Below are 57,671 nucleotides of genomic sequence, written 5' to 3' on the forward strand. Positions count from 1 at the left end.
CGGAACCGGCAGGCCCTCGATCCAGGTGACCATCGAGGCCGCGACTTTGGTCTGCGCGAACGCGTAACCGAACACGTGCGCCGCGATCACGATGGCGAAGATCATCGCGCTGGACTTGACCGAATCGACCACCGCGTCGACGAGACCGGTGACGGTCATGCGGCCGTGTATCGCGACAAGCAGTGCGGCGACCAGGCAACCGATGGCCGCGGACTCGGTGGGCGTCACGATGCCGAAGTAGATCAGACCGACCACCGCCAGGAACACGACCGCGATCGGCAGGGCCTCGAGCACCGCCTTGATCTTGGTCAGCCACGAGGACCGTTCGCCGCGCGGCATCCTGGACGGGTCGCGCAGGGCGGGCAGCAGCATGGCAGCCAACAGCGCCGCGGCGATGATCAGCCCCGGAACCAGGCCGGCGACGATCATGTCCCCCACACTGGTTTCGGCGGTGACGGCGTAGAACACGAGGATGACGCTGGGCGGGATCATGCCGCCGAGCGTGCCGACCGAGGCCACGATGCCGGTGGCGGTGGTCGGGCGGTATCCCTCATCGATCATGCGTTTGCTGGTCGTCTCGGCGAGTGTCGCCGCGGCGGCGGTCGACGAACCGGAGATGGCCGCGAAGCCGACTCCCGCTGCGGTGGAAGCGATTCCGGTGCCGCCGGGGATCCGGCCGAACATGGTGCGCCCGGCGTTGAACAGCGAGTCCATCATTCCCGACATCAGCATCAGATGTGCCATCAGGATGAACAACGGAATCGCCGACAGGGACAGCGACTGCACCGATCCCACCGGTATCGCCTCCAGGACTCCGAGTCCGGCCCCGACCGACAGCTGCAGAGCCAAGCCCGCCAAACCGGCACCGAGAATCGCGAACGACACCGGCACCCGGACTGCGATCAGGGCGATCAGCAGCACTGCCATGACAAGCGCGATCATCGCGCACCTCCCGCGATGTCGGTACCGGAATGGCTCGTCGCCACCGGGGTTTCAGGTGTGTCGCCTGGGTCGTAGTCGGTGGCGAGGACTGTCCAGGGCGCGATCAGCTCGCGGATGAGATCGATGAGGACCACGATCATGCCGAGCACCATCGAGACGGGCAGAATCGCGCGCATGAACCACCCGGGTATGAGCAGTTCCGACGACCCGCGGATCGGTCCTTCGTCGATGGCGATCGCGAACACCAGGCCTTCGATACCGGCGGTGAGCAGTGCGCCCATGCCGATGAGCAGCACGAGGTAGGCCAGGATCAGCAGGACTTTCCGCATCCGCACACCCAGGCGGTAGAAGAGGCTGGTCACGGCGACGTGGGCGCCGCTGCGGTAGGCGGTCACCAGTCCGAAGAAGGCGACGATGGTGAGCAGGTACATCTCGATGAACGCGACAGCCCAACCCACTGTGACGGAGAAGAAGGTACGCAGGACCACGTCGACGAGCGTCAACGCGACGATCGCGACGATCGCGATTCCGGCGATGACGCCGCAGACCGCCGAGATGCCGTTCTGGACGCGATCCAGTCCGGGGTGTTCCTCGGTGCGATAACCGAACATGGTGCGCTGGGCGGTACCGTGCCGGAAGGGGTGAACGATACTCATTTCGCCGCTCCCCCGACCCGGGCCTCGATCGCATCGAGAACCTCGCGGGCGTCCAGGCCCGCTGATTCCAGGTCGCGAACCCATTCGGCGCGCACGCTCGCGAGCGCGGCGTCCCACTGTGGGCGCGTCTGTGGGCTGACCTCGTCGAATTGGATTCCGGCCGCCCGCATCGCGTCGACGGCCTTCGCGTCGGCCGCGGCGATCGACGTGCAGGCTCCGGCGCGCGCCACTTCGGCGGCCGCCTGCACCACCCGTCGTTGCGCGTCGTCGAGCTCGGCCCAGGCATCGGCGTTCATCGTGAACCAGATGCTGCTCGAGCCCAGATTCGCCCGCAGCGTTCCGTACCGCAGCACCTCCTGGAAGCTGTAGGAGAGCACGGCGTAGCGCGGCAACAGCGCGCCATCGATCGTTCCACGTGAGAGCGCCTCGTACATGTCGCCGACCGGCAACGAGACCGGGGCCACGCCAAGACCTTTCGCGACCCGGTCACCCACGCCACCGGGCGAGCGCACCAGCAGGCCGGCGAGGTCCTCGGGTCGGGTGGCGCGGCGGTCGGCGGTGAAGACCTCGATCCCGGAGACGGCAGCACCCCACAGTGGCACGACACCGCGCTGCTCGATCTCCTTGTCGTAGATGATCCCGCCGGGTTTCACCAGGGGATCGAGCACCTGAACCGTGGTGCACGGATCGTCGGTCAGCCCCGGAAGATCACCTACGCCGGTCAGTGGCAACTCGTCGGCCAGGTAGGCCGGCAGGACGAATCCCATGTCCACCGCGCGGGTTCGGACGAGGGTGAGCATTTCCTGGGTCTTGCCCAGTTGCCCGGCACCGTAGTAGTCCAGGTGCAAGCCGACCTCGGGACCGTGCTCACGCAGATAAGCGAAGAACGGGGCGGAGCCACCTTTGCTGACCGGATGCCCACCGGAGAATCCGTCGGCCACCACCAGCGTGATGCCGTCGTCGGAGCCGTGTTCCGCCGAGCCGCAGCCCACGGTCGCGACCAGGATCGCGGCCAGCGCTGCCAGTGCCGCTTTCGGACGACGCGTCATGGTTTGCCACCACCCGAGCAAGCTCCGGGCAGCCGTCGAAGCGAGGTAGTCGGCACTGCCGGATCGCTCTCGGGTGGGGTGGCTCGATACTTGAAACCCACGCTCGTCTCCGCTTCATCAGGTGTGGCTGACGCCACAGTTCAGCATAATATATAAAGCACCGTATCAAGAAGTGTGACGCGTCACTGGCGATTCGACCGTACCCGCGCCGAACTCCACGTTCGGATGAAGTTCGCGAAAACCCGATCTGAAATCTTGCTCAGCGAATATATTATGTTTTCTGCTCCGATCCGCTTGCGATCCGACGCAGATCTCGCGCTGTCCGGCGGCAGATCCTGCCCACCAGCAAGCCTCCCGTTACCCCAACTTCGGTGGCCGGCGCGTCAGAACCCCACCCCCCTTCTCGAGGAGCACTATGAAACCCACCCGTCTGGCAGGCGCCTGTGCCGCCACGCTCAGCGCCCTGGTCCTGACCTCGACCGTCGCCGCCGCCGACCCCCTCAGCGTCGACATCGTCCCCGGCGTGAACTACACCGCGTACAAGGACGGAACCGCGGCCGTCATCGAGATCGAGCACGGCGCCCTCATCGTGGACAACGGCCAGTTCCAGATCCGGTCCGACCGCGGCGAGATCTTGGCCGGCGTGCCGCTCGAGTTCAACGTCGACGACATCGCCTTTCCGATCGACGTGGCCATCACCGGCGACACCGCGCGCCTGACCCCGGTGCTCGATCCCGCCCGCGCCCACTACCGACCCGTCGCGCTCCCCCACCAGGAACAGGCACCGTGGAAATCCCCGTACGACCGTGAGCAGGCCGCCTGGTCGCGGATGACCTCGACCATCTCGATGGGTGCGGCCGTGGGCGCCCTGGTCGGGGCGGTCGGCGCGGGCACCATCGGGTGTCTGCTCGGCGGCGTGACAGCCGGTGTCGCCACCGGGCCCCTGGCATTGCTGTTCGGTGCGGGCCCGCTGGCCGGTTGCCTCATCGGCGCCGCCGCCCTGGCCCCGATCGGTGTGCTGACCGGCGCGATCCTGGTCGGCGCTCCGGTAGCGATCGCGGCCGTCATCCAGTACCAGGACACGGTCAACGCCCCGTTCCCCAGCCAGAAATAGACGGCCGGTGGGCGGCTCGTCGGGGCCGCCCACCTCGTGCCGAGCGAAGCGACCCCGAGCCCCCGAAGGACACGCACGTGACACAACTCGCGAAAGAGCAAACCTCGCCCGCCACACCACCACCGACCCCGGGCCCGGGGATAACCGGATGGGGTCTGACCGGGATGCTGGTGGTGCTCTACCTCCTCAACGCGTCGGACAAGGCGGTGTTCGGGCTCATCGCCCAGCCGCTGCGCGAGGATCTGGATCTGAGCGCATCGCAGATCGGGTTCACGGGCAGCCTGTTCTTCCTCGCTTTCACCGTCGGCGGGTTCCTCGCGGGACCGATCAACAAGCTCCTGGCGCTGCGCTGGTCGATCGCGCTCATCGCGGTGCTGTGGGGTCTGGTCATGCTGCCGCTGGTGGTGTGGGCGACCTTCGCCGTGCTGCTGCTGAGCCGGATGCTGCTCGGTTTCACGGAAGGGCCCACCTCGGCTCTGCTGCACACCGCGGCGTACTCGTGGCATCCGCCGAACAAGCGCGGACTACCCAGTGGGCTCATTCTCACGGGCAGCATGCTGGCCAAGATGGCCGTCGTACCCCTGCTGGCGCTGGTCGTCGCGGAGTACGGCTGGCGCGCGGCGATCATCGTGCTCGCGGCCGCGACCGCCCTGTGGTGCGTCCCGTGGCTGCTGACGTGGCGGCCGGGCCCGTATCAGGTGGGTGGCAAGCATGCCGCGCCCGAGGACGCCACGACCGAACCCGCGGTGCCGTGGCGGCGGCTGCTGACGTCGAAGACCTTCGTCTCGGCGGTCGTCGTCGCGATCACCGCGTACGCGCTGATGTCGGTCGTGTTGACTTGGCTACCTTCGTATTTCGAACAGGGCCTCGGGTACTCGCGACTGGAGTCGGGCACACTGTTCGCCGCGCCGAGTTTCGTCGGGATCGCCACGCTCGTCGGTGGCTCGTGGCTCAGCGACCGCGGCGTGAGTCGTGGCCTGTCGACCCGGCTGGTGCGAGTGGTCGTGCCGTGCGTCGGTGTCATGATCGCCGGCGTACTGCTGCTGAGCCTGCCCCTGCTCGGGTCGCCGCTGCTGGCGGTGATCGCGGTGTCGGTGGCCTACGGCCTGGTGGTGGCGATCTTCCCGCTGCTCAATGCCGCGGTCATCGCGACGTGCCCGCCGCGCCAGACCGCCGGGGTGATCGGCGCGTTCTTCGCGCTGCAGGCGATCGGCGGCATCATCGGTCCGTGGTCGATGGGGATCGTGGTCGACGCGTCGGCGAGCAAGGTCGACGGCTATACGGCCGCCTTCCAATGCCTCGGTGTGGTGGGCGCGATCGCCGCGGTGGCGGCGTTGTTCCTCGCCGATCCGCTCCGCGATCGGGAACGGTTGCGCGTGACTCGCTGAGCCTCGACGAACAGAAGAACGGCCGGGAGACTTCATCGTCTCCCGGCCGTTTTCGCTGGGCGGCTCAGCCCAGGTTCATGTAGACGGCCTTCGGGTAGAGGTAGCTCTCCACGTGTTCGCGGCCGCCCTTCCAGCCGTAGCCGCTCATCTTCGTTCCGCCGAAGCCGACCGACGGGTCGAGGATCCCGTAGCAGTTCACCCAGACGGTGCCCGCGTTGATGCCGCGCGACACCTTGTGCGCGGTGCTGAGATCCCTGGTCCAGACCCCACCGGCCAGCCCGTACGGGGTGGCGTTGGCCAGGCGCAGCGCCTCCTCGGTGTCGTCGAACGGGATCACCGTCGCCACCGGGCCGAAGATCTCCTCCTGCGCGATGGTCATCTCGTTGGTGGCCGAGGCGAACACCGTGGGCTCGACGAAGAAGCCCGATGCGCGGTCGCCGTCGAGCCGCTTGCCGCCGCTGACCAATTCGGCCTCACCGGAACCGATGTCGATGTAGTTCAGCACCCGGTCGAGTTGGCGCTGTGAGATCAGCGGGCCCAGTTGGCTGTTCGGGTCGAGGCCGTCACCCACCCGGATCGTCTTGGTGAATTCGGCCATGCGCGAGACGAATTCGTCGTGAATCGAGCGCTGGACGAAGATACGGGTGCCGGCCACGCAGACCTGACCGCTGTTGGTGTACACGCCCATCGCCGCGCCCGGCACCGCCAGATCCAGATCGGCATCGGCGAAGACGATGTCGGGCGACTTGCCACCGAGCTCGAGCTGCAGCCGCTTCATGTTCCCGGCCGAGGCGCGCACGATGGTCTGGGCGGTACCGACCGAACCGGTGAACGCGATGCGGTCCACACCGGGGTGCTCGGCCAACGCCGCGCCCGCGTCCTTGCCGTAACCGGTGACCACGTTGACGACACCGTCGGGAACGCCCGCCTCGGTGAGCAATTCGGCCACCCGCAGCACCGACAGCGACGCGTCCTCGGCAGGCTTGAGGACGGCGGTGCAGCCGGTCGCCAGGGCCGGGCCGAAGATCCACCAGAGACCGATGAGCGGGCCGTTCCACGGGATGATCCCGCCGACCACACCGACGGGTTCGCGGTAGCGCAGGGTCAGGAAGTCACCGGGCAGCGAGTTCGGCGGCGTGCTCGCGGTGCCCGCGTCGACCTGGGAGGCGAAGAACTGCAGTACCTGCGAGGTCCACTCGCGCAGGCCGCGCGTGCGGGTCAGCGGGGCGCCCATGTCCAGGGTCTCGATGGTGGCGAGTTCTTCGAAGTTCTCGAGCACCAAATCGTGGACACGCAGGATCAGCGAGCGACGCTGGTGCGGGGTCCAGCGGCTCCATTCGCCCTCGAAGGCGGTGCGGGCAGCCGCGACGGCGGCGTCCACATCAGCGGCGCCGCTCGCGGCGATGGTGCCCATGGTGGCACCAGTGGCGGGGTTGACGACGTCGATGGTCTCGCCCGAGGCGGCGGGCACCCAGCGTCCGCCGATCAGGTTGTGCTTGGCCGTGCCGACGAACGCGGGCACCGGATGGGTGGTGGTCATAGATCTCTCCGAATCAACGAAAGGACGTGGGGGTCAGTCGAAAAGGAAGACGCCCTTGCCCGCGTCCTGCTTGTCGAACCATCGGTAGGCCTCTTCCGCCTGCTCGAGGGTCCAGGTGTGCGAATACAGGTCGTCGACCGGAAGATTGTGCGCCACAACGTAATCGGCGCAGCGTGCCTGTTCGATCGTCGACATGGTCCAGGACGTCATCAGCGTCCACTGATTCTTGTAGACGGACTGGGTCGTGAACTCGACGTGCCCGGGCAAGCCGATGAACACGGCCCGGCCGAAGGTGCCGAGCACGGCCAGGGCGTCCTCACCGGCCCGGCCGGAGGTCTCCAGCACGACGTCGGCCTTACGGCCGCCGGTGTGTTCGGCGACGACCTCGGCCACGGACTGCTCGCGGGAGTTGACGACGATGTCGGCACCGAACCGTTCGCTCTCGGCGAGTCTGCGGTTGTCGACGTCGACAGCGATCACGCGGGCGCCCATCGACGCCGCGAACATCGTCGCCGAAAGGCCGACCGGCCCTTGCCCGAAGACCACCGTGGTCGTGTCCGCGACGCCACCGGCACGCTTGATCGCACCCCACGCCGTCCCGGTGCCGCACCCGATGGCCGCGCCTGCCTTGAACGACAGTCCTTCCGGCATCGGCAGCAGCGCCGCCGTCGGCACCAGGGCGAAGGAGGTGTGGCCGCCGTTGACGTGCACCGCCATGGTCTTGCCGGGTGCGGTCTCACACATCTGCGGCCAGCCCGCACGGCAACGGCGACAGGTGTTGCAGCCGAAGTAGTGGTGGATCATCACCCGGTCGCCGACGGCGAAGCGGGCCGGGTCGACACCGTCGCCGACCACGTACACCTCACCGCACGGTTCGTGACCCTGGATCACCCCGTGGTCGAAATCGAAAGCGCCGTGGTAGAAGTGCAGGTCGGAGCCGCACATTCCCGAGGCGCGGATCTTCACCACGACTTCGCCGTAGCCCGGTTCGGGTTCGGGGAAGTCCTTCAGCACCGTGGTGCCGTCTCCCGGGAACAAGATCCCCTTCATCAGTTTTCTCCTGTCTCGTGCGAGCAAAATCAGGCGGAGGGGCGGGCGCGCAGCCGCGCTGTCGCCTCGTGATCGATGCGCAGGCCCTCGGGGTCGAGGTGCGGGTCGCCCTCGACGACGACCCCGTAGTCGCGCGCGGCGCCCTCGACACTCACGTACTCGTTACGGACGTCGGCCAGCACCCGCTCCGGATCACGCCGCATCGGATCGCCCCATCCGCCACCACCATTGGTGAGGCAGCGCAGGATCGTGTTCGGTCCGGTCGACCACACCTGCTCGGCGGCGAAGTAGTGGTAGCGGCCGTCGACCGAGTCCAGCGCCTTGGTTTCCGGATCGAGCACCCCGGCGACGGGCACGCTGTCGGCATAAACCTGCGAGTCGGTGCCGAGCAGGCCGGGGGTCGCGCCGTCCGCGCCCGGCGGGAACAGCCACATCGCCCCGGTCGGCCCGGCCTGTCCGCCGTTGGCGCCGACACCCGAGGGCTGCTTGGTGCGGAACGGTGACAGGTAGTGCGTGCCGGCAGTGAGCCACAGCGCGTCCTTGAGATTGGCCGCCCCGCCGCGGAAGGTGCCCGCGCCGCCGGTGTCGATGGCGTGTTCCTTGCGCAACAGCACCACCGGGGACTCACGTTCGATCGTCTCGGTCGCGGGGTCGAGGTTGTTGAGCGTGAACAGGACGGTGTAGCTGTCGCCGTCGCCGACATGCGTCGCGCCCCACGGTCCGTGTTCGCCGCCGCACTGGGTGGCCGAGGTCCACGGGGTGCCGTCGGCCCGCAGGCCGGAGGCGTTGTGGGTGTTGGTGGAGCCGTAGTCACCACCGACGCCGTGCTTGCCGAGGACGGGGTTGAGCGCGTCGAAGATCGCCGACGCCACAGCGCCGGAGGCTTCCCAGAACATCATGATGCCGCCGTCTGGTGGCAGCGAGGAGACGATGGTGCCCGGGGGCACCGCAAGGTCGACGTTGCGCCAGGTGCCGGAGGTGAACGGCACCTTCGGGTCGAGCAGCATCGTGAGGGCGACGCCCACAGCGGTTTTGGCGTCGAGCACACCGCAGTTGATGCAGGTCCTGGCCTGCGGCGAGGTGCCGGACAGGTCGATCTCCATGTCCTCGCCGCGCTTGCGCACGAGCACCCGCACCGTGTAGTCGACGGTGTCGTCGAGACCGTCGGCGTCGATCAGCGCCGAGCCCGCGTAGTCTCCGTCGGGTACCAGTGCGATCGCGTCGCGCATGCGCTCGGCCGAGGTGTCGCAGGAATAGTCCAACGTGCCGAGATAGGCCGCGAGACCGTACCTTTCGATGTTCTCCAGGATCAGCCGCTCCCCCAGCTTCAGCTGCTGGAAGATGCTCTTGAAGTCGGGCAGCAGCATGCCGCCCCAGCGGGTGTTGTCGAAGATCAGGCTGAAGGTGGAGCGCACCGGTTCGTCTTGTGCCCAAAGCAGCATGGGCGGGATGACGAGGCCGTTCTCGTAGACATTGCTCTTGGTCGCGGAGAAACCGCCGGGCACCGTGCCACCCATGTCGAGTTGATGCGCACACATGGTGACGAAGGAGACGATCTCTCCGTCGACGAACACCGGGCGGGTGAACGCCACATCGTTCACGTGCCTGCCACCTCGGTACGGGTCGTTGCAGATCAACACGTCACCGGGTCGCAGGTTCTCGGGCCCGTACTCCTCCACGGCGTTGCGGACCGCGTCACCCATCGTGCCGAGGAACACGACCAGGCTGTTGCTGACCACGGCCATCGGATAGCCCTTGTTCGCGGGACCGCTGATGGTGCAGGCGAAGTCGTACCAGTCGCGGATGATCGGCGAGAACGCCTCGCGCATGAAACCGGTGGACATGTGCTCGACCGCGTAGCGCAGCCGGTTGGTGATCACGGTGGCACTGAACCGGTCGGCACCGTAGCGCTCGCGGAACAGGGCGTCGGACAGGTCGCGCAGCCGGGGGGCGGCGGGGATGGTCGGACTGGACATGTCACTTCCTCCGGATCACGATTTCGCCGTACATACCGACGGTGGCCTGCTGGCCCGCGCCGATATGAGTGGTTGACAGTTCTTCCTCGACCACGGCGGGTCCGTCGAGCACATCGCCTGCGCGCAGGCTCGTGCGGTCGTAGACGTGGGCCTGCTGGGCGCCGATACCGTCCGAATCGAGGTCACCCAGGTACCGCAGCGTGACGGTGCGGCGAGGGGTGAGTGGACCGTCGCCCACGGAACGGGCCGGGAGCTCGGCGTATTCGACCTTGGGGGTGTCGAGGATCGCGCGCACCCGGAACGTCACGCCTTCGACGGGCATGATCTCGAAGCGGTTGCCCGAACGGGCCTCGTAAGTGTCGTGGAAGGCCGACACCATGGTGGCGACGGCGGCGTCATCGATGGTGCCGCTCGGCACCGGCACGAACGGGGTCTCCCAGCTCTGCCCGGCCAGGTGCGCGTCCATGCTGCGCAGCATCCGCACCGAGCCGCCACCGGTGCGCGCCCGCAGCTGTTCCTCCATCTCGGTGAACAGCTTGTCGATCGCGGGGGCGGTGTCGCCGGTGAGCATGAGGTAGGCGCTGCGGTCGACGGTGAAAACCTGGTCGGTGGAGAGCAATCCGACCGCGGAGAACAGGCCGGGGTTCGGCGGCACGATCACCTGCTTGCACTGCACGGTGTCGAGTACCGCGGGCAGCAGCATCGGGCCCGCGGCGCCGAAGGCGACCAGGCTGTAGTCGCGGGGGTCGACACCGTTCTTGATGGCGACGTTGAACACGCCCTCGGCCATGTTGTTGACCGCCATCTCGTAGGCGTAGCGAACCCGGTGCGCCAGATCCAGCTCGGTGTCGAGGGACTCGAAGGCCCGCCGCGACGCGTCGGCGTCGAGCTGCACTTCGCCGCCCGCGAAGTCGTCCGCATCGAGGATCCCGATCAGCAGGCAGGTGTCGGTCGTTGTCGGCTGGGTGCCGCCACGGCCGTAACAGGCCGGTCCGGGTTGTGCCCGCGCGCTGTCGGGGCCGACCTGGATCTCGCCCGCGGTACCGATCGACACGATGCTGCCTCCGCCCGCGCCGATGCTGGAGATGTCGTTGGCCAGCGCATTGACCACGAGGTCGTGCTCGAGTTCGAAGGTGGTGTTCACGAACGGTTCGCCACCGCTGACCACGCTGATGTCACAGGAGGTGCCGCCCACGTCGGCACACAGCAGGTCGCTCTCCGCGATCAGCGCACCGAAGTGCGCGCACGCGACGGTTCCGGCCGCAGGGCCGGAGAAGACGATGCGGAACGGCTGCTCCATCGCCTGGGCCGAGGGCACCAGTGTCGCCGCGCAGTCCGCGAAGTTGAGCTGACCGGCGAAACCGAGTTCGCTCAGGCCCTTCTCCAGACCCGCGGTGTAGTCGGAGTAGATGATCTTCATCAGCGTGTCGATCACCGTGGTGGAGGCGCGGGCGTATTCCTTGGCCAGTGGCGACACCTCGCTCGAAATCGAGCACGGCACGTCGCCGAGCACCTCACGCACCAGCTCACGCAGCCGCAGTTCGTGCACGGGATCGACGTAGGCGTTGATCAGGCAGATCGCGACGCCCGCGACCTCGCATCGGCGCAGCACCTCGAGTTCGGTCCTGGCCTGGTCCTCGTCGAGGTCGAACAGCACACCGCCGTCAGCGGTGATGCGCTCGTGGATGCCGCGCCGTAGGTAGCGCTGCACCAGTGGCCGCGAGGCATCGCCGAAACTGCGCCGCCAGTGCGGGTCGAGGATGGCTTCGGCCGGGCGCCAGACCCGGCCCATGTCGAGGATGTCGCGGTGGCCCTCAGTGGTCAGGAAGCCGATCTTGGGCAGCTGGCGGGTGATCACGGCGTTGAGCCCGTGCGTGCTGGCGTGGTTGAACACCGCGGCGTCGGCGACGCCGAGGACCTCCGCGCCGCGCAGGACGGGACCCGCGACCTCGGCGTAGTCGGTGGAAATCTTGGCGGTGTGGATCCGCCCGTCGCGCCAGGCGACGACGTCGGTGAACGTGCCGCCCACATCGACTGCGATCATGGGTGTCTCCTGAAATGGTTCGGTGCTCAGACGAGGTCGGCGAGCAGCTGGATGGGGCCGAGGCGGTGCCAGGGTTCCCGCGACACGGAGTGCAGGCAGCGCTGGCACTTGACCACCTGCACCCAGCCCTGCTCGGCGACGACGGGGTACGCGCGCAGTTCGGCGGCGCCACATCGTGGGCAGGTGCCGTCGCGGGGTTCGCGATCCACCTCGAGTGGTGTGGGTGCGTCAGCCATGGCTGGGTCCTCCTACGGCGAAGAATGTGCGGCCGGGATGCCGTGAGGACGACGGTAGGATCGGGAGACCTGGGTCACAATCCGCTCGGCGAAGGTGCACTGTCCATCGAGCGAAGCACCTCTGGAATCGCAGAACGTATATTATATTGATTATGTGATACCCATCACGCCTGAAAGGAGGGTCTGCCGTTGTCGTCAGCACCCGCGGCGTGCGTGAGCGCCTTTCGTACGGAAGACCCGGCCGCCGCACACGATCACGTGGCCGCCGCCTTCGCCCACCACGAACTCGTCCTCGACGAGCGGCACGGGATCGACTTCGCCCTGGAGACGGTCCGCTCGCAGAGCCTGACCGTCGGCCGGATGGCCTACGGCACCGATGCCCGCATCGACGGACCCCCGATGCAGACGTGCTATCACCTGAATCTGTCCGTGGCCGGCCAGAGCACCGTGGCGCAACACGGCACCCGCCGATCGTTCGGCGCGGGTGAGGCCGGCGTGGCGTTCGTGCACGACGCCCCGGTGTCCATTCGCTGGAGCGCCGACGCCGAGCACTATCACATCAATCTGCGCCGCGTGCCGTTCGAACGCCACGCGGCTCGGCTGCTCGGTCGCCGGGACACCGAGCCGGTCCTGTTCGACCTCACCTTCCCCATCGACACCCCCGCCGGCCGCGCCCTGCTGGCCTCGACCCGGTTCGTCTACGACGAATTGGCCCGCGAAGGCGGGGTGTCGACGATGCCGTTGGCCTGCCGGGAACTCGAGTCGACGCTGATGACCCAGATTCTGCTCACCGCACCGAGTCAGCTCACCCCGGTCCTCACCGGTTCCGCGCCGAGCATCGGACACACGCGGGTACGCGAGGCCGTGGCCTACATCCACGCGCACCCCGACGCCGACATCTCGACTGCCGAGCTCGCCGCCCGCGCCGGGGTCACCGCCCGGGCACTGCAATTGGCATTCCGCGACGCGGTCGGCATGTCGCCGAGCGCCTACGTCCGTTCGGTGCGGCTGGACCGGGTGCGCGACGAATTGTCCTCCGGCCGAGCCGCTTCGGTGAGCGACGCGGCGATGCGGTGGGGCTTCTTCCATCTGGGCCGCTTCGCCCAGCAGTACCGCGAACGGTTCGGTGAACTGCCGTCGGAAACCGCGGGCCGGGCCGGCCTCGATTGAATGCGGGCGGAGGACAGGAGCCGAACATGGCATCGAATCAGTGCAGTGTCGCCGAACTGAACGCCACCATCGCCGAGATCGCCGAGCACGCCGATGCCGTGCTCGATCGGGATCCGATAGAGCACCAGCTCGACCCCGGTGGAGAGAGCCTCGGCGCACTCTGGGACCTGGTCACCACCCGCGTATTGCGCGACACCGAGGCCGCGGGCTCCTCGCCCACCCGGCTGGCCGAACTGATCGGTCTGCTCGACCGGATCAGGGCGGCGGAATCGATGCAGGCGCGGCTTCGGCTCGCGAACCGGACCCAGCGGCTGAGCAAGGTGCACGCCGCGCTGTCGGAACTGAGCGCGGTGACCAGCGTGGATTCGCTGCTCACCCTGATCCCGGAGGCGACCTGCGGGCTGGGGTTCGACCGTGCGTTGGTCTCCACGGTGGACGGCGCGTGGCGGTTGCACACGATGCATGTCGTCCGCGATCCGCAGTGGGCGGCCGACATCGTCGCGGTCGGACGGGAGAACCCGCCGATTCTCGACCACGGGCTGGTCGAGAACGACACGGTCGTCGATGCACGCGCTGTACTCGTGCACCAGGTGCAAGACAATCCGCGAGTCAACCGGCCGCTGGCGGCGATCACCAAGTCCTCCTCGTACGGGATCGCGCCGTTGCTGGTCGACGGTGAGGTGGTCGGCCTCGTGCACGGGGACTGCTATCACCAGCGGCGCGTGCTCGACGACGTCGACCAACTGTTGCTGTCCACCTTCGCTCAGGGGGTGAGCCAACAGCTGGCGCGCGTGTCGATGCTGGAGGGCATGGCGGCGATCCGCGCCCAGCTCGAAGGGCTGGGGAGGTGGTCCACGCCGGGCCGCACTGTCACCCGATCGATCGCGAGGAGCCGTGACGACGACGAGGTTCTCACCCGTCGGGAGGTCCAGATCGTCCGGTTGCTCGCCGAGGGTGACTCCAATGCGCGCATCGCCCGCAAACTCACTATTTCCGAGGGCACGGTCAAGACCCACATCACCCGTGTGCTGCGCAAGCTCGGCGCCGCCAATCGGGCGGAAGCGGTGTCGATCTGGTTGCGGAACTCGGACCCGTCCGGGCCGCTGCGCGCCTGATGCGTCTCGAACCGGCCGAAGGTCGTACGAAACTCCTACCCGCGCCAGATGTCGGCGTGCCCGCCGGGCGGAAAAGTGACGTGTGACATAGAGCGGCAGCACAGCCGCCGCACACGGCACGGAGGCGCGGTATGACACAGAGCGAACGGAAAGCCGACTGGATCGTCGGCATCGACGTCGGTGGCACGTTCACCGACATCATCGGGCTCGACCAATCCACCGGTGAGGTCCGCGACGGCAAGGTGCTGTCCACCACCGAACAGGAAGTCGGCGTCCTCGCGGCGCTGGCGGCGATCGAGGTCGCCGTGCCCGAGGTCGCCGAGATCGTGCACGGGCACACCGTCGGCATCAACGCGCTGCTGAGCCGCACGGGCGCACCCACCGGCCTGATCGCCACCGGTGGCCACCGCGATCTGCTCGACATCGGGCGCATGCACCGCGAATTCGGTGACCGTTTCTACGATCCGACCTGGTTGCGCCCGCACCAGGAACGCCCGATCGTGCGTCGCGAATCCCGTTTCGGTGTCCCCGGTCGTCTGCGCTACGACGGCACCGAACTGCTCGCGCTCGACGAGGACGCCGTACGCCGCGCCGCGCGCGAACTCGGTGAGCAGGGCGCCCGCTCGGTGGCGGTGTGCCTGATGAACTCCTACATCAACACCGCCCACGAGCAGCGCACCGCCCAGATCGTCGCCGAGGAACTGCCCGACGCCTACATCCAGACCTCGGCGCTGTATCCGGTGACGCGCGAACACGAACGCACCACCACCGTGGCGCTCGACGCCTACGTGGGCCCCGCCGTCGTCGGCTACCTCGAGCGTTTGATGGCCCGGCTGTCCGAGCAGAACTACCGGGGCACCTTGTGGATCATGATGATGAACGGCGGCGTCGCGACCTTCGCAGACGCGGGCCGCGCACCGGTGTTCCAGCTCGTCTCCGGCCCGGTCGGCGGGGTGAGCGGCAGCGTCAAACTCGCCAACGAGAGCGGCGCGCCGAACCTGCTCACCATCGATGTGGGCGGCACCAGCACCGACGTGGCCGCGATCCGCAACGGCAAGACCCCGCTCACCGACACCTGGACCCTCGAGACCGGCTTGACCCTGACCATGCCGCTGGTCGATGTCGAGAGCATCGGTTCCGGTGCGGGCAGCCTGATCCGGCCCAGCGCCCTCGGCACCGTCGCCGTCGGCCCGGCCTCGGCGGGATCGAATCCCGGTCCGGTCTGCTACCAGCGCGGCGGCGTGGAACCCACGCTCACCGACGCGTGTACCGCGCTCGGGATCCTGCAACCGGACCTGTTCGCCAACGGCGCGATCCAGCTCGATGTCGACGGCGCCGTCGAGGCCCTGCGCACGACCGGCAAGCAGTGGAACATGTCGGCGCTCGAACTCGCTTCGGCCGCTTACGAAATCGCCTGCCAGGACATCGCGGCGAAGGTGCGGAGCATCTCGGTGTACCGCGGCCTCAACGTCCGCGAATTCGCCCTGCAACCGTCCGGGTCGGCGGGTCCGATGCTCGCCGACCGGGTCGGTCAGATCCTCGGGCTGGACAAGGTGATCGTGCCCCGCAGCCCCGGCCAGTTCTCCGCGCTCGGTCTGCTGCGCAGCGATCTGATGGTGACGCGCGCGCAATCCATCATGACGCCCCTGGCACCCGACCGTGCCGAGGCGGTGGAGGACGCGTTCACGGCTTTGCAGGACAGCATCCGGGCTGATCTACAGGACCAGGGCATCGACGTCTCGCGTCTGCGTTTCGAGCGCGCCGTGTTCGCGATGTACCGCGGCCAGACCTGGGACAACCGGCTGCCCATCGAGACAGTCGCGATCACCGCCGAGCGGGTCGGGGAGCTGATCCCCCGGTTCCACGAGTTCTACCAGGACTCCTACGGTTTCGCGGCCCCGGAGATCCCCGTGGTCGTCTCGACTGTGGAGGTGACCGCGGTGATTCCACGCGAACTCGGCGCCGCCGACCACACCCCCGAGCAGGGCGAGTCCTTCTTGCGCACCACCCGGCTGACCGTGCCGGGAACCACCGACCCCGTCGAGGTACCGATCCACGTCCGCGAACGTCTCGCGCCGCACCAGCCGGTGCCCGGCCCCGCCCTGATCGCCGAGAAATTCGCGACCACCCTGGTGCTGCCCGGCCGGGCTGCCCACGTGGACGACGACCTCAATCTCATCATCGAGCCGCAGGCCTGAGGAGCAACCATGACCACCATCGAAACCCCCGGCCCCGCCGTCGACGTCGAGCTCGACATCCTGCGCTACGGCCTCGTCGAAGTCGCCCGCGAAATGCTGGATTCGCTGATGCGCAGCGCCTTCTCACCGGTCTGCCGTGACATCCTCGACTGCACCAGCGCCATCCACATGCGCACCGACGACGGCTGGGAGACGGTCGCGCTGTGGGAGGGCTGCATGCAGCACGCCTTCACCGCACCGCACATCGCGAACTTCGTGATGGACGACTGGGACATCGACACGATGCAGCCCGGTGACGTCATCTTCGTCAACGACCCGTGGCGCGGCACCATCCACCAGTCGGATGTGAACCTGCTGCGTCCGGTGTTCGTCAACGGTCGCGTGGAGTTCCTGCTGCACTCGACCTCACACCTGGTCGACCTCGGCGGCGCGATCCCCGGCGGCTTCTCCAACGGCACCCAGACCCACTTCGAGGAGCAGCTCAAACTGCCGCCGACACTGTTGTACGCCAACGACGTTCCGGTGCGCCCGACCTTCAACTTCATCCTCGAGAACAACCGCGTGCCCCAGCTGGTGCTGGGCGATCTGCGCGCGCTGCACGGCTGCCTGGTCGTCGGCGAACGACAGCTGCAGGAGCTCGTCGCCCGCAGCGGTCTGGACAAGATCCGGGCGGCGGGGCGCTATGCCATCGAGTCCACCGAGGCGAGCATGCGCCGCGGTATCGCGAGCATCCCCGACGGTGACTACACGGCCGAGGACTTCCTCGACGAGGACGGTGTCAGTGGCGAGCCGATCCCGGTACACGTCACCGTGAAGGTCCGCGGGGATTCGATGGAGATCGACTTCTCCGGTTCCGGTCGTCAGCCGCTGGGCAACTGCGGTACCGCTTGGTGCGAGGCCACCCGCTGCATCGAGGCGGTCAAGCTGATGGTCGACCCGTCGACTCCGGTCAACAGCGGCACCTTGCGACCGGTCGAAACAATCCTGCCGCCCGGCAGCGTGGTGCAGGTGCTGCCGCCGTCGAGCTGCTCCAACCACGCCGATATCGGTGCGCGCGGCATCAATGTGGTGACCCAGGCGCTGAGCCAGGCCACCGACGAGGCCTTCGCCTGTGACACCGGCACCGCGGTGGTCGTCAGTCTCGGCGGCATCGACACCCGCGCCGGGCACGAGGGCACACCGTGGGGTGCGTTCGCACTCGCCGGCGGCGGTTGGGGCGGTACCTGGAAAGAAGACGGCGTCTCGTTCTGCGTGATCCCGATCGGCAACTGCCGCACTTCCGTTCAGGAGCACCTCGAGATCGAGAGCCCGCTGGTCGTCGTCCAGCACGAGATGGTCGTCGACACCGCCGGTGCGGGCCGGTACCGCGGCGGCGCCGGTTCGGTGTATTCGATCTACGCCGAATCCGACACGATGGTCACCGTCACCGCCGACCGGATCCGCGTCGGCGCCCCCGGGTCCAACGGCGGCGGCGCGGGCGCCCCCGCATTCGGCTGGTACATCGAGAATTTCGATCTGGCCCGGCACGGCGATCCGCTCGATCTGCGCGGGATCGAGCCACTGTTCGGCATGTTCGGCGCCGACGGCAGACCCGACCCCAACCACGGCAAGTTCGGCCGGGGCGCGCGCTATCAGACGGGCAAGTTCTCCGGTCTGATCCTGAAAGCCGGTGACGCCCTGCGTTTCGTCATCGGTGGCGGTGGCGGCTGGGGTGACCCGCTCGAACGCGAAGCAGACAGGGTCGCGTCCGACGTGCGGGCAGGACTCGTGAGCCCCGAATTCGCCACTGCCGGTTACGGAGTCGTGCTCGCCGACGGCGAAGTCGACGAAGCCGCCACCACCGCACAGCGTGCGCGCCTGGCGACCGAGCGTGCCGAGGGGCGCTGGCAGGTGCCGGTCGCCACTCCCCTCACCTGGACCCTCTGAAGACAAGGACCACTGACATGTCAGTCGATCGACTCTTGTTCCCCCGCCCCGAGACCGACCGCGTGTATGTCGAGCGCGTGCCCGTCGACGGCGCGTGCCCGGCCTGCGGCGCGGCCGAGCTGGCCCGCTACCCCGTCGCCAATTTCCTCGGCCCACGCATGGTCGTGAAGTGCCAGCGCTGCTTCCACCACGTGTCGGTGACCCGTCCCGAACCCGAGGACCACTGGCCCGCGTGGCGCTCGCCCGCCCACGACTGGCCCGCCTCCCGCGTCGGATAAGCCCTCCCCCACCATCTTTCGCTCCGAAAGGACTCCCATGTCGCTCGACGGGAAAGTCGTTCTCATCACCGGCGCCGCAGGCGGAATCGGTACGGCCACCGCGCTGCTCGCGGCCGAGGAAGGCGCGCGGCTCGCGCTGACCGATGTGTCGAAGGATCGCCTCGAAGCCACCGCCGAGCAGGTGCGCGCCGCGGGCGGCGAGGTCCTGGCCCTGCCCGCCGACCTCACCGATGGTGCCGAGGTGAACGCGCTGATCGACGCGGTCATCGCCGAATACGGCCGCCTCGACGGCGCGTTCAACAACGCCGGGGTCAGCGGCGGACAGATCGGCCAGGGCGGCCGCCGCGTCGGCGAGTGGGACGAGGACGCCTTCGATCAAGCGATCGCGGTGAACCTCAAGGGCGTATGGCTCTGCCTACGTGCGGAATTGGCGCAGATGGAAGCCCAGGGCGGCGGCGCGATCGTGAACACCGCGTCGCTGGCGGGGCTGTCGGGCTTCAAGACCACCGCCGGGTATTCGGCCGCCAAGCACGGCGTCATCGGGCTCACCAAGACCGCCGCCCTCGAGTACGCGCCGACCATCCGGATCAACGCGGTGTGTCCCGGCTACACCGACACCGACCTGATGAAGGACGCCAAGCGCCGCAGCGGCGACACCATCATGGCGCGCATCCCCGCGGCCCGGCTCGCCCAGCCCCGGGAGATCGCGGAGATGGCGTGCTGGCTGCTGTCCGACCGCGCCGCCTACGCCACCGGCGGCGAATTCGTCGTCGACGGCGGCTATATGGCGGGCTGACTGTCCCCTTCTCGAATTGATCTCTACCCGAAAAGGATTCACGCATGACAACCATGATCGGCGCGGCCGCCAGTTACATCGATGGTCGCTGGAGCGGTGGTGACGGCGAGCCTGTCGCCACGATCAACCCCGCGACCGGGCTCCAGGTGGCGCTCACCCCCGCCACCGGCCCCGCCCAGGTGACCGAGGTCGTCTCGGCTGCTCGACGCGCCTTCGACGGGGGCGAGTGGAGCCGTCTCGGTCCGGCCGAGCGTGGCGCCCTGCTGCACCGCCTTGCCGACCTGCTCCAGGAGAACCGGGAATCACTGGTCCAGATCGCCGCCACCGAGATCGGCACCCCGATCGGCAGCGGACCGACCCTGCATGTCGACCTGCCCGCGAAGTTCTTCCGCTGGTTCGCCGACGCCGCCATCCGTGGACCCCGCGACGGCTACGAACAGCCCATGCCACTCGATCACGACCCGATCACCACCAGCAGTCTGCTGCTGCGCCAGCCCGCGGGTGTGGTCGCCGCGATCGTCGCCTACAACGTGCCGATCATGATGAGCGCCTACAAACTCGGCGCCGCGCTGGCCGCCGGTTGTTCCACGGTGCTGGTCACCTCACCGAAGTCTGTGCTGCTCACCACTGCGTTCGTCAGGTTGGTCGAGGAAGCCGGATTCCCCGCGGGCGCGGTCAATCTGGTGTTCGGACCACCGGCCGTCACCGAGCAGGTCGTCACCGCCGCCGAGGTGGACATGGTCACCTTCACCGGCTCCCCCGCCGTCGGCAGCAGGATCCTCACCCTGGCCGCCCCGACGCTGAAAAAGGTGGTTCTCGAACTCGGCGGCAAGTCACCCAACATCGTGTTGCCGGGCACCGACCTGGATCGCGCGGTCCCCGCCTCGGCGCTGCGGTTCACCCGCAACAGCGGCCAGGCCTGCGGAGCGACCACCCGAACCCTGGTGCCGCAGGCCGACTTCGACGAATACGTCGAGCGGTCCGGCGCTTTCCTGCGCACCCTCACCGTCGGCGACCCGCTCGCACCCGACACCGTCCTCGGCCCACTCATCACCGGTGAACACCGCGCCAATGTGGAAGGGTTCCTCGCCCGAGCGCGTGACACGGGCGCCGACATCCCCGTCGGTGGTGGCCGACCGGCAGGCCTCGACGACGGGTTCTTCCTCGAAGCGACCCTGGTCACCGGTGTCCCCAACGAAGCCGAGATCGCCCAGGAGGAACTGTTCGCTCCCGTCGGTGTGGTCATGCCCTACACCGACCTCGACGACGCGGTCCGCATGGCCAACGACGTCAAATACGCCCTCAACGCCAATGTCTGGGGGCCCACCCCGCAGGCCATCGAGTTCGCCCGGCGGCTGCGTTCGGGCACCGTCACGATCAACGGGGGCGGTGGTATGCGTCCCGACGCCCCATGGGGCGGACCCGGTCACAGCGGCATCGGCAGGGAGGGCGGCGAAGAGGGCTTCCGCGAATTCTTCGAAGTCAAGCACCTGCAGTGGCCGCTGTGAACCTGTTGGACGGCAAGGTCGCCGTCATCACCGGCGCGGCGAGCGGGATGGGCCTGGCCACCGCCGAAACCTTCGTCGAACACGGGGCGAAGGTGGTACTCGCCGACATCCAGGAGGAACGCGGATCGGCAGCCGCCGCCCGCCTGGGTGACTCGGCACTGTTCGTGCGCACGGATGTCACCGTCGCGGCGCAGGTCGAGTCCGCCATCGGCGCCGCAGTGGACACCTTCGGACGACTCGACGTCATGTTCAGCAATGCCGGTGCCGCCGTGGATCTTTCGCCGATCGATGACCTCAGCCCGGAGGGACTCGACCGCACGCTGGCGCTGAACCTGCATGCCCATGTCGCGGCACACAAATACGCGACCAGGCAGTTCCGCGCGCAGGGCGTTCCAGGCTCGATCATCACCACCGGCAGTGTCGCCGCGTTGCAGGCCGGATGGAACGGCGGCGCGTACTCGATGGCGAAGGCCGCGGTGCTGGCCTTGGTCCGGCAAACGGCCACGGAGAACCGGGGCACCGGTATCCGCTCCAACGCCATCCTCCCCGGCGCGGTCCTCACCTCGATCATCACCGACATGTTCGGGGTGAGCCGCGAGCGCGAAGAGGAGTTCCTCACCGGGATCGGTGACCGCATCGGCGGCGAGACGCTGATCGGGCGCGCGGGCCGCGCCCGCGATATCGCCGGCGCGGCGCTGTTCCTCGCCAGCGATCTGTCGGCCTGGATCACCGGCGTCGCACTGCCGGTCGACGGCGGCGCGACCGCGGTCACCAAGGACGCCACGGTCTCGATCGTCACCGAGTTCGCCACGGATTTCAACGCAGGTCCGTGAGGGGAACTCATCCCCGCGATCAGCCGCGGTTGCCAGGTGGCAGCCGCGGCTGATCACGTTGTCGGTCAAGATTGTCGTTCACGGCGCGTCATCAGGTGGGCGACCAGCAGAACCGTGAGCACCGCGGTGCAGCCGACGGCGCCGACGGCCAAGGCGATGCCGATCCCGGTGCCGCTCGGGTAACCGTCGGGGGCGAGATGGGCGGCGAGGACCGCGCCGGACATCGCACTACCGAACGAACCGCCGACAGTGCGCAGAACCTGGTTGAAGCTCACTGCGCTGCCGAGCTCACGGTCGGCCACACTGCGTGCGATCAGTGCGGGCATCGCCGCGTAGGTGGTGCCGATGCCCGCACCGAAGCCGAACATGCCGAGCAGAATCTCCCAGAGTTCGTCGTGGGCCAGCCACAGCAGCATGCTCGACGCGGTGACCAGGGCCGCACCGGGAATCAGCAAGGCGCGCATCGGGATACGGGCCGAGACCATCCGGACGACGCGATTGGCCGCGAAACTGCCGACCGACAGCGGCAACATGACGAAGCCTGCCCAGAACAATGGCATCGCGATGCCGTAGCCGGTGGTGGCGGGTGCCTGCGCGATCAGACTGGCGATCGACAGACAGGCGTACATCGCGGCGCCGAGACCGATCGCGGTGCCGTTGGCGACGAGCGCGTCGCCGGCGCGCAGCACCCGCAGGTCGACCAGTGCGTGCTCGGTGCGCAGTTCCACCAACGCCCACCCGGTCAGGATCGCCAGTGACACGACGAGTAGGCCGAGCGTCCACGGCGAACCCCAACCCCACCGCGAACCCTCACCGGCGACGAGCAGCAGCGCCGCGAGACCGGCGCCGAGCAGCAGGGCACCGCGCAGGTCGAACGGCGTGCGCGGGGCCCGCTCGTCCGGGCCGTCGGGAACCACCTTCCACACCACGAGCACCGTGGAGAGCAGGAACAGGGCTGCCGCCCAGAATGCGAACCGGTAACTGAATACGTCGGCGAAGATGCCGGTGAGCGGGTAACCGAGCCCGAGGCCGGTGGTGACTGTCACCGACAGCGTCGAGATGCCGTTGCGCACGTCGTCGGCGGGCAGGTAGCGGCGGGCGAGGGCAATGGTCACAGGCACGATCCCGTAGCTGAGCCCCTGCAACGCACGCCCGAGCAGGAAGACCGCGAAATCGGTGGCCACGGCCGCGACGACGGACCCGATCAGGATGATGATCAGCGACCACAGCAACAACCGCTTCTTGTGCGGGCCGTCGCTGAGCCTGCCCATGACCGGGGTCGTCACCGCACCGACCAGCAGGTTGACGGTGAGCATCCACTGCGCCGCGCTCACGTCGACGCTCATCTCACGCGAGATCGCGGGCACGAGCAGCATGCCGAGCGAACTGACGATGGCCGAGGTCAGGGCCGTGTAGACGAGGGCGGGGGTCAATCGGCGCGCGGCGATCATTCGACCGGTCCCGCGGCAGCCAGTTTCCGTAACGCGGGCAGCGCCTCGTCGAGGGCCGCACGTTCCTCGTCGGAGAGTCGTTCGGCGAGAGCGCGCGCCAGCCAGTCCAGCCCGACGGCCCGCTCCTCGACGAGCCGGGCGTGCCCCGCATCGGTGAGTTCGACCCAGACGCGACGGCGGTCTTCGCTGTCGGGGGTGCGCAGCACCAGCCCGAGTGCTTCGAGTTCGCGCACGGCTGTGGCGATGGCCTGGTGGCTGACGGTCTGGACTGTCGCAAGAGTGGCCGCGGTGGCACGGCCGTGGGTGGACAGATACGCGAGCACGCCGAGCTTGCCGCCGGAGATCGTCCGACCGGTGAACAGCCGCCGGGCGATCGGGTGCAGGACTTCACCCAGCTCGCGGGCAGTGGAGGGTGCGGAAGCCATTAGCCAACCATACAACTGAATTGCGCAACTTAGTTGCATAGCTGTCGTGATGCTGCACATACCGTCGACACGCGAAAGGCCCCTCCGGTCGCAACCGGAGGGGCCTTGGTAGGTGGATCAGCGTCCTGGAACCAGCGACATCGTGCGGCCGTTGGCGAAGTAGGTACCGGTGTAGACCCCGACCGATTCGTCGAGATCGAGGACGCCGTCGGCGCCGATCGTGAACCTCCGCAGAATTTCCTCGCCGCCGCGCGCCGGGTCGGTGCCGAGGGCCCACAGCACCTCACCGCTCGGTGACATCACCGTCGATTCGGCGAACGTGCCCGGCTTCTCCGGTGCGAACGCGACGTCGGGCAGCGGTGTCAGCACGCCGTTCGGCGCCACCGCGAAGGAACTGATGTGCCCCGAGCCCATGTTCGGAACGTAAAGGAAGCTGCCGTCGGGAGTGAAGCTCGGGACGTGCGGCAAGAAGCCGGTCGGCCACGGCGACCCCTCGATCTCGGTGAGCGTCCCGTCGGCGGCGCGCCTGAAGCCGGTGACCGAACCCATGACCTCGTCGATGACGTACACGTGTCTGCCGTCGGGGGTGATCCGCGGATAGATCGGGTTCACGCCCGTCGACGCCCGCTGCTTGGCCTGGGACACCGAACCGTCTGCATTGACGTCGAACACCAGCAGCTGCTGGGGCAGGAGGCTGGCCACGTACAACTGCTTGCCGTCCGGCGAGATGGTGCCCGAAGCGACGCCGTCGAGCGACTGCCCGAACGGAACCGGCGAACCGTTGAGGGTCGGCGTCCCGTCCGCACCGATACGCACCGGCACGACCTGCGCGTTCTGCAGACCGACGACGACGAAGGCATCGCGGTTGTTCGGCGAGATGATGATGTCGACCGGGACATCGGGCATCGCCAGCGGCGTCCCGGCGGTGAGTTCGCCGTCGGGCCCGATGGCGTGGGGGATCAGCTGGGGGTTCGAACCGGGGGCGACGAACAGGAACCGGCCGTCCGGCGTCGGCGTCTGCGGCCAGTTCAGCGCGCCGGGCATGGGCTTGCCTGCGACCGGGGTCGGCTGGCCGGTGTCGGAGGCGTTGAAACCGGCGATGCCGTTGCTCAGGAAACCGTGTGCGTAGATGTGGTAGCCGCTCGAGTCGGCCGCGGCGGGCGTGGCTGTCGCGGTGAAGCCGGGCAGAACGGTCGCCGCGAGAGCGAGCACCCAGCCCGCTCGCGCGCGCCGTGTCCCCGAACCACCTGTCGACGTTGAATCAGAGGTCATAGCTGGGAGGTTATGACGCGAACCACACTCGAATCGTCCAGGAAATTGCACACTTCCCACCGACACGGACAGCGAAAGACCCCTCCGGCCGGAGCCGAAGGGGTCGCGCGTCGGGACGGTGCTCAGCCCTGGGCGGGCATCAGACCGAGTTGGGTCAGGAAGCTGACGTTGTCCCAGTAGACGCGGTGCTCGCCGACCTTGCCGTCACGCAGAGTGAAGGTGTCGATGAGCGGGAACGTCACCGTGCGGCCGGACGGCGGCACCTCACCCTCGGCGGTCGCCAGCGGTCCGGTCTGCACACCGGTGAAAACGATCTCGGCGATCGCGGTGTCACCGTCGACCCAGGTGTTGCGGCGCTCGATCTTCATCCCGGGGAACGCGGTGATGAAGGCGCCGATCATGCCGCGCAGCGCCTCGATGCCGGTGAGCGGGCCGGACGGGAACTGCGCCGACACATCCTCGGTGAACGGGCTCGCGGCCAGTTCGAGATCGCCGCCTTCCAGTCCGGCGTAGTGCACGTTGACGAGGTCGAGCAGATCGCTCATTGGTTGGACCTTTCGGTGAGGTTCGCACCCGGAGTTCCGGATACCGGAAAATATATTGTGCTTTGTCGATCAGCACCAGAGTAGTTGTGCGCCTTCACAATTCATATCGAGCGCGGTCGCACTGCGGCAGTGTTCGCCATGATGTACTCGAACAGGCAGACCAGCACCTCCTTGCACGAGGCGCGGTCGCGCGCATCGCACAGCATGATCGGCACATGGGTCGGCACGCCGAGGGCGGCGCCGATCTCCTCGGGGGCGTAGCGGTCCGCGCCGTCGAAGCAGTTCACCGCGACCACGAACGGGATCCGCCTGGACTCGAAATAGTCGACCGCGGCGAAACTGTCGGCCAGACGCCGGGTGTCGACCAGCACCACCGCGCCGAGTGCGCCACGCGACAGCTCCGGCCACAGAAACCAGAACCGATCCTGCCCAGGGGTACCGAACAGATACAGGATCACCCGCGGATTGATGGTGATCCGGCCGAAATCCAGTGCGACGGTGGTGGTTCGCTTGGCTTCGATCCCGCGCAGGTCGTCCACGGAACTACTCAGTTCGGTGAGTTGCTCCTCGGTGCGCAACGGGGTGATCTCGCTGATCGCACCGACCATCGTGGTTTTCCCGACGCCGAATCCCCCGGCCACCAGGATCTTCACCGCCAGTTCGGTGGACATGACCGCCGGACCGCGTCCGTCAGAGGTTACGTATGCCATCCAGTACCGCCTGCAATAGTTCGGGGTCGGGGCCCGTTTCGGCCCTCGGTGGGGATCGGAAGATCACATAGCCGGCCGTGATGAGGTCGCTGACGAGCACCTTCACGGTGACCAGGAGCAGTTTCAGATGGGCGGCGATTTCGACGATGGACATCGGCTGATGGCGGCACAGCTGGAAGATCTGGGCGTACTCACGGTCGAGCTTGTTGACATCGGAGTCGTAGCCGACCGAGATCACCAGGGTCAGGATGTCCAGGTCCGGTAGGTCCCGGCCCGCTCGGCCGCGGGTCAGCGCGAACGGCCGAACCAGGGGCCCCGGGTCGTCGTCCTCGTAGCCCCACATCTCGTCCGGCCCCTCACTCACGGCACTCGCGTCGGCATCGAGGTTCGCGGCGCCGCCGACAGATGCTCACGCACCTGGCCGACGATCACGTTCATCTCGTAGGCGATCAAACCGAGATCCGCGTCGGCGTCGGTGAGCAGTGCCAGGCACGCGCCGTGCCCGGCCTCGGTGACCAACAGATAGCCGTGCTCCAGTTCGACGACGGTTTGATGCAGCGGCCCCTTGGCGAACCGTGTGCCGACCCCACGAGCCAGGCTGTGCAGGGCCGACGACATGGCGGCCAGATGCTCGAGATCCTCGCGCTCGAAACCGTCGGACCCGGCAAGTGCCAGTCCGTCCGCGGACAGCACCACCGCGTGTTCGGCGCCGGATGTCATCGTGACCAGGTTGGTGAGCAACCAGTCGAGCGTGCCTGCGGGAGCCTGACGAACCATCATGTCCTCGTTCATGTTCTGACCGTTCTACGGATGGGAGTTGGGTGGTCGCACGCGAGCCCGTCGCGTGCCGTTCTGCAGCGAGCTCATCGCCGTGCGCACCGTCTCCGGCGCTCGGACGCGCGCTGCCCCTGCGGGCGGCGGGTTGTACGGATCCTCTTCTCCCACATCGGTACTGAGCTGCGGCGACAGGTGCGTGAGCCGTTCACGTCTGGGCAGGGCGGGTCTGCGATCCGCCTCGGCGACCGAGGCTCCGTTGAGCCTGGCCGGCGGTTCGTTGCTCGCCGCGTGGTACCCGTTGCGTCGCACCGGCTCGGCCCGGCGGATCTGCTCCGGCAGGGCAGGTGCCGGAACCGGATCGGGGCGAGGCGCACCGGGCAGCGCGGTGGCGCCTGGAACACGGTGCACGGCGTCGCGGGTGTGCACCGGTTCGACCGCCGCAGTCGGGTTGTCGTCCCCGGCCTCGAGCACAGCCCACGGCACCAGCACGGTCGCTCGCACACCACCGTACGGCGATTCCTGCAGGGTCACCGAGATGCCGTGGCGCGCCGAGAGTCTGCTCACCACGAACAGCCCGAGATGGCGATGCCCCGCCAGCGCCATCTCGTGGAACTGTGGCGGCTCGGTCAGCATCGCGTTGAGCCGTTCCCGTTCCTCGAAGGAGATCCCGAGGCCCTGGTCGTCGACCTCGACCACCACTCCCCTGCCGACCGAGTTTCCATGCACCGCGACCGGCGCGTCAGGTGGGGAGAACGCGGTCGCGTTGTCGATCAGCTCGGCCAGCAAGTGGATGAGGTCGGCGACGGCGGCGCCGAGCACGCTGACGGCGGGTAGCCGGATCGCGCTCACCCGCGCGTACCCCTCGGTCTCGGATACCGCGCTGCGCACGATCTCCTCGAGCGCCACCGGGTTGCGCCAGCGTCGTCCCGGCGCGCGCCCGCCGAGGATCAGCAGGTTCTCGGAGTTGCGGCGCGCGCGAGTCGCCAGGTGGTCGAGCTGGAACAGCAGCTCGAGGTCTTCCGGGTCGTCCTGGCGGGCCTCGGCGACGTCGAGCACGTCGAGCTGCCTGCGTACCAGGGCCTGACTGCGGAACGCGATGTCGAGGAACACCTTGTTGAAGCCGTTGCGGGTACTGGCCTCGCCCACAGCGGTCTCGAGCGCGGTGCGCTGGGCAACAGCGAAAGCCTCTGCCACCTGGCCGATTTCGTCACGCCCCCGGTCGACCGGGGCGGTTTCGGCCTGCGCGTCGACCTGTTCGCCGTTGTGGATACGGCGGATGAGATCGGGCAGCCGGTCGTTGGCGAGCTCGAGGCTGGCCGAGCGCAGAGCGCGCAGGCGGCGCAACAATCGATTGGCCAGGACCAGCGAACCCGACACGGCGAGGATGGTGACGACGAGCATGATGACCGAGACGAAGAGCAGTTGGTCGATCATGCGGTCGGCTGCCGCGCTCGTCGCGTCGACCGTCACCCGGAACTGATCCCGGATCACCGCGATCAGGCGGGTGTCGATCGCGCGTTCGGCGGCCAACCATTGCTGGACCGGCATCGTCAGCTCGCCGCGCTCGGCCATCTCGTCCTCGCCGGTGGTACCCACCCGCCAGTCGGCACCGCCGGTCAGGGAACGAACGCTGGTGCGCACCGCAGGCGACAGGCGGGTGTCGACGAGCTCGAATTGTTTGCGGTAGACGCCGATATGTTGCGCGAGCACTCGCCGCTCGTACGCTGACAGACCCTCGGCCGACGCGGTTCCCGCCGCCACGAGACTCACCACGCGCGAATGGCTTTCGGCCGCGCGCAGCAGCTCGATCGCGGTCATCTCGGCGTCCATCGTCGTGGTGTCGGAAGACTTCAACCGTGCGGAGTCCTGGCCCGCGCCGAGCATGGCGGCGATGAGGTCGCTGAAATACTGGTCGACGTCGCCGGTGGTCGCCCGCCTGCTGTCGACCGATTCCCGGATCACCTGCATCCGGCCGATGAGATCCGACAGCGCCTGGATGGACTCGGCACCGGTGTCCTGATCCATATCCTGTGCCGCCGAGGCGATCCGGCCGGTCTCGGCGATCGCGCGGTCGGTGTCGTCGCGGCTGGTGCGCAGTTCCGCGTCCGCGCCCGGTGCGTGTTCCTGCGCGGTGACGCTGGCGAGCCGTTCGGCCTGGATCGATGTCACGAACCGCAGCAGCGGGTCGATCACTGTGCCCCGGTAGTCGGACCATTCCTTGACCGACTGCGCCCGGAGCCCGACCAGCGTCACCGCGACCGCGCCCGTCGCCAACAACACCAGGCTGGGGATCAGGGCGATCGCGAGCACACGGGTCCGCACGCTCGTGCCGAAACGGGCTCGCAGCGGGTGGTGCGAACTGCTGGAACGGGCGTCCTCGACGCTCGACTCTGCTTCGGCCGGCGGCACAGTGGCTCTCCTCGGGATCGACAGGCGCTGACGGTGCGGTGGGCCGGGCGGCCCACCGCGGTGCGTCATCGCGCGGGGGTCAGGTGGGCCGACGGGCCGTCGTGGAAGATCACGCCGGTGTCGACAGCGGGCAGCCCCGACGGCGCGATGCTGCCGTCGGCGGCGACGTTGTAGGTATGCACCCGCGCGGTGCCGTTGACGGTGAGCGAATCGATGACCCAGAGCTCGTCTTCGTCGGGGCTGAGCACAACACGTCCGGGCACTGTGCCCTCGGGGGTGGGGTAGGGCGCACCGGGCAGAGACGAGAGCGCACCGTCGGCGCCGATACGGAAACCCTCGACCTGTCCGCTGCGTGATGCGGGCACGTACATGTGCTTGCCGTCCGAGGTGATCGCCGAACCGTGCGGGGTGTCACCGGTGGGGTACGGCGAGCCCGGAGCCTCCGACAGGCTGCCGTCAGGGGCGATCACATAGCCGGACAGGGTGGCGCTGCCCTCGTTGCTGACGTAGAGATAGCGGCCGTTCGGGGTGATGGCGGGCAAGGCGGGCAGCTCACCCGTCGCCATGGTCGGGCCGGCCTGAGTGAGCGAGGCGTCGGCGTTGATGGCGTAGCTGGTGACGGTCCCGCCGGTGAAGGTGGTCACGATCAGGTGGCGTCCATCGGGGGTGACCTGTGGCAGGCTCAATCCGCTCATCCCGGGTACCAGAGTGGCCGGGGCGCCGGTCGGCACGAGCACGCCCGAGGCGGTGATGTCGAAGGAACGTACCTCGGTGCTGAGTGTGCCGACGGTCGCGAACAACCGGGATCCGTCCGGCGTGATCGTCACGCCGATCACGGGGGCGCCGAAATCGATGCGGCTGCCTGCGATCTGGTGCATCGACCCGTCGGCGCCGAGGTCGAAGCCGATGATCGAGCCGGAGACCACGTGCCCGGCGTATGCCCGGCGGCCGTCCGGGGCGATCTCGAGGGTAATCGAGCCGGTGTCGCCGGCGAAGGGGGAACCGGGCACCGGGGTGAGCGCGCCGTTGTCGTCGACACGCATGACGCCGATGCTCGCGGAACCGCTGCCGGTCACCAGCAGATAGCGTGGCGCGTCGGCGGGGGCCGAGTGCGCGAGGGCCGGGGACAACGACAGTGCGAGCGCGGCGGCCACGGCTGCGGCGACACGTCGCGGTGCGAATGCGTTCCTGAGCATCAGGATGCGGTACCTCCGTGTATCGGGCAAGCCACGTCGCCTGCCCCGAATTATGCACAATATAGTGTGCAATCTCACTCGCGTTGTTGATTTGAAATATGGCAAACAGACAGACCTCCGACTGTTACGGCACACAACGGAGGTTGCCAGATCATATACAAAGTGTGATCGTTCCGCGTTGTCGCGCGATTTTGCCTTCTGCCGATCGCGGACTCCGAATCTCATCGAGGAGATCACCGATGACTTCCCTTTCCCTCCCCTCCCGATCCGGCCCCGTGAGTCGTATACTCCGTTGCGCCGCAATGGCTTTCATCGCCATGCTGCTCGCCGTCGTCGGCTGGAGTGCTGCGCCCGGCCCGGCCGCGGCCGCCACTTCCCGCTTCCTGATGGTCGCGGGCACCGCGTCGATGGGCATCAGCGTCCTGCGCGTGGCGGACGACGGGACATTGACACATGTCCCGAACAGCCCCTTCCCCACCGGTTTCGGCGTCCTCTCGCTGGTACTCGCCCCGGACGGCCGCACCGTCTACGTCCCCCACGCCGGCGACTTCGGCGTCTCCGGATACCGCTTGGACGACAACGGGACACTGCATCCGGTACCAGGCGCAGACATCACCGTCGGCGGGCCACCCACCGCGGCGACACTCAGCCCGGACGGCAAACAGTTGTTCGTCGTGGTCGGCGGGGCGCCGGGCCACGTCGAGTCGTTCGCGGTGACGCCCTCGGGCGCGCTCGTTCCCACCGGAGCGCCGACGGTTCCGGTCGACGGGTTCAGCGCGGTCGGTATGGCGGCCGTCGACCCGAGCGGACGGTTCCTGCGGGTGGTCACCTACCTCGGCAACACCATGTCCAATTACGCGATCTCGCCGGACGGCACGATGACCCCGCTCGGCGCCATCGAGGTGAAACTCGGTCCCGTCGCCCCCGGCTTCAGCCGGGACGGGCGATACCTCTACGTGAGCAACGAATTCGGTTTCGATCTGTCCGGTTTCCTGATCGGTGACGACGGGAATCTGACACCGACGCCCGGCTCGCCCTACCCGACCCACGGCGTTCCGCACGGCGCGGTGGTGACCGCCGACAACACCCGCCTGTACGTCCCCAACGCCATGGGCCAGTCGATCGCCGGCTTCGACCTGCACCCGGACGGACGACTGACCGAACTTCCCGGTTCACCGTACGCGGCGCCCGCGGCCACCCTGCCGGGTCAAGTGGCCCTGCATCCCGACGGCAAGACGCTGTATCTCATCGATGTGCTCACCGCGCAGGTGACGACGCGGGTGCACACCTACACGATCCGTGACGACGGCAGCCTCGCACCGTCCGGACGGCCTTCGGTCGACACCGGTGTGGTCATGTCCGACGGGCCCGTGGTCGCCATCACCCCCTAGACGAACGAAAGGGCCGGTGTCATGACCATTTCGGTCCCGACACCGGCCCTCAGCGCGAAGCTCCCGGCTTCCGGATCAGGGCTGGACGCCCATTTCCGGGCCGATGTACTCACGGACCCGCGCGGCCTTGCCGTCGCGGACCTCGACGTTCTGCAGCAGGTGCAGCTTCATCTCCTGACCGCCGATCGATACCTCGGTGGTGCACTCGTGAAAGAACCCGTGCTCGGTGTAGGTGACCCCGAGGGAGACGAAGGTCGGAACGGCACCGCCCGCGGAACGCTCGTACACGGCCGCGACCGCGTCGGCCACGGTGACCCATTTGTCGTCGGCGCTGTGCCACACGAGGCAATCGTCATGGCTGATCTCCTTGAAGAGATCGATGTTCGTGAGGGCCTTGACCCAGTTGTCCGCGAGATCTTTGGTGGCCTGATCGGGGGTGGTGCTCATCGTTGAACGGTGCCTTCCTGTCCGGTTCTCTGCAGTGAGGTCCTGCTCCCCCATGCTGCGTGCGAACCGGCGCACCGAGTGTCCAACTTTCTGGACACTGCGACCTAGGCTGTGGACTTCTCCGGGGTGGACCACATGCCCTGCTTCTCCAGCATGGCGATGAGTTCGTCGGCGCCGGACATGATGTGATCGCGCATCAGGCTGCTCGCCGTCTTCGCGCGGCGCTTGCGCAGCGCCTCGAGAATGGCGGGATGGAAATCGAGAGACTCATTGGCATGGCCCTCGATATTGCCGTAGAACCGGTTGGGCAACTGCTTGACGATCGAGCGCAACAACAGCGCGAGCCTGCGGGAATCCGCGGCCAAGTTCACGGTGCGATGGAATTCGTGGCCGAGCGCGACGATGCGGTCGAGATCGGCTCCGTCGGCTACCGCCTGTTCGTGCTCGGCGACCACATCGGCGAGGTGGGCGAGCTGGCGCGGTGAGATGGATTTCGCCGCGCGCGAAGCCAGTTCACCCGCGAGTGTGGCCTGTGCCCAGAACAGGTCGCGTACGTCCTGCCTGCTGAACGCCGACACCATGAACCCGCGCCGCGGGACCAGTTCGACGAACCCCTCGCCACTGAGCAGCAAAAGGCCCTCACGCACGGGCGTGTTGCTCACGCCGACCGCTTCCGCGATCGGTTCCGCGCGCAAGAACTCACCGGAGCGAACCCGGCCCGAGATGATCAGTTCCCGCACATAGCTCGCGACGTCTTCGGACAACTGCTGACGCTGCGAATTCACGCGGCGGGGTAGCTCCCGGTGCGAGGAATCGGCGTCCAGAGGGTCTTTATCGATCGGCACTTACGCATTATGCGGCCCCGAAGCACAATCGCGCAGCACCACCCCGTGGAAAACGGCGTCGGTCACCGCAGGGTCGAAGCCCATGTGCCGTGTGCGGTGACCGACGCCTTGCCCGAGGTCCCGGGGGATCAGAAGGACCTCGGGAGGGCTAGTGTTCAGAATCCGACATTATCATATATTTAATATAATGGTCTACCTGATCCGAAGGGCACACCGATGACCGGAGCATTCTTCCGCACACAGCACAGCGGCCATGGGGTCGAGCTGGTCCCCCAGGCCGAGGCTGCGAGCGGGTGGGGGCAGGAGCACATGCGTGGACTAGCGGTGAGTTCTGCACTGGCTCGCGCGGCCGAGCAGGAGATCGACACCATCGGGCGTGCCGACCTGGTGCCGGTACGGTGGACCCTCGACCTCTTCCGGCCCGCCCGGTTACGCCCGTGCACAGCCTCGGCAGCCGTCGTCCGGCAAGGCAAGCGACTGTGCTTGATCGACACCGTGCTCGAGCAGGACGGCCGGCCCGTCGCCCGGGCCTCGGCGCTGTGGCTGGCGCCCAGTCAGAGCCCGCCGGGTGCGGTCTGGTCCGGAGGTACGCAACCGGAGCCGCCACCACCTGGAACCGCGCTCGTCGAAGCCCAGCACCGGCTCTACTTCACCGAGAACACCGGGTGGGGCGACGCGGACCGATCCACCAACGAGGCTCGCAATACGATTTGGCACGAGCAGATTCCCGTGGTCGAGGGCGAGCCGACCACACCGTTCCAACTGGCCGCAGGCGTTGCCGACGTGGTGAATGTAGCGGTCAACCTCGGCGGCAACGGACTCGAATTCATCAATGCCGACGTCTCGTTGGCCCTGGGCCGCCTGCCCGTTGGCCCGGCCGTCGGTTTCGCCACTACTCAGCGAATCGAAGAGGCGGGAATCTCGGTCGGCACCGCCGTCGCCTTCGACCGAGGGGGCGTCTTCGGCACCGCGACTTTGTGCGCGCTGGCCGACCCGCACCGCGCTGTCGACGTGCGGAGTTTCCGGCCGATCGCGTGACGCAGGTCGCACAATATATTATGCTGAATCAACGACCGTGAAGGAGTGCATTGATGACCAGCTGGGCGAACACCGACGACAAGGCCACCTCGTGCTGACCCGGGGCGCGGTGCTTCGGCAGACTCCTGGCGCCTACGAGATCGTCGAACTCGACATCGAGGACCCCCGTCCCGGTGAGATCCGGGTCAAGATGGCCGCGGCGGGCTTGTGCCATTCCGACGACCATTTCGCTGTCGGTACGCAGACGCCGGGCATTCTGCCCCTCGCGGGCGGGCACGAGGGCGCCGGTGTCGTCGAGGCCGTCGGACCGGGCACCAAGGGCTTCGCCGAAGGCGACCATGTCGTCTTCTCCTTCCTTCCGGTGTGCGGCCGCTGCCGGTGGTGCGCACACGGCCACCAGAACCTGTGTGACCTCGGCGCGTTCCTGGCCACGGGCGCGCGTTTCGACGACCCCACGTCGTATCGGCTCTCGCTCGACGGCGCACCCGTCGGTCAGCTCGCCGGGCTCGGCACCTTCTGCGAATACACCACCGTCTCCGCTGTCTCGGCGATCAAGATCGATCCGTCGATCCCGCTCGATATCGCCTGCCTCACCGGCTGCGGTGTCGGCACCGGTTGGGGTGCGGCGGTGAACTCGGCCGCGGTGAAACCCGGACACGTCGTGATCGTCATGGGCATCGGCGGTATCGGCATCAACGCCGTGCAGGGCGCCGCGCACGCCGGCGCCGCCGCGGTGATCGCCGTCGACCCCGTGCCGTTCAAACGTGACTCCGCGCTGAAGCTGGGCGCCACCCATGCCGTCGCCGACATCGAGGAGGCCGCCGAACTCGCCCGCTCGATGACCAACGGCCAGGGTGCCGACTCCGCGATCGTGACGGTCGGTATCACCACCGGTCGCCATGTGGGGAGGGCACTGAGCGCGGTGCGCAAGGCAGGCACCTGTGTCGCCGTCGGGCTCGGCGACGCCACCGTCGGCGCGGGCGACATCAACCTGCACGAGCTCACGCTGTACCAGAAGCGCCTGCAAGGCTCGCTGTTCGGCGCGAGCTCGCCCACCGCCGACATCCCGGCACAGCTGGCGATGTATCAGCAGGGCTCGCTGAAACTCGAAGAACTCGTCACCACCCGCTACTCCCTCGACGACATCACGCAGGGCTTCGCCGACATGAACGCCGGGCGGAACCTGCGGGGCGTCGTCGTCTACGACTGATCCCGGCAAGTCGAAGGACCGATCATGAACGTGCTGATCGAAATGACCGCGTTGTGCCTGACCCGTCCCGCCCCCGGCGCGGATGCGCAAGCGCTGGCCGCCTGGTACGCGGCGAAGGCACGGTTGCACGACCACCTGGCCGGTCTCGGCGGACCTGACAGCGCGCGCGAACGTGAGCTCGCCGCGGCCGCTCACCGGCGCGCGCTGAGCGTCACCGTGGGTGAACCGGCATGAGACCCGCGGGCGAGAAGTCTTTGCGCCTGCCCCCGCCGCGCGCGGAAGCGTGGGCCTGGCAGATGTATGCCACCTGCCGCGCCTACGACGTGAACGACTTCTACGACACGGGCCAGGAATCGCGAAAGGTGCTTGCCGCCAAGAAGGTCTGCGCGGACTGCCCGGTGCTGACCCATTGCCGGGACCACGCGGTCACCACCAACGAACCGCATGGCATCTGGGGCGGAATGACGCCGAGAGAGCGAGCGAAGTACCGCTGGGTGCACTACTGGTCGAAACGCCTGTGATGCCGGTCGAACACCGGCATCGACAGGGCTATTCTCGGTAGAGGCGAGCGCACCCGCGCACCGCGACCCGAGCGGCAGTACCGAATCGAGCCGAGATGGCCGACATCGAGTCGACACAGCGCAGTTCCGCTTCGGGAATTCCCGCGGAGCTGGCCGCGGCGGGCTTCGAAGACGCCGAGGAGATCGGGCGCGGCGGCTTCGGAGTCGTGTACCGGTGCGCCCAGCCGGATCTGGACCGGGTCGTCGCGGTGAAGGTACTCACCGCTGAGCTGGACCCCGACGGGTTGCAGCGTTTCGTGCGTGAGCAGCAGGCGATGGGCAGGCTCTCGGGCCACCCGAATATCGTCGCCGTCTTCCACGCGGGCACGACTCATCGCGGGCATCCCTATCTGGTGATGCCCTATCACGCGCGTGGGTCGCTCGAGCAACGCATTCACACCGTCGGTCCGCTCGACTGGGCGGCGACGCTGCGGCTCGGTGTGAAGATGGCTGGTGCGCTGGAGTCGGCGCACAGGGCGGGCATCCTGCATCGCGATGTGAAGCCGGCCAACATTCTGATCAGCGACTACAACGAGCCGGAGCTCACCGATTTCGGCATCGCCAGGGTCAAGGGCGGATTCCACACCACCACGGGTGTCGTGAGTGCCTCCCCCGCGTTCGCCGCGCCCGAAGTTCTGCGCGGCGCTTCGGCCACCCCTGCCGCGGATGTGTACAGTCTCGGCGCCACACTTTTCTGCGCGCTCACCGGGCATGTGGCCTACGAACGTCGCGTAGGCGAGCAGGTCGTGTCCCAATTCCTGCGAATTTCCCGGCAACCGAGCCCCGATCTCACCGGCCGGGATGTGCCTGCGGCGGTCCGGTCGGTGATCGAGCACGCGATGGCTCCCGACCCAGCCGACCGGCCCGCCGATGCCGCTGGTTTCGGCGCGGAACTGTGTGCGGCGCAACGGGCTACAGGCGCACCCGTCGACGTGCTTCGGGTTCCGAGCCCGCCACCACAGGTGGCGGCGCCGGCACCGCGATCGAAGGAACGAACCACTGCCCCACCGACTCCGGCCACCAAGTACCGCCCGCCGACCCCGGCGCGTGCGACGCTGGCCCGTAAGCGGCTGCTCGAGCGGCTGCGTACGTGTGAACGCACCAGGCTCACCACCATTCACGCACCCAGTGGTTTCGGGAAGACCACGCTCGCCGCGCAATGGCACGACGAGCTCGTCGAACACGGCGCCGCCGTTGCCTGGCTCACCGTCGACGAGGACGACGACAACGTCGCCTGGTTTCTGGCCCACCTCGTCGAGGCTGTCCGTCCCGCGGTTCCCGATCTCGCCGACGACCTCGATCGCCTGCTCGAGGCCGACCCCGACGATCCGGCCCGCGCTGTCCTCACGGGGCTCGTCGACGGTCTGCACGCCCGCGACCGGCGGGTCACCCTGGTCCTCGACGACTGGCAGCGCGTCACCGGCGCCGACTCGGTGGCGGCCATCCGGTTCCTGCTCGAGCACGGCTGCCATCATCTGCCGCTCGTCGTCACCACCACCGCGAGTCCGGGCCTGCCGGTCAGCCGACTGCGCATGCACGGTGAGCTCACCGAGGCCGACGCCGCCACTTTGCGTTTCGACGCCGACGAAGTCCGCCACTTCCTCGACGACGCCGATGATGTGCACCTGGACGCCGAGGAAGTCCTCGCGCTGACCCGGGCCACCGACGGGTGGATCGCCGCGTTACAACTTGTGGTGCTGTCGTTGCGCGCGGGCGAGGACACCGGGCAGCTACTCGGTAGCCTCGCCACCCACCCTGATATCGGTGCGTTCCTGGCCGAGAACGTGCTCGATGCCCTCGACCCGGAAACGCTCGACTTCCTCATGACGACCTCGATTTGCGAGCGGATCTGCGGCAGCCTGGCCGCAGCGTTGACCGGCCACGCCGATGCCGCCGAAGTGCTCGCCGACCTCGCCGAACGTGGATTGTTTCTCCTGCCGACCGGCCCCGGCAGCGAGTGGTACCGCTACCACCAGCTCTTCGCCGGTTACCTGTGCCGCAGACTGACCCAGGACCGGCCGGGACAAATCGCTGGGCTGCGGCTGCGGGCCGCGCAGTGGTTCGCCCGCCGTCATCTGCTCAACGACGCCGTCGAACACGCTCTCGCCGCCGAAGACCCCGGCCGCGCGGCCGAGCTCGTCGAGGAGGGCGCGGGCTATCTGCTGGAACGGTCCAGAATGGTGAGGCTGCAGGGGATTCTGGCCAAACTTCCCGCGAATGTGTGCCGCACGAGACCGCGGATCCAGCTGTTCGGGGTGTGGGTGAACCTGGTTCTGCGCAGGCCTGCGGCCACCGAGGCATACCTGGCCCGTTTCGAGTCGGCCCTGGACTGCGTCGACGAAGCCGACCGTGCCGATCTACGGGCCGAAGCAGACGTCGCGATCAGTGTCCGCGAGATGTTCGCCGACCGGGTATCGGCACTGGACGGGCTGATCGGGCAGGCGCTGACCCGTCCCGACGACTTCTCTCCCAGGATTCCGGGCCTGGCCGCCAATATCGCTACCTTCGCCGCGGTCCATCGCTTCGACTTCGACGAGGCGCGGCGACGGCAACTCTGGGCGGCGCCGTACCACGAGGCGACCGGCCCGTTCCTGTCCGTCTACGGTCGCTGTTTCGCCGGTCTCGCGGCCCTCGAACAGCTCGACATCGCCGGCGCCGAGGAGCTTTTCACCGTCGCACTCGACACCGCACGGGCCACGATGGGCCCGGCGGCGCACGCCACCCGCCTGGCCGGGGCACTACTCGGTGAGCTGCGTTATGAGACAGGCGATCTCGACGCAGCCGTGGATCTGCTCACGGCGAGCAGGGAACTGTCGACCGAAGGCGGCGGTGGGGTGGACTTCATGCTGGCCACCTATGGAACAGGTGCGCGGGCGCGGTCCCTGCGCGGCGATCACGTGGGCGCGCGCGAACTCCTGGCAGAAGGCCTGTCGGTCGCCGAGCGCCTCGAGCTACCTCGGCTGACCGCTCGTCTCCGCAACGAACAGGTCCGCGCGGGCTTCGATCTGGACCCGCGAATCGCCGACGCCCTGCTGGCACCACGCACGGTCCGGCACGAGGACGGAATCGTCGCCGCCATCGACGAGTTCGACGAGGACTCAGCCATCCGACTGCTGTCGGAGGCGGGCGAACACGAACGTGCGCTGGCACGAGCCGAACTCCTGCTCGCGAGCATGCACGCGAACCGTCGCCCACTGGCGAGGTTGCGCGCCGAATTGCTACTGGGTTCCGCGCTGCGGCGGGCCGGGCGCCGGGACGAGGCCGAACACACTCTGTCGCCGTTGCTGTTGCAGTGCACCCGGCTCGGCCTAACCCGTCTGCCCGCCGACGCGTTGTGACGACCTAGCTGTGCCGGACGGGAAACCTGAAGCTAGCGGGCCGGTTCGACGACCCCGCCCGGGTCTGTTTCAGGGGCCTGTACCTGCGCAACCTCGTCGTCGACCGTCGAAGCGGGCATCAGGATCACGACGACGGCGGCGATCAGCGCGGGGATCGCGAAGGCGTAGAAGTTCCAGTGGCTGCCCAGCGAGGAGCCGACGACCCAGCCACCGATCGACGGACCGAGGATGGAGCCCACGCGGCCGAGCCCCATGCTGGCGCCCACAGCCGAACCCCGGCACGAGGCAGGGTATTTGGCCGCGACGTAGCCGTAGGCGAGCGAACTGCTGCCGATGGACCCCAGCCCCGCGCCTGCTACCGCGACCATCAACACCGCGGTCTCGAGTTTGCGACTCAGCGCGAGCAACGACACCGCGCCGATGAGGAAGAACAGAACCAGGATCCGCCGTGAGCCGTACCGGTCGGCGAGCATCGAACCGCCGATCATGCCGATGATGGCACCGACCTGCAAGACCAGCAGGAATTGCAGCGAGGAGCCGAGTGGGTAGCCTGCCTCGCGCATCAGCACCGGCAACCACGTGTTCAGACCGTAGGTGATCACCTGGGCGCAGACGCAGACCAGGACGAACAGCAGCAGAGATGGCAGGTACCGGCGGGTGAGGAGCATACGCAGCCCGCTCGCGCTGTCGGTGCTCGAGGCCGTGCCGACCTGGATTCGCTGTTCGGCGCGAATCGCGTCGATGTCGAGTCCGTAGTCACCGGCCAGCTCGGCAGCCTCGGCGTCTTTCCCGCGAGCGACCAGCGAGTTCACCGATTCCGGCAACCAGAAGTACATGGCGGGCACCACGATCACGCACAACGCGCCGACGCCGTAGAGCACGCGCCAGCTGTTGTCGGGGAGCAAGGCGATCGCGACCAGGGCGGCGATGATGCCGCCGAAGGAGTAACCGGTCAGCATCATGCCGTTGTAGATCTGCCTGCGATTGCGCGGCGCGAACTCCATCGTCAGGGCGACCGCCGAAGGGACGACGCCGCCGAGGCCGATGCCGGTGAAGAACCGAGCGGCGCCGAGGAATTCGGGCGACGTGGCGACCGCGCAGATCGCGCAGCCGGTGGAGAACCAGACGACACCCGCCATCATTACCTTGCGGCGTCCGATGCGGTCGGCCAGTGGGCCGGCGAGCAGGAAGCCGACCATGAGGCCGACCAGGGTCCAACTGCCGATCAAGCCGGCGGTGCTCGCCGACATCCCCCACCCCGGTTCGTCCAGGAGGCTCGGCACGGTGGCGCCGTAGACGATGAGGTCGTAGCCGTCGGCCACGATCGTCAGAAAACAGAGCATGACCACGACGAGGCCACTTCGTTTGCGCGGGGCCGGACCATCCATTTCGTACTCCTTCGACGTTCTGCCACAGCGACACCGCCGTGCGACGTGGATCACAATATCGCACAATATATGATCCGGAATACTTTCTCGACGACCAGCTCGTGCGTGAACACAACAAAGACCTGGGACCCGTCGGCGGTTCCCAGGCCTCGTAGCCGGCGCTGTTCGGCCGTCAGCGCTTACCTGGCAGCATGACCGCCACCATGGTCACCGGCTTGTCGGTCCGGTTGCTCCAGGCGTGCTTGATCCCGCGGTTGATCACGGTGTCGCCCGCGCGAAGCAGGGTTTCCCCCGTTTCGTAGATCGCGTAGATCTCGCCGTCGATGATGGTGGCGATGTCGACGGTCTCGGTGGCATGCAGGCCGACGATCGCGTCGTCCTCGGCCTTGGCGTCCTCGCCGTGCAGGTTGCCGATCGATTCCGCGTATACCGCTGGGTCGATCTCGCTGTCGGGCGGGAAGGTCGCAAGGCGCACCACCACGCCCGCGGCGGGCGGGTCCAGCTCCACCTCGGAACCGAGCGTGTCGCCGTCGGCCATGGCGGCGGGCAATGCGTCGACCCGCCACACGTCGTTCACCGTGAACGCGGGCAGGGCGATGCGCGTGGCGGTGTCCTCGTCGACGACGATCGTCGACTTGCCGTCGCCGTCGAGGCCCGCGATCACGCGTCGTGCGGTCTTGCCGAGATGCTCACTGGTCATGGATGCCACCCTTCGGTCCGGACGGACAAGACGCCCGTCACATTTCCATAATAATATATTCCATATCAAATCTTCGATAGGGTGGGCGCTGATCAGAGGTTGGTCGCGAAGAAGGGGGTCAGGGCGGCCATGGCCTGGTCGACGTACTCAGGGCGGTCGTAGAGACCCACGTGACCCGCGCCTTCGACCAGCACGAGGTCGGTGTTCTCCGGCAGGCGCTTGTGCAGGGCATCGGCCTGCCACAGCGAACCGGCGGCGGAGCCGGCGATCAGCAGCACCGGCTGGGTCAGGAACTCGGCACCGGCGAAGGCGTCGTAGTCGAAGATCCGGGTGACGCTGGCGGTGAACAGCATCCGGTTGTCGGAGTTGGGGTGCTGCGCGCGCTGGGTGCGGTAGTACTCGTGCGCTTCGATCATGTCGGGATGGGTTGTGTCGTCAAGGGTTTCGGGCACGTAGGTGACCTCGGCGATCTCCCCGCCCGCGGCTTCGATGGCGCGCTGCCCCGCGACGGCGTCCAGCGTGGCGAGCTGCGTTTCCAGCGGCAACGAGCCGTCCCAGCCGCGCCGGAAGGTGGCGCCGATGTCGACCGGGCTCACCGTGCCGACGGCCTTGATCCGGCGGTCGGACTTGGTGGCGTCGATCGCGTAACCGCCCCCGGCGCACACACCGAACGCGCCGATCCGGGCGGCATCGACGAAGTCGAGGGTCGAGACGTAGTCCACCGCGGCGCGGATGTCCTCGACCCGCGCGAACGGGTCTTCCAGCCGACGCGGAATCCCGCCGCTCTCCCCCTGGTGGGAGGCGTCGAAGGCAAGGGCGACGAAGCCCTCGGCAGCCAGCTTCCGCGCGTACAGACCGGCGGTCTGCTCCTTCACGCCCCCGCCCGGATGAACGCACACGATCGCCGGGTAGTACCGGTCGACGGAGAAGTTCTCGGGCAGGTACAGGTCGCCCGCCATGGTGACCGTGGCGTTCGGGAAGTCGATGTGCTGCACGATGATGTCCTCGGCTCGTCGGGGTTCTTTCCGGATGACATCAGTCTTCGTCATCCGGAAAGTCCCTGGCAGGACGACTCTGTTCCTGGGAAGGATCCTTCCCCCTCAGTGCACCGCGGCGAACATCAGCTTCGCGTCGTCGGCCTCGGCCGGATCGAACTCGGCCACGATGCTGCCCTGCTTGGCTACCAGGATCCGGTCCGAGAGCGCCCGGATCTCCGGCAGATAGGACGAGATCACGATCACCGCCACACCGTCGTCGGCCAAGGCGCGGATCATCGCGTGGATCTCGGTGATGGTCCCGAGGTCGACACCACGGGTCGGCTCGTCGATGATCGCCACCAGTGGCTGACGGGTCAGCCCTTTGGCCAGCACAACTTTCTGCTGGTTGCCGCCACTGAGCTCCTCCAATTTGGCCCGCTCGGGTCGCAGAGTGCGCACATGGAACCGCTCGACGAAGCGCTGGGCCACGGTCTTGCGTTCCCCCGGTCGCACCAGCAACGGCAGGCGTGGCGCGCTGCACAGGTGCCCGAAGTAGATGTTGTCGGCGATCGAGAAGTGACCGAAGAAGCCGGAGGCCTTGCGGTCCTCGGTGATATAGACCAGGCCCGCGCGACGGGCGTGGCGCGGTGTCCGGAAACGCACCTTGTGCCCGTCGAGTCGCACGGTGCCGCCACGTAGACGCCGGCGCTTGGTCACCCCGGCGACGATCATCGCCGTCTCACTTCGCCCGGCACCGACGAGACCGTAGATCCCGACGATCTCCCCCGCGTGTGCGGAGAACGACATGTTGCGCACAGCCGGAAGCAGGGTGATGTCCTCGACCTCGAGCACCGGTGCCGGATCGGGCTCGCGATTCGGTGGCACCCGTTGGTATTCCACGCTGCGTCCCACCATCATCCGCACCACCTCGGCGCGGTCGAAGGCCGGTTTGTCGAGTGTGCCCTGCACCTCACCGTCGCGCAGGACCGTGATGCGGTCGGCCTCTTCCAGTGCCTCGTCGAGCATATGGGTGATGAACACGACCCCGATGCCCTGCTTCTTCAGCCTGCGCATCGACAGGAACAGCTGCAGTCGTTCCTCCGGTGTCACCGAGGCGGTCGGTTCGTCGAGGATGACGACCTTGGCGTCGCGGTGTACCGCGCGAGCGATCTCCACCATCTGCTTCTGTGCGATGCCGAGCGCACCAGCGGGCACCTCCGGCCGGATGTGGAAGTTGTGTGACTCCAACAATTCTCGCGCAACCACATTGAGCTGGGAGAGATTGTTGAAAGCCTTCTCGTCACCGAGGAACAGGTTCTGCGCCACGGTCATCGACTCGACGAGCGAGCCTTCCTGGTACACCATCGCGACCCCGGCCTCGGCCGATTCCTTCGGGGTGCTGAAGTTGCGCATCCGCCCGGTGACGAGCAGGGTGCCCGCGTCGTGTTCGATCGCACCCGAGATCACCTTCACGAGGGTGGATTTGCCCGCGCCGTTCTCACCCAGCAGGGCGTGGATCTCGCCCGGAGCGACCTCGAAGTCGACGTCGCGCAGCGCGTAGGTTCCGTTGTAATGCTTGCTGATCCGGCTGAGCCGGATCACCGGCTCGGCGACGGCGGTGTCGCTCACGGTGCTCACCTTTCGTTGTCTGTCTGCGGTTCGATCAGGTTGCGGAAACCACGCGCCGCCACAACGATCCGTCCGTCACGTGACACCACGCCGGTGACCCCGTGGCGGTCGCTGTCCGCGCGCGAATGCACACTTTCGGCGATGCGTCCCCGCTGATCGATGCGGAAAGCCAGACCGTAGGAGCGCGCGGGCGCCCACGGTTTGATCACGCCGTGTACGCGCAGCTGGCCTAGCTGCAGAGTGTCGGTGTAGGGATCCGGGCACCGCAGGCGTGGGACGAACCATTGGTCCTGACGAATCGTCGTGGTCATCTCGCGTAGCAATGCGGGTTCGTCGAGCAGCAATTCGGTGAAGCGATTGCGCGCGTACGGCGCGGCGACCCACCAGCCGTCCGTGGTGGCGGCGATCCGGCCCGGATACACCGGCAGATTCGATGCCACCGCGGTGCCGGGCTTGCTCGGTGCGGCCACGGTGCGGCGTTCGATGCGGTGGTCGAAGCCCAGCGATACCAGAACCTCACCCTCGCCGGTACTTTCGATTCCCCCCGGCCAGCCGAGACCCTCGGCGACCACCTCGGCGTGCGATCCGTCGACGCGCACGATGCGCCCACTCCGGTCGTCGGCGACCAGCGCGGCGGACCAATCCGGTATCTCGCGGGAGCCGATGGTCGCCAACACGACGCCGTCCGGCAGCAACGTCAGATCGGTGACGCACCCGGCCAGCTCGGGATCGGTGCACAGGTCGGTGGCCACTCCGCTTTCGTCGACTGTCACGAGGCCGACGCCCTCGACGGCGGCGACTACCCGATCATCGGCGACCAACAGACTGCCGACCTGCCCACCGAGCGTCACCAGCCGCATGACGGTGCCCTCGGTGAGCGTGAAAATGCTGTCACCACTGGAGAAGACGACCACTCCGTTGTCACGGATGCGCACGTCGTCGGGTTCGAACTCGACGTCGGGCAGCAGAGTCACGCCCTCGTCGAGGCGGCGGTTGGGCCGCAGGCCCGCCTCGAACGGAGGCACCGTGCGGTGCCGGGCCCAGTCGGGGTTCAGCCATTCCTTCATGGCGTTGATCGTCCGGTTCATCGCCGTACCTCCACCATCGATCGGCCGGGCACGATCAGCCCGGGAACCGCGGCCGGATCGATCGTTCCGACCTCGCTCGGGTCGAGGGTGAGTCGACCGATGCGGTTGTTGCTGACACCGCACAGATACAGCTGGCCGGCCCGCTCCTTGACCGCGGTCACCATCGGATAGTTCGCCAGCGACGAATCCCACAGCACCTGAAGGACTTCGCCACGATCGTTGAACTTCATCACGCACGACACGTTGAGCTGCGGCACCACCCAGCTGTCGAGCGGGACCTCCTTGGTCATCCGCCTGCGCACCGCCGGGTAGCGGTTGAGCAGGTCCGACATCGGCGTGCGCATCGACACGAACGGCAGCCAGTAGTTGCCGTCGGAGGAGCGGTTGAGGTTGTCGGGGTTGCCGGGCAGGTTCTCCAGCACCGGCTCCAGCTGCCCCTGCTTGGGTCCGGCGATCCAGAGCCGGTCCACCCGGCACAGACCGGTGCTGGCGATGAGGATCGACTGGCCGTCGTGCGAGGTGCAGATGCCGTTGGGAAACACGCTGTTCGACACCACCACCTCGGTGCCGCCGTCGGGGTCGATACGGACCACGCGGCCGTTTGCCCGCGATTCCACCAGCTCCACCAGGTATTCGGCCGCGTTGGTACGCGTGGAGAAGTCCGATACGTAGATCGAACCGTCCGGCGCCACGTCCAGGTCGTCGACCGCACGCAAGGCCGAATCGTCGAGCAGGGAGAAACGACTGCGTCTGACCTTGGTGGCGATCGGCTCGGATTCACCGTCGGGGGAGATCCGGTAGATGCCCATACCACCGACGGCGACGAGCAACTGGCCGTCCCGGTCCCACCCGTGCCCGAGGGGGAAACCGCCTGTGCGAGCGAAAATCTCGCCCTCATCAGGGTTGTCGGCGGCGAAACGCCACACCCAGCCTCGACGATCACCGCAGTAGACATTGCCCTCCGGGTCGACCGCGCAGTCCTCGGCGCCTTCGATCTTGCCGAGACCGATCGGGGGTGCGTCGGTGGTCCTGTTGTTGATCGTCCACACCGTGCCCGGCTCGGTGACGTCGACGAGCGGGCCGAGCGTGATCCGGCCCGGATCGATCTTGAGCTTGTCGGCGGTGCGCTGCCGGTATTTGCCCCACTGCAGGTCGAGCACCGCGAACACGAGCAGTGCGGTGGCGAGAACGACCGTGTAGTAGGAACCTTCGAGTCGCAAGGCCACGGTGGCCTGCTGGATCACCTGCACGACGATGATGCCGACGGTGGCCCGCAGCACCGATCCGCGTCCGCCCTTGAGGCTGACACCACCGAGCACCACGGCGGTCAGGGCGATGATCTCCCAGCCCTGGCCGACGTCCGGGTCGGTGCGCCCGACCCTGGCCGAGGTGAGCAGGGCGGCCAACCCGGCCAGTGCCCCCGACAGGACGTAGACGAAGAAGGTGACCCGGTCGACCGGAATGCCGTTGCGCCGCGCCGAACGCCGATCACTGCCGACCGCCGCGACCCACCAGCCCCACCGCGACCGGGTGAGGCCGACATGCACGGCGATCAGTACGCACCCGAAGAAGAACCAGCCGGTGGGGATCAGCGCGATGCTGCCCTCACCGAGGAAGTCCCAGACGATATCGGGCTTGGGCATGCTCAGTTCGAAACTGAACGCCGACTGCAAGGCGGCGGCCGCACCACCGAACGCGACCAGGGTGACCAGCGTCGTGATGAACGGCCGCATCTTGCGATAGGCGATGAAGTAGCCGTTCACGCTGCCGAGCAGGGCGCCGAACACCACGGCGCCCGGTGCGACGACCGCCATCGGCCAGTCCCAGGCACGGGAGGCGACCATCACGCCGATCGCGGTCAGGCCGACCATCGAACCGATCGACAGGTCGATGCCACCGCAGACCAGCACCACGGTGAGCCCGATGGCGAGCAGCCCCTTCTCCGACACCTCGTCCATGATGATCGGGGTGTCGGCCGGACCCACCGGGGTGAAGAGGACGAACAGCAGGCTGAGCAGCAGGGCGAGGGCCAGCGGAACCGCGCCCTCCATCCAGCGCTTCTCGAACAGGTCCGACAGGGTTCTGGCGGGCGCGAGCCGATCACGCCACTTCCCGCCGGTCAGGGGGAAGGCATCGACTCCCCGCGAGCGTGATTGCAGTGTCATCGCCGCTCACTGCCCCTTGTAGCAGGCGATGGTGGTGTTGTCGACGTTCGCGCGGTCCACGATGGTGTGCGGCACGAACGCGACGGTGTGGCTGCTGCCCGCCGGGGCTCCGGTCTGGATCAACTGCTGGGTCGTGACCACCGCGGCGGTGCCGACGCCCTGGACGTCGTAGGAGGCCGAGGCCGTCACCTTGCCCGCGCGCAGCGCGTCACACCAGACGGTGTCGGCGGCCATCGTGTACGTGCCGAGGGAATCGGCGGGGATCACCCCGCGCGAGACCGCGCTCTGCACGGCGTCACCGACGGCCACGGAGTTGAGGTCGTATGTCACCAGGAATCCGCAGAAGTTGTTCTTCTGTTGCTGAATGATCGACTCGGCGGCCTGCTGCGCGAGCGAGTTCTGCCACTGGGTGTGCGCGGTGGTCACCACCTCGAAGCCTGCCGGGTCTAGCACGTTGCGCACGCCTTTGGACCACAGCAGAGAGGCCGCGTCGTTGCCAGGACCGTCGATGATCGCCAATCGCTTGGGGGCCCCACGCTTTTCGCAGTCCTGCACGGCGCGCTGGGCGATGTCCTCGGCGGCGGCGAGGTTGTCGACACCGATGTAGGCGTCGCCGAGGCGGCTCGAGATCATGTTGACCACCACCGTGTAGATGCCCGCGCGCTGGGCGTCCTCGATCTGCTTGGACAGCACACCGACGTCGGGATTGTGCAGGATCAGCACATCGACGGCCTTGCGGGCGATCAGATCGCTGATGATCCTGGTCATCTTGTCGGTGTCGAAATTGGGGTCGTGGATCTGGAAGTCGGCGCCGAGATTGCCGAAGGCACGCTCCATCGAGGCGCCCCAGTTCATCGTCAGGTTGTAGCCCTTGTACAGGATCGGAACGAAGGCGACCCGCTTGCCCTGCATCGACTCGTGCACCTTCTGCGTCGCGTCGAACAGCTGCACGTTCTCACCGAACGCCTGGCCCTCACCTCCCGCCGGTCCGGTGGACGAGGTTCGAGCGCCGGTGGAACAGCCCGCGAGTACGACGGCCGAGACCGAGGCGAGAGCGAGAGCGATCATCTTCTTCTTCATCGTTGAAGACTCCTTGTGAGCGAAAGGGTTTCGAGGGTGGCTTTACAGTTCGCCGCTCTTGGCGGTTTCCTCGTCGCGCGGATGCAGCCACGAGTCGAGTGCGATGGCCGCGATGAGCACACCGCCACGGATCAGGTCCTGCACCGCGGAGGTGAGACCGTGCAGCACGAGCAGGTTGTTGAGCACACCGATGAACAGCGAGCCGGCGAGCACCCCGAGAATCGAGCCGCGACCGCCGGCCAGCGAGATGCCACCGATCACGGTCGCGGTGAGCGCGGTGAACAGCAGCGGGTCGAAGGAGGTGACGGTGGTCTGCACGCTGCCCTGGATCGACACCGTCAGGTATCCGGCGAGCAGGGCGAGCAGCGCGGAGATCACGTAGGTGAGCACCTGCAACGGGCGAACGGGGGCACCGGTGGCCCGGGCGGTGGCGAAGTTGTCGCCCATCGCCCGGATCAACCGGCCCGCCGAGGTATAGGTGACGAAGAGCCAGGCCAGCACGAAGACCGCCGCCGCGATAATGATCGGCCGCGGCACACCGAGGATCGAACCGTTGCTGAGCTCCGCGATCCACGAACCGCCGGGCAGCGCGTAGTAGTTGCTGTCGAGCAGCAACATGTCCACCCCGCCGATGACGAGCAGACCGGTGGCCAGCGTGACGAACAGTGACGGCACTTCGACATAGGCCACGAGCACGCCGTTGACGAGACCGACGATCAGCGCGACCGCCGCTGCGATCGCGATCGCCTGCCACTCGGGCATGCCACTCGACATCAGGGCGAGCGTGGCCTGGGCGCAGCCGAGCGCGACACCGGCGATCGACAGGTCGATGCCTTTGCCCAGGATGACGATGGCGACGCCGACGGCCAGAATCCCGAAGGCCGCCGACAGCCGCAACAGGCTGGCGAAGTTTCCGGTTGTCAGGAATCCCGGTGTCGTCGCGGCACCGACGACACACAGCACGGCGGTGATGCCGAGAACGAAATAGGCCTGTTCCGAGCGGCCGAGCTGGTCGCGCAGGCTGGGACGGGGCGTGGTTGCCGCCGCTGTGGACGTCGTCATGATGCTCCCCGCATGGGTTTCTCCTCTGAGACTCAGGTCACTCTCGCAGACTGTGCGAAATATTAAATATGTGGTGTCGTGCCTCACAAGAAGATCGACCTGCGATCATCCGAAGGGTCGACAGCGCTGCGACCAGCGGCTGATGCGGACCCGGAGTTTCGGACACGATTCGGACGCACACCGCGCTATCGCGTTATATATTGCATATTCTGTGTAGTAGTGGTATGAGGACTGGAGTTGACACGTGGTGATCGACATGAGGGCACCCAGCGGCGGCGTGGCAGTCGAGGCCGAGCTCATCGCCGTCGCCACCGAAGCGTCGGAGATCCTCGGACGCCGGATCCAGCCGCCCGGCGCCCACTCCCCCGACGCGGCCAAGCGGCTGCTCGCCCAGCTGTGGGACGAGGCAGTGGCCGCACTATCCGGCATCACCGACCACCCGGACATCCAGCGAACGACCGCGCTACTGGCTCGCATTCGTGCCGCCGAGACCGAACTCGCCGCGGTCGACGCCGCGAGTTCGGCCACCCACCTGCGGATGGCCGCACAGGCGATCGCGCGATTACGCGGCGCACGCGGCGTCGACGACTTGCTGAGCCGGGCCGCGGAGGCGATGGGCGCAATGGGCTTCGACCGCGCACTCGTGTCGAGGACCGAAGGCCAGCGTTGGCACCTGCACACCATGTTCGTCGTCGACGACAAGCCTTGGGCCGAGGCGATTCTGGCGGCCGGACGCGAGTCCTCACCGACCCTGGACGGCCACCTGGTCGAGAGCGACATCGTGCAGCGGGCCCGACCGGGACTGGTCTTCGACGTTCAGCACAATCCCCGTGTCGTCCGACCACTGGTGGAGATGACGCACTGCAGTTCCTATGCTGTCGCGCCGCTGACCCTGCACGGTTCCGTCGTCGGGCTGGTGCACGGCGACTACTACTTCCAGCGGCGCGAAGCCGACGCCACCGCGCGGGCGATGCTCGCGGTCTTCGCCGCCGGGTTGGGCCACGCACTGGCCGGTGCGAGCTTGCTCGACGGCGTAACCGCCCTGCGCAGTGGACTGGATCGGCTGACCGGCCACGCGGCCGGTGGTTGCCTGCCCCAGGGTCAGGCGCTCTCGTCGCGCGAAGTCGAAGTGGTCGAATTGCTCGCGGCGGGCCGAGCGAATCGTCAGATCGCGCGCGACCTGGCGATTTCCGAGGCGACGGTCAAGACTCACATCACCCATATCCTGCGCAAACTCGGTGCGGCGAACCGCGCCGAAGCTGTCGCGTACTGGCTGCGCGGCAGTACCGTCCACTGAGTCGGCGTTGCCGGAAACCCGTTCGTAATGCTTACATAATATATAGTGCAAGTAATGGTGCGGGCAGGTCTGCTGTCCTCGCACCCCCGTGAGAGGACAGTCCATGGCCGACACCATCGTCGAGCAACTGGCCCGGTTCACCACCGGCGCGAACTACGACACCCTTCCGCCCGAGGCCGTCGACGAAGCCAAGCGCTTGCTGCTCGACGCGATGGGCTGCGCGCTCGGCGCCGTCGAGGAACCCAAGGGCAAGATCGGTATCCAGTACGGCAAGCTCACCGGCGGCACAGACGGCGACGCCACCATCATTGGCACCGACGACCGGGTGTCGATCTTCGGCGCCTCCTTCGCCAACGGCGAACTGATCAATGCCCTGGACTTCGACGCGGTGCTGCCGCCGGGCCACGTCTCGCCCTACGTCCTGCCGACCACGATGGCCATGGCCGAGAGCCGTGGCCGATCCGGCCGAGAGGTGCTCGCCGCCGTCGCGCTCTCGCACGAGATGTCCTACCGCTTCTACAAGTCGATGGATTACCTGCGCGACGTCCAGAACGATTCGATGGATCTGTCGCCGGTGATCGGCTACAGCGTCACCGTCTTCGGCGGTACCGCGGCCGCGGGCAAATTGGCGGGGCAATCCACCGAGACCTTGGCCAACGCGCTGGGCATCGCCGCCGCCACCGCCCCGGTGAACTCGATGCGGCCGTGGATCAAGCACGCTCCCAGTTCCACCCTCAAGTACCTGCTCGCGGGCACGTTGACCCAGGCCAGCCTGACCGCGGTCTTCATGGCCGAGCTCGGTCACACCGGTGACCTGGAGATCCTCGACGACGCCGAGGTCGGTTTCCGCAAGTACATCGGCACCCGCCGGTGGGAACCGCAGAACCTCACCGACGCGCTCGGCACCGAATGGCGGTTCCTGGCCGAACAGTCCTACAAGCCCTACCCGCACTGCCGGATCCTGCACGCGCCGCTGCACGCGCTCACCGAGATCCTCGAGACCAACGACATCCGGCCCGAGGAGATCGACGCCATCCGCTGCTGGGGTGAGGCCGCGGTGATGCACCCGTTGTGGCAGAGCCGGGTCATCGAGAAGACCCACGACGCGCAGTTCGACATCGCGCACGGTCTGTCGGTCGGCGCGCACCGGGTCACGCCGAGCCGGGCTTGGCACGCACCGGAACTCGTGTTCAGCGACTCGGTGCTCGGCCTGATGGACAAGGTCACCTTCGCGCCGCACCCGGACTACTTCAAGGCACTGTCCGCGCATCCTTCGGCACGCCCGACCAAGGTCGAGGTCGACGCGCGGGGCACCACTTTCGTCGCGGAGCGGACCTATCCCAAGGGCAGTCCCTCCCCCGATCCGAGCACCAGGATGACCACTGACGAACTGGTCGCCAAGTTCCGGATCAACGCCCGAGATGTGCTGTCCGAGAATAGAATCGATCAGGTCGTCGAGACGGTGCTCGGGGTGGACAAGGTCGACGATTTCGGCACTGTGATGCGTCTGCTCGCTCCGAACAGCAGGCAGGTCTGAGAATCAGGCACGAAAAGCCCCGCCCGCCCCCTACGCGTGCGGGGCTTTCCGCGTACCGGCCGCCCCCTTCATCGGCCGATGCTGTCGACAGTAGCCAGGACAGCAGAAGGGGCATGTCCAATATTCTGGACATTCCCCTGGTCGACCGGTCACGCGATGCGTAGTGCTCTGATCCGGTTGTAGAGCGTCGATCGGCTCACGCCCAGCGCACGCGCGGCCTGCAACTTGTTGCCACCCGCGGCCTCGAGGGCCGCCATGATGACTTCCCGTTCGGCTTCCCGAATCGGCGATCCGGGTACCTGGCCACCGCGGTGCGAGGCGGGCAGGTCGGTGGGGATGATGTCGCCTGCCGATCGGGTACTCGCCACTAGTTCCACGACGCGGCGCAGTTCGGCGAGATTGCCACGCCACGGTTGCGAGGCCAGCACCCGCATCGTCTCGGCGGTGAACCGGGTCCTGGTGTGGCCGGTGACCTCGGTCAGCATCTGCTGGGCCAGGCCCGGCACCTCGTGCCTGCGTCGGCGCAACGGGACCAGTTCCCGTCGGTCGTTGCACAGCGCGGGCAGGGGGGCGTGCACCGCGTCGAGGTGCTCGCCCGGCGTCGAGGTGAGCACGACTTCGCGGGAGGTTTCCCGTAGCCGCTGGGCGAGCAGCGCGGTAAGTTGCTCGGAAAGCAGCTGGATGTTCTCGATGATCACCGGCGGGCCGTCGGCCGCCAGTGTCTCGCCGAGCTGAGCGGCCCACGCAGTGTCACCGATGAGCACGATGTCGGTCGCGTCGAGCGTGCGAGCCGCGGGGCCGACCAGACCAAGCGCTTCGGTGGTTCGGCCGGTCCCCGCCTCGCCGACCACGAGCAGCGGCCACAGCGGCATCCGGTCCGAGGCCACCCTGGCACGTCGAACACCGGACTCCTGGGTGATGTCGACGAGAACTCCGTCGGCTCCGTCGATCGATCGGCAGACCAATCGCACGGCGCGACCGGAGGTCAGCACGAGTTCCCGGCTGTCCTGTCCACCGACGGGCACGGCTTCGGCGCAGGCACGCAATGCGGCGTGGTCGGCCGGCTCGAGCAGGTCGACCGCGGCAGGTGTGGCCAGGACCAGCCCGTCACCGATGACGACGACGGCCCGGCCGCGGCGTCCCGCGGCGGCCTGGAAGGCGCTCATCAGTCTGCTGTGCGCACGGGGTGAGTCACGTTGGAGCCGCTCTTGGATATCGCGGACCATGCGGCGGGCCAACAGCGCCGACAACCGGTGGTCCGCACTGGTTTTCGCGCCGATCCCCAGCACGCCTTCGAGCCGACGGGTGACCGGATGGAAGATCGGATGCCCGTAGCAGGTGAATCCGCGAAACAGTGCCAGGTAGTGCTCGTCGGCCCGCACCAGCAGGCTGCGCCTGGTCTCGAGCGGGGTGCCGAGCGCATTGGTGCCGATGCGATCTTCACCGAGTTCGACGCCCGGCACGATGCCGATATCGGCGACGGCCCGCCGGATCGATCGGGCGGCGCCGTGGATGTCGATCACCCGGCCGGCCTGATCGGCGAGCACCAGCGCCACCGGGGTGCCTTCGAGCTCACTCGCGACGCGCCGCAGGACCGGACTCGCCGCGCGACCCAGGAAGCTGTCGGTGCTTCTGGTCGCGAGGTCGAACGGCGGCATCGCGTCTTCACGGATGCCGTTGAGCCGCGATCGGGCCCACGCCGACTCGATGTCCGGTCGAGTCGAATCCCGGTAAGCCTGCAACACAGTCATGGATACTCAACACCACCTTGTCCCGGCCGCCTGAACATGCGGTCGATGCCCAGTCCCCTGTGACCGAGCGCACTTGTATTTTATACACAATATCTGCTTGGTTCCTCGGCTTTTGCCGTGATGCCTGGCATTTTCTGGTGACGTGGGAAGGATTTCTCCCAGGCACAGCGCCGCCGCCGGGCATATCGTGGAGAAATGACCGAGAGAGCGCCTCACCTTCGCGAGCTGGGTGGATTCCTCAAAGCGCGGCGTGCCGAGCTCAGCCCGGAGGATGTGGGTTTGAGCGTGCACAGCGCCGCCGCGCGCCGGGTCGCAGGTTTGCGCCGCGAGGAGGTGGCGGACCTGGCCGCGATCAGCCACGACTACTACACCCGGATCGAGCAGGGCCGTCTCGCACCGTCGGAGCCGGTCCTCGACGCGTTGGTGCGCGTTCTGCGCCTCGACGACGCCCAGCGCGACTACGCGGAGAACTTGGTTCGCCGTTCCGATCGCCGACCGGCCAAACGAGGCCAGAAAACTGTGCGCCCTCAGCTGCAGCGACTGCTCGACCAGCTCACCGAAACCCCAGCCCTGGTGTTCGGGCGCTATCTCGATATCCTCGCCTGGAATCACCTGGCGGCGGCGTTGATCACCGACTTCGGCCGGATGACTCCGCGACAGCGCAACTATGTGCGGATGGTCTTCACCGATCCGGCGATGCGCACCCTCTACGACGACTGGGAGAGCGTCGCGCGCACGTGCGTCGCCATCCTCCGCATGGATGCCGCGGCCAATCCGACCGACCCCCAGCTCACCGCGCTGGTCGGTGAACTGTCCATCGCCGACGAGCAGTTCCGGCAGTGGTGGGCGGCGCGCAATGTGGCCCGGCAGGAGTTCGGCTCGAAGACACTCAACCACCCGGATGTCGGCGAGATGACCCTGAACTGGGACACTTTCAGCTCGTCGGGCGATTCGGAACAGCAGCTCGTCCTCTGGTCGGCCGAGCCCGGCACGACGTCTCATGAGAAGTTGCGGATCCTCACCTCATGGTCGGCGCCGGTCCCGGAACAGGCCCCGGCGGACCACCCGAACTAGCCCTTTCGAACGAACCGGACCCGCCCTCCGGTCATAACACAGTAACGGTTTTAATATATTATGCGTAATTATCCTGCGGACTCGGCCCGCAATCCCCAGCCCCCCGCAGAGCAAGAACCGCCGACGCCTGTCCGCATCATCGTCCACGAACTCCTCGACTACTTCGGGAGATGCGGCGCCTGCGGCTACCCGGCCTCGGCTTCGAGAGTGATCAAGCACTTCGGCGAAGGCTCCATCCAGCACGAGGTGATAGCCACCTGCGGTCTCCCCTGCGGCTGGCGCGCCCCTGTGTCGATGCGCCGGATGACGGGCTCCCCGTGAACACTGTCCGAATTCCTGGACACTCCTCGCGCTCGAACGTTCCTACATTCGAACGACCCGGGAGGTAGCGCCCGGGCACCGCGGAATCCCGCGGCCAGTCGGGAACTGCGCTCGCGCGCCGGAAGGAACGTCGATGACGACATCCAACAAGGGGACCACAGGTTTCGCCGCACGGACCAAGAAGGCGGCAGTCGCAGTCGCGACCGTCCTGCTGAGCGCGGGGGCGATGCCCCCGGCAGCGGCCGGGCCTGTCGACAACCCCCGGTTCCTCCTTGTGGGTGGCACAGTCAGCGGTGACGTGACCGTGTTGCGTGTGGAACCGGGCGGCGGACTGACGAAAGTGGGCCAGACACCCGTCGGTCTCGGCGTCATGTCCCTGGCGCTCGCACCGAACGGGCGCCACGTCTACGTCACCCAGGCGGGTGAACAGCGGGTCAGCGGATTTCAGATCGACTATGCGGGCGCTCTTCGCCCGATCCCCGGGGCTGCGGTCGATATCGGTGGCGGCGTTCCGATCACCTCGACCCTGTCCGCGGACGGCAGTCTGCTGTTCGTCGCCGTCGGCGGAGTGCCCGGGCACATCAGGACCTACTCGGTCGACCCGTCCGGCGCGCTTACGCAGATCGCTTCGATCTCCGTACCAGGGTTCAGCGCTATCCCGATGATCCGGATCGACCCGGACGGCCGATTCCTGCGCTTCGTCAGCCCCTTCGACAGCCTGATCTCCAGCTTCTCGATCGAACCCGATGGTGAACTCACTCCGATCGGCGCTCCGGTGTCCGGCGGTGCGCTGCCGGTGAATCCCGGCTACACCCCGGACGGCCGTTTCGTCTATGTGAGCAACGAGTTGGGCGGCAACATCTCCGGCTACTCGATCGGCTGGGACGGCCATCTCACTCCCACGCCCGGGTCACCGTATGCCAGTGCGCTGATGCCACATGGAGCCGAGGTCACCGCCGACGGCGCGCGAGTCTACGTGCCCGTGGTCGCCGGCGGTGGTGTGGCCGGGTACTCGATCGGCGAGGACGGCGCCCTGGCAGCCCTCCCTGGTTCGCCCTATCCGGCGCCTCCCGGTTCCGGCCCCGGCACGCTGGTGCTCAGCGACGACGAGCGGCACGTCTACGCCGCCGACGTGCTGACCACGGGAATCACCACCCGGGTACATACCTACGACGTGCGACCCGACGGGACTTTGGCCCTGTCCGCCTTGCCGTCGGTGGACACCGGCACCGTCCTGGGCGACGGACCGATCATGGTGCTCACGCCTTGACCATCAGATATATTATATTTCAAACAGTCCGCAGTGGGTGAAGGAGTAGCGCGATGCAGATGCCGGGTCATTTCGAGGATTCCCTGGTGGTACACGCGTGAGCGGGCAGCCGCTGGCGGGTCTGCGCGTCGTCGAGTTCGCCAGTTTCGTGGCAGGACCGTCGGCGGGGATGACCCTCGCCCAGCTCGGCGCGCAGGTCATCCGGGTCGACCCGCTCGGCGGCGGGCCCGACTACCGCCGGTGGCCGGTCGCCAAGAGCAACGGTGAGAGCCTGTACTGGAATTCACTCAATCGCGGTAAGCAGTCGATCGCCGTCGACGTGCGCAGCGAGCAGGGTCGGGAACTCGTCCTGGCGCTGGCGACCGCCCCGGGCAAGGATGCCGGGATCGTTGTCGACAACGCGGTCGGGCGTCCGTGGTTCTCCTACGAGGCGCTCGCTGATCTGCGAGCCGATGTGATCAAAGTGCACATCGGTGGTCAGCCGGGTGGCGGTCCCGCGGTGGACTACACGGTCAACACCGAGGCCGGCGTCACCGATCTCACCGGGCCCGCCGATTCTCGTACGCCGGTGAATCATGTGCTGCCCGCGTGGGATCTGGTCGCGGGGATGACCGCGACCACCGCGCTGCTCGCCGCGCTGCACCGCCGGGAACGGTCCGGCGAGGGCGCGCACCTGCAGATCGCGCTGGCCGATGTCGCCCTGGCCGGCGTCGCGAATCTGGGGTGGCTCAGCGAGGTTCGGGAACGCGGCGACCGCCCGCGCCACGGCAACTACATGTACGGCTCGTTCGGCGCCGACTTCGTCACCGCCGACGATGGACGAGTCATGGTGGTAGCGCTCACGCCGCGTCAGTGGCAGGCGTTGTGCACGGCGACCGAGACGACGAAGGTGATCACCT

General features: G+C 67.6%; 49 protein-coding genes (2 of these 49 cut by a window edge). 21 read left to right on the top strand and 28 right to left on the bottom strand.

Annotated features, from left to right (window positions below; genetic code table 11):
* The 3 genes in view from NI2_RS09140 to dctP are tightly spaced (each overlapping or abutting the next) and all read right to left on the bottom strand, a layout consistent with a single transcriptional unit that may run on beyond the window.
* Positions 1 to 942, bottom strand: partial view of a TRAP transporter large permease gene (locus NI2_RS09140; RefSeq protein WP_067488433.1) — the 5' portion only. Its footprint begins 342 nt before the window's first position; only the first 942 of its 1,284 coding nucleotides appear in the window; its start codon is at positions 940 to 942; the stop codon falls past the left edge of the window.
* The gene (locus NI2_RS09145; protein ID WP_067488435.1) at positions 939 to 1,598 is read right to left on the bottom strand and encodes a TRAP transporter small permease; all 660 of its coding nucleotides are present in this window, start codon (positions 1,596 to 1,598) and stop codon (positions 939 to 941) included. The genes NI2_RS09140 and NI2_RS09145 overlap by 4 nt, the downstream gene beginning before the upstream one ends.
* Positions 1,595 to 2,647: a TRAP transporter substrate-binding protein DctP gene (gene dctP, locus NI2_RS09150; protein WP_067488437.1), complete on the bottom strand. Its 1,053-nt coding sequence runs from the start codon at positions 2,645 to 2,647 to the stop codon at positions 1,595 to 1,597. Before dctP ends, NI2_RS09145 begins: the two co-directional genes overlap by 4 nt.
* Positions 2,648 to 3,062: 415 nt before the next feature.
* On the opposite strand from dctP, the gene NI2_RS09155 reads away from it, so the two are divergent.
* Positions 3,063 to 3,761 (top strand): DUF8020 domain-containing protein, encoded by a 699-nt coding sequence (locus NI2_RS09155; RefSeq protein ID WP_067488439.1) that lies wholly within the window; start codon positions 3,063 to 3,065, stop codon positions 3,759 to 3,761.
* A gap of 77 nt (positions 3,762 to 3,838) precedes the next feature.
* Complete coding sequence (locus NI2_RS09160) at positions 3,839 to 5,149, top strand: MFS transporter (protein ID WP_067488441.1); 1,311 nt, start codon at positions 3,839 to 3,841, stop codon at positions 5,147 to 5,149.
* A 64-nt stretch (positions 5,150 to 5,213) separates the two neighbouring features.
* Here the strand turns inward: NI2_RS09160 and NI2_RS09165 are convergent, their stop codons facing one another.
* The 5 genes from NI2_RS09165 to NI2_RS09185 are packed head-to-tail and all read right to left on the bottom strand — an operon-like array spanning position 5,214 to position 11,995.
* Complete coding sequence (locus NI2_RS09165) at positions 5,214 to 6,689, bottom strand: aldehyde dehydrogenase family protein (RefSeq protein WP_067488443.1); 1,476 nt, start codon at positions 6,687 to 6,689, stop codon at positions 5,214 to 5,216.
* A 33-nt stretch (positions 6,690 to 6,722) separates the two neighbouring features.
* Positions 6,723 to 7,739 carry a zinc-binding dehydrogenase gene (locus NI2_RS09170; protein ID WP_067488445.1) on the bottom strand — a complete coding sequence of 339 codons (1,017 nt, stop codon included), beginning with the start codon at positions 7,737 to 7,739 and terminating at the stop codon, positions 6,723 to 6,725.
* Between the two features lie 29 nt (positions 7,740 to 7,768).
* Positions 7,769 to 9,715 (bottom strand): hydantoinase B/oxoprolinase family protein, encoded by a 1,947-nt coding sequence (locus NI2_RS09175; protein WP_067488447.1) that lies wholly within the window; start codon positions 9,713 to 9,715, stop codon positions 7,769 to 7,771.
* A gap of 1 nt (position 9,716) precedes the next feature.
* Positions 9,717 to 11,759 carry a hydantoinase/oxoprolinase family protein gene (locus NI2_RS09180; protein WP_067488449.1) on the bottom strand — a complete coding sequence of 681 codons (2,043 nt, stop codon included), beginning with the start codon at positions 11,757 to 11,759 and terminating at the stop codon, positions 9,717 to 9,719.
* 26 nt (positions 11,760 to 11,785) lie between these two features.
* A complete protein-coding gene (locus tag NI2_RS09185; protein ID WP_067488450.1) occupies positions 11,786 to 11,995 on the bottom strand; it encodes a hypothetical protein in 210 nt (69 codons plus the stop codon).
* 189 nt (positions 11,996 to 12,184) lie between these two features.
* Here NI2_RS09185 and NI2_RS09190 point away from each other — a divergent pair, with 189 nt between their 5' ends.
* From NI2_RS09190 to NI2_RS09225, 8 genes are all read left to right on the top strand, one after another.
* A complete protein-coding gene (locus tag NI2_RS09190) occupies positions 12,185 to 13,165 on the top strand; it encodes an AraC family transcriptional regulator (protein WP_243749940.1) in 981 nt (326 codons plus the stop codon).
* Between the two features lie 26 nt (positions 13,166 to 13,191).
* Entirely contained in the window at positions 13,192 to 14,280 is a 1,089-nt protein-coding gene (locus NI2_RS09195) for a helix-turn-helix transcriptional regulator (protein WP_067488454.1), read from the top strand.
* Between the two features lie 131 nt (positions 14,281 to 14,411).
* Positions 14,412 to 16,478, top strand: coding sequence for a hydantoinase/oxoprolinase family protein (locus NI2_RS09200; protein WP_067488456.1), 2,067 nt, complete (start codon positions 14,412 to 14,414; stop codon positions 16,476 to 16,478).
* 9 nt (positions 16,479 to 16,487) lie between these two features.
* Positions 16,488 to 18,404 (top strand): hydantoinase B/oxoprolinase family protein, encoded by a 1,917-nt coding sequence (locus NI2_RS09205; RefSeq protein ID WP_067488458.1) that lies wholly within the window; start codon positions 16,488 to 16,490, stop codon positions 18,402 to 18,404.
* Positions 18,405 to 18,421: 17 nt separating this feature from the next.
* Positions 18,422 to 18,682: a hypothetical protein gene (locus NI2_RS09210; protein WP_067488460.1), complete on the top strand. Its 261-nt coding sequence runs from the start codon at positions 18,422 to 18,424 to the stop codon at positions 18,680 to 18,682.
* Positions 18,683 to 18,719: 37 nt separating this feature from the next.
* Complete coding sequence (locus NI2_RS09215; protein WP_067488462.1) at positions 18,720 to 19,478, top strand: SDR family NAD(P)-dependent oxidoreductase; 759 nt, start codon at positions 18,720 to 18,722, stop codon at positions 19,476 to 19,478.
* 44 nt (positions 19,479 to 19,522) lie between these two features.
* A complete protein-coding gene (locus NI2_RS09220) occupies positions 19,523 to 20,986 on the top strand; it encodes an aldehyde dehydrogenase family protein (protein ID WP_067488464.1) in 1,464 nt (487 codons plus the stop codon).
* On the top strand, positions 20,983 to 21,819 hold the full coding sequence (locus NI2_RS09225; RefSeq protein WP_166655782.1) for an SDR family NAD(P)-dependent oxidoreductase: 837 nt from the start codon (positions 20,983 to 20,985) through the stop codon (positions 21,817 to 21,819). Before NI2_RS09220 ends, NI2_RS09225 begins: the two co-directional genes overlap by 4 nt.
* Before the next feature lie 65 nt (positions 21,820 to 21,884).
* Here NI2_RS09225 and NI2_RS09230 read toward each other — a convergent pair whose 3' ends face one another.
* The 9 genes from NI2_RS09230 to NI2_RS09270 form a co-directional block, all read right to left on the bottom strand.
* Entirely contained in the window at positions 21,885 to 23,270 is a 1,386-nt protein-coding gene (locus NI2_RS09230; RefSeq protein WP_067488468.1) for an MFS transporter, read from the bottom strand.
* On the bottom strand, positions 23,267 to 23,695 hold the full coding sequence (locus NI2_RS09235; RefSeq protein WP_067488470.1) for a MarR family winged helix-turn-helix transcriptional regulator: 429 nt from the start codon (positions 23,693 to 23,695) through the stop codon (positions 23,267 to 23,269). Before NI2_RS09235 ends, NI2_RS09230 begins: the two co-directional genes overlap by 4 nt.
* A gap of 117 nt (positions 23,696 to 23,812) precedes the next feature.
* Positions 23,813 to 24,967: a lactonase family protein gene (locus NI2_RS09240; RefSeq protein ID WP_084476251.1), complete on the bottom strand. Its 1,155-nt coding sequence runs from the start codon at positions 24,965 to 24,967 to the stop codon at positions 23,813 to 23,815.
* 122 nt (positions 24,968 to 25,089) lie between these two features.
* On the bottom strand, positions 25,090 to 25,512 hold the full coding sequence (locus tag NI2_RS09245) for an ester cyclase (protein ID WP_067488475.1): 423 nt from the start codon (positions 25,510 to 25,512) through the stop codon (positions 25,090 to 25,092).
* A 101-nt stretch (positions 25,513 to 25,613) separates the two neighbouring features.
* On the bottom strand, positions 25,614 to 26,222 hold the full coding sequence (locus tag NI2_RS09250) for a GTP-binding protein (protein ID WP_067488477.1): 609 nt from the start codon (positions 26,220 to 26,222) through the stop codon (positions 25,614 to 25,616).
* Positions 26,203 to 26,586: a DUF742 domain-containing protein gene (locus NI2_RS09255; protein ID WP_243749941.1), complete on the bottom strand. Its 384-nt coding sequence runs from the start codon at positions 26,584 to 26,586 to the stop codon at positions 26,203 to 26,205. The genes NI2_RS09250 and NI2_RS09255 overlap by 20 nt, the downstream gene beginning before the upstream one ends.
* Complete coding sequence (locus tag NI2_RS09260) at positions 26,583 to 27,014, bottom strand: roadblock/LC7 domain-containing protein (RefSeq protein ID WP_133734078.1); 432 nt, start codon at positions 27,012 to 27,014, stop codon at positions 26,583 to 26,585. Before NI2_RS09260 ends, NI2_RS09255 begins: the two co-directional genes overlap by 4 nt.
* 12 nt (positions 27,015 to 27,026) lie before the next feature.
* Positions 27,027 to 29,408, bottom strand: coding sequence for a sensor histidine kinase (locus tag NI2_RS09265; protein WP_067488479.1), 2,382 nt, complete (start codon positions 29,406 to 29,408; stop codon positions 27,027 to 27,029).
* A 65-nt stretch (positions 29,409 to 29,473) separates the two neighbouring features.
* On the bottom strand, positions 29,474 to 30,604 hold the full coding sequence (locus NI2_RS09270) for a lactonase family protein (protein WP_067488481.1): 1,131 nt from the start codon (positions 30,602 to 30,604) through the stop codon (positions 29,474 to 29,476).
* 302 nt (positions 30,605 to 30,906) lie between these two features.
* Between NI2_RS09270 and NI2_RS09275 the strand changes: the two genes are divergently transcribed.
* Entirely contained in the window at positions 30,907 to 31,995 is a 1,089-nt protein-coding gene (locus NI2_RS09275) for a lactonase family protein (RefSeq protein WP_067488483.1), read from the top strand.
* A 75-nt stretch (positions 31,996 to 32,070) separates the two neighbouring features.
* Here the strand turns inward: NI2_RS09275 and NI2_RS09280 are convergent, their stop codons facing one another.
* Positions 32,071 to 32,442 carry a hypothetical protein gene (locus tag NI2_RS09280; protein ID WP_133734080.1) on the bottom strand — a complete coding sequence of 124 codons (372 nt, stop codon included), beginning with the start codon at positions 32,440 to 32,442 and terminating at the stop codon, positions 32,071 to 32,073.
* 104 nt (positions 32,443 to 32,546) lie between these two features.
* A complete protein-coding gene (locus tag NI2_RS09285) occupies positions 32,547 to 33,281 on the bottom strand; it encodes a GntR family transcriptional regulator (protein WP_243749981.1) in 735 nt (244 codons plus the stop codon).
* A gap of 222 nt (positions 33,282 to 33,503) precedes the next feature.
* On the opposite strand from NI2_RS09285, the gene NI2_RS09290 reads away from it, so the two are divergent.
* From NI2_RS09290 to NI2_RS09310, 5 genes are all read left to right on the top strand, one after another.
* The gene (locus tag NI2_RS09290) at positions 33,504 to 34,325 is read left to right on the top strand and encodes an acyl-CoA thioesterase domain-containing protein (protein ID WP_067488486.1); all 822 of its coding nucleotides are present in this window, start codon (positions 33,504 to 33,506) and stop codon (positions 34,323 to 34,325) included.
* A gap of 91 nt (positions 34,326 to 34,416) precedes the next feature.
* Positions 34,417 to 35,535: an NDMA-dependent alcohol dehydrogenase gene (locus NI2_RS09295; RefSeq protein ID WP_067488488.1), complete on the top strand. Its 1,119-nt coding sequence runs from the start codon at positions 34,417 to 34,419 to the stop codon at positions 35,533 to 35,535.
* Positions 35,536 to 35,559: 24 nt separating this feature from the next.
* Positions 35,560 to 35,769 carry a hypothetical protein gene (locus tag NI2_RS09300; protein ID WP_067488489.1) on the top strand — a complete coding sequence of 70 codons (210 nt, stop codon included), beginning with the start codon at positions 35,560 to 35,562 and terminating at the stop codon, positions 35,767 to 35,769.
* Positions 35,766 to 36,056 (top strand): WhiB family transcriptional regulator, encoded by a 291-nt coding sequence (locus tag NI2_RS09305; protein WP_067488491.1) that lies wholly within the window; start codon positions 35,766 to 35,768, stop codon positions 36,054 to 36,056. Before NI2_RS09300 ends, NI2_RS09305 begins: the two co-directional genes overlap by 4 nt.
* Positions 36,057 to 36,151: 95 nt before the next feature.
* Complete coding sequence (locus NI2_RS09310; protein WP_067488493.1) at positions 36,152 to 39,433, top strand: serine/threonine-protein kinase; 3,282 nt, start codon at positions 36,152 to 36,154, stop codon at positions 39,431 to 39,433.
* Positions 39,434 to 39,465: 32 nt separating this feature from the next.
* Here NI2_RS09310 and NI2_RS09315 read toward each other — a convergent pair whose 3' ends face one another.
* The 8 genes from NI2_RS09315 to NI2_RS09350 all read right to left on the bottom strand — a co-directional run bounded on the left by NI2_RS09315 (position 39,466) and on the right by NI2_RS09350 (position 49,522).
* A complete protein-coding gene (locus NI2_RS09315) occupies positions 39,466 to 40,821 on the bottom strand; it encodes an MFS transporter (protein WP_067488495.1) in 1,356 nt (451 codons plus the stop codon).
* Between the two features lie 172 nt (positions 40,822 to 40,993).
* Positions 40,994 to 41,521 carry a cupin domain-containing protein gene (locus tag NI2_RS09320; RefSeq protein WP_067488496.1) on the bottom strand — a complete coding sequence of 176 codons (528 nt, stop codon included), beginning with the start codon at positions 41,519 to 41,521 and terminating at the stop codon, positions 40,994 to 40,996.
* A gap of 92 nt (positions 41,522 to 41,613) precedes the next feature.
* Positions 41,614 to 42,570 (bottom strand): alpha/beta hydrolase, encoded by a 957-nt coding sequence (locus NI2_RS09325; RefSeq protein WP_243749943.1) that lies wholly within the window; start codon positions 42,568 to 42,570, stop codon positions 41,614 to 41,616.
* A gap of 51 nt (positions 42,571 to 42,621) precedes the next feature.
* Positions 42,622 to 44,127, bottom strand: a complete 1,506-nt coding sequence (locus tag NI2_RS09330; protein WP_067488537.1) for a sugar ABC transporter ATP-binding protein — start codon at positions 44,125 to 44,127, stop codon at positions 42,622 to 42,624.
* Between the two features lie 5 nt (positions 44,128 to 44,132).
* Complete coding sequence (locus NI2_RS09335) at positions 44,133 to 45,215, bottom strand: hypothetical protein (protein ID WP_067488498.1); 1,083 nt, start codon at positions 45,213 to 45,215, stop codon at positions 44,133 to 44,135.
* A complete protein-coding gene (locus tag NI2_RS09340) occupies positions 45,212 to 47,380 on the bottom strand; it encodes an ABC transporter permease (RefSeq protein ID WP_067488500.1) in 2,169 nt (722 codons plus the stop codon). Before NI2_RS09340 ends, NI2_RS09335 begins: the two co-directional genes overlap by 4 nt.
* Before the next feature lie 6 nt (positions 47,381 to 47,386).
* The gene (locus tag NI2_RS09345; RefSeq protein WP_067488502.1) at positions 47,387 to 48,460 is read right to left on the bottom strand and encodes a sugar ABC transporter substrate-binding protein; all 1,074 of its coding nucleotides are present in this window, start codon (positions 48,458 to 48,460) and stop codon (positions 47,387 to 47,389) included.
* A gap of 42 nt (positions 48,461 to 48,502) precedes the next feature.
* A complete protein-coding gene (locus tag NI2_RS09350; RefSeq protein WP_067488504.1) occupies positions 48,503 to 49,522 on the bottom strand; it encodes an ABC transporter permease in 1,020 nt (339 codons plus the stop codon).
* Between the two features lie 256 nt (positions 49,523 to 49,778).
* Here NI2_RS09350 and NI2_RS09355 point away from each other — a divergent pair, with 256 nt between their 5' ends.
* Together NI2_RS09355 and NI2_RS09360 are read left to right on the top strand one after the other, a co-directional pair.
* Positions 49,779 to 50,819 carry a helix-turn-helix transcriptional regulator gene (locus NI2_RS09355; RefSeq protein ID WP_084476259.1) on the top strand — a complete coding sequence of 347 codons (1,041 nt, stop codon included), beginning with the start codon at positions 49,779 to 49,781 and terminating at the stop codon, positions 50,817 to 50,819.
* Positions 50,820 to 50,922: 103 nt separating this feature from the next.
* Positions 50,923 to 52,356 carry an MmgE/PrpD family protein gene (locus tag NI2_RS09360; RefSeq protein WP_067488508.1) on the top strand — a complete coding sequence of 478 codons (1,434 nt, stop codon included), beginning with the start codon at positions 50,923 to 50,925 and terminating at the stop codon, positions 52,354 to 52,356.
* Between the two features lie 149 nt (positions 52,357 to 52,505).
* Here NI2_RS09360 and NI2_RS09365 read toward each other — a convergent pair whose 3' ends face one another.
* Positions 52,506 to 54,107: a sigma-54-dependent Fis family transcriptional regulator gene (locus tag NI2_RS09365; RefSeq protein WP_067488510.1), complete on the bottom strand. Its 1,602-nt coding sequence runs from the start codon at positions 54,105 to 54,107 to the stop codon at positions 52,506 to 52,508.
* Between the two features lie 195 nt (positions 54,108 to 54,302).
* On the opposite strand from NI2_RS09365, the gene NI2_RS09370 reads away from it, so the two are divergent.
* The 3 genes from NI2_RS09370 to NI2_RS09380 all read left to right on the top strand — a co-directional run.
* Complete coding sequence (locus tag NI2_RS09370; RefSeq protein WP_067488512.1) at positions 54,303 to 55,181, top strand: helix-turn-helix transcriptional regulator; 879 nt, start codon at positions 54,303 to 54,305, stop codon at positions 55,179 to 55,181.
* Positions 55,182 to 55,635: 454 nt separating this feature from the next.
* Positions 55,636 to 56,772, top strand: a complete 1,137-nt coding sequence (locus NI2_RS09375) for a lactonase family protein (RefSeq protein WP_067488514.1) — start codon at positions 55,636 to 55,638, stop codon at positions 56,770 to 56,772.
* A 97-nt stretch (positions 56,773 to 56,869) separates the two neighbouring features.
* Positions 56,870 to 57,671: the 5' portion of a CoA transferase gene (locus tag NI2_RS09380; RefSeq protein ID WP_067488516.1), read on the top strand. Its footprint extends 413 nt past the window's final position; only the first 802 of its 1,215 coding nucleotides appear in the window; it begins with the start codon at positions 56,870 to 56,872; the stop codon falls past the right edge of the window.

Origin of the sequence: Nocardia ignorata NBRC 108230 (genome assembly GCF_001612905.1) — a bacterium.
GTDB classification, from domain to species: domain Bacteria; phylum Actinomycetota; class Actinomycetes; order Mycobacteriales; family Mycobacteriaceae; genus Nocardia; species Nocardia ignorata.

Excerpts from the sequence above, each read along its gene's own strand:
- NI2_RS09195 (WP_067488454.1), top strand. The coding sequence starts at position 13,192 with ATGGCATCGAATCAGTGCAGTGTCGCCGAACTGAACGCCACCATCGCC.
- NI2_RS09250 (WP_067488477.1), bottom strand. The coding sequence starts at position 26,222 with ATGGCATACGTAACCTCTGACGGACGCGGTCCGGCGGTCATGTCCACC.
- NI2_RS09365 (WP_067488510.1), bottom strand. The coding sequence starts at position 54,107 with ATGACTGTGTTGCAGGCTTACCGGGATTCGACTCGACCGGACATCGAG.
- NI2_RS09260 (WP_133734078.1), bottom strand. The coding sequence starts at position 27,014 with ATGAACGAGGACATGATGGTTCGTCAGGCTCCCGCAGGCACGCTCGAC.
- NI2_RS09235 (WP_067488470.1), bottom strand. The coding sequence starts at position 23,695 with ATGGCTTCCGCACCCTCCACTGCCCGCGAGCTGGGTGAAGTCCTGCAC.
- NI2_RS09205 (WP_067488458.1), top strand. The coding sequence starts at position 16,488 with ATGACCACCATCGAAACCCCCGGCCCCGCCGTCGACGTCGAGCTCGAC.
- dctP (WP_067488437.1), bottom strand. The coding sequence starts at position 2,647 with ATGACGCGTCGTCCGAAAGCGGCACTGGCAGCGCTGGCCGCGATCCTG.
- NI2_RS09280 (WP_133734080.1), bottom strand. The coding sequence starts at position 32,442 with ATGAGCACCACCCCCGATCAGGCCACCAAAGATCTCGCGGACAACTGG.
- NI2_RS09210 (WP_067488460.1), top strand. The coding sequence starts at position 18,422 with ATGTCAGTCGATCGACTCTTGTTCCCCCGCCCCGAGACCGACCGCGTG.
- NI2_RS09175 (WP_067488447.1), bottom strand. The coding sequence starts at position 9,715 with ATGTCCAGTCCGACCATCCCCGCCGCCCCCCGGCTGCGCGACCTGTCC.
- NI2_RS09200 (WP_067488456.1), top strand. The coding sequence starts at position 14,412 with ATGACACAGAGCGAACGGAAAGCCGACTGGATCGTCGGCATCGACGTC.
- NI2_RS09215 (WP_067488462.1), top strand. The coding sequence starts at position 18,720 with ATGTCGCTCGACGGGAAAGTCGTTCTCATCACCGGCGCCGCAGGCGGA.
- NI2_RS09370 (WP_067488512.1), top strand. The coding sequence starts at position 54,303 with ATGACCGAGAGAGCGCCTCACCTTCGCGAGCTGGGTGGATTCCTCAAA.
- NI2_RS09355 (WP_084476259.1), top strand. The coding sequence starts at position 49,779 with ATGAGGGCACCCAGCGGCGGCGTGGCAGTCGAGGCCGAGCTCATCGCC.
- NI2_RS09165 (WP_067488443.1), bottom strand. The coding sequence starts at position 6,689 with ATGACCACCACCCATCCGGTGCCCGCGTTCGTCGGCACGGCCAAGCAC.
- NI2_RS09185 (WP_067488450.1), bottom strand. The coding sequence starts at position 11,995 with ATGGCTGACGCACCCACACCACTCGAGGTGGATCGCGAACCCCGCGAC.
- NI2_RS09375 (WP_067488514.1), top strand. The coding sequence starts at position 55,636 with ATGACGACATCCAACAAGGGGACCACAGGTTTCGCCGCACGGACCAAG.
- NI2_RS09325 (WP_243749943.1), bottom strand. The coding sequence starts at position 42,570 with ATGACGAAGACTGATGTCATCCGGAAAGAACCCCGACGAGCCGAGGAC.
- NI2_RS09170 (WP_067488445.1), bottom strand. The coding sequence starts at position 7,739 with ATGAAGGGGATCTTGTTCCCGGGAGACGGCACCACGGTGCTGAAGGAC.
- NI2_RS09310 (WP_067488493.1), top strand. The coding sequence starts at position 36,152 with ATGGCCGACATCGAGTCGACACAGCGCAGTTCCGCTTCGGGAATTCCC.
- NI2_RS09290 (WP_067488486.1), top strand. The coding sequence starts at position 33,504 with ATGACCGGAGCATTCTTCCGCACACAGCACAGCGGCCATGGGGTCGAG.
- NI2_RS09245 (WP_067488475.1), bottom strand. The coding sequence starts at position 25,512 with ATGAGCGATCTGCTCGACCTCGTCAACGTGCACTACGCCGGACTGGAA.
- NI2_RS09350 (WP_067488504.1), bottom strand. The coding sequence starts at position 49,522 with ATGACGACGTCCACAGCGGCGGCAACCACGCCCCGTCCCAGCCTGCGC.
- NI2_RS09340 (WP_067488500.1), bottom strand. The coding sequence starts at position 47,380 with ATGACACTGCAATCACGCTCGCGGGGAGTCGATGCCTTCCCCCTGACC.
- NI2_RS09155 (WP_067488439.1), top strand. The coding sequence starts at position 3,063 with ATGAAACCCACCCGTCTGGCAGGCGCCTGTGCCGCCACGCTCAGCGCC.
- NI2_RS09240 (WP_084476251.1), bottom strand. The coding sequence starts at position 24,967 with ATGACCTCTGATTCAACGTCGACAGGTGGTTCGGGGACACGGCGCGCG.
- NI2_RS09275 (WP_067488483.1), top strand. The coding sequence starts at position 30,907 with ATGGCTTTCATCGCCATGCTGCTCGCCGTCGTCGGCTGGAGTGCTGCG.
- NI2_RS09145 (WP_067488435.1), bottom strand. The coding sequence starts at position 1,598 with ATGAGTATCGTTCACCCCTTCCGGCACGGTACCGCCCAGCGCACCATG.
- NI2_RS09335 (WP_067488498.1), bottom strand. The coding sequence starts at position 45,215 with ATGAACCGGACGATCAACGCCATGAAGGAATGGCTGAACCCCGACTGG.
- NI2_RS09300 (WP_067488489.1), top strand. The coding sequence starts at position 35,560 with ATGAACGTGCTGATCGAAATGACCGCGTTGTGCCTGACCCGTCCCGCC.
- NI2_RS09230 (WP_067488468.1), bottom strand. The coding sequence starts at position 23,270 with ATGATCGCCGCGCGCCGATTGACCCCCGCCCTCGTCTACACGGCCCTG.
- NI2_RS09180 (WP_067488449.1), bottom strand. The coding sequence starts at position 11,759 with ATGATCGCAGTCGATGTGGGCGGCACGTTCACCGACGTCGTCGCCTGG.
- NI2_RS09320 (WP_067488496.1), bottom strand. The coding sequence starts at position 41,521 with ATGACCAGTGAGCATCTCGGCAAGACCGCACGACGCGTGATCGCGGGC.
- NI2_RS09220 (WP_067488464.1), top strand. The coding sequence starts at position 19,523 with ATGACAACCATGATCGGCGCGGCCGCCAGTTACATCGATGGTCGCTGG.
- NI2_RS09305 (WP_067488491.1), top strand. The coding sequence starts at position 35,766 with ATGAGACCCGCGGGCGAGAAGTCTTTGCGCCTGCCCCCGCCGCGCGCG.
- NI2_RS09345 (WP_067488502.1), bottom strand. The coding sequence starts at position 48,460 with ATGAAGAAGAAGATGATCGCTCTCGCTCTCGCCTCGGTCTCGGCCGTC.
- NI2_RS09315 (WP_067488495.1), bottom strand. The coding sequence starts at position 40,821 with ATGGATGGTCCGGCCCCGCGCAAACGAAGTGGCCTCGTCGTGGTCATG.
- NI2_RS09360 (WP_067488508.1), top strand. The coding sequence starts at position 50,923 with ATGGCCGACACCATCGTCGAGCAACTGGCCCGGTTCACCACCGGCGCG.
- NI2_RS09270 (WP_067488481.1), bottom strand. The coding sequence starts at position 30,604 with ATGCTCAGGAACGCATTCGCACCGCGACGTGTCGCCGCAGCCGTGGCC.